Raw genomic sequence first — 57,671 nt, forward strand, 5'->3', positions numbered from 1 at the left:
GGGGAAACGCCCGGTCCCATTCCGAACCCGGAAGCTAAGCCTGCCAGCGCCGATGGTACTGCACTCGACAGGGTGTGGGAGAGTAGGACACCGCCGGACATCCTTTCCAGACGGGCCCCGCAACAGCGGGGCCCGTTTTGGTTTTCACAGCTCCGGGTTCGATTCGACGGCTGGGAACGCGATCTCGAGCACGAGGCCGCCCTCCGGGCGTGCGTACGCGTTGAGCTTGGCGGAGTGCGCGGCCACGATGGCGCGGACGATCGACAGGCCGAGCCCGTGGTGAGCGTTGTCGGAAACCCGGTGCAGTCGTTGGAACGGCTCGAAGAGGCGCTGCACATCGTCGGGCGGGACGACAGGCCCGGTGTTCGCGATGACCAGCACCGACTGACCGGTGTCGAGACGTGTACTGATGTCGATCACGCCGTCCGGGACGTTGTAGTGGATCGCGTTGTCGCAGAGGTTCGCGATCAGCCGCGCGATCAGTGTCGGATCGCCGAGGAGCCATGCGGGCCGGACGTTGGCCTTGACCTGGAGCCGGTGACGGTCGAAGGTCGCGGTCCGATCCTGGATCGCCTGCTGGACGATCCCGGCGAGGTCGACCTTCTCCACCCGGTCGTGGCCGTGCTCGCTGCCGGCGAGGGTGAGCAGCGACTCCAGCAGCCGGCCGCGTTGCCGGTTGGCGGCGAGCAGACGCTCGAAGTTCGCCCGGAAGGCCTCCGCGGTCGCGTCGGGGTCGATGAGCGGTTCCTCGATCAGCGCGTGTTCGACGGTCAACGGCGTACGCAGCTCGTGAGCGGCGTTGGCGACGAAGCGTTTGTGGCCGTCGAGCGCGGACTCGAGGCGGGCGAGCAGGCCGTCGATGGTGTCGGCGAGGTCCTTGAACTCGTCACGTTGGCCCGCCACGGCCAGGCGCTCGTGGACGTTGGATCCGGAGATCTGCCGCAGGCTGACGGTCATCGCCTGCACCGGGCGCAGCATGCGCCCGGCGAACATCCAGCCCAGCGCCAGCGAGACCGGTGCCATGATCGCGAGCGCGATACCCGACACCAGCAGCATGTCGGCGCGGAAGTCGAGGTATGGCGCGATGATCGCACCCGGTCGGATGGATCGAATGGCCTCCTCATCCGGCGGTGCGGGAGCGTCGGCCGGCGGCAGGTCCCGGGCCAGCGCGGTGACGATCGCGAGCAGGATCATGCCGGACAGGACCGACATCACGCCGTAGAGCAGGGTGAAACGCAGCCGAAGCCGGTGAACGGGCGGCATGTCAGATCCGGTAACCGGCGCGGGGCACGGTCTCGATCAGCGGTGGATCGCCGAGCTTCGCCCGCAGCCGGTTGATCGTCGCCTTCACCGTGGTGGTGAACGGGTCGGCCGCCTCGTCCCAGACGCGATCGAGAAGCTCCTCGGCGGAGATCACCCGACCCTCGCCGGTGAGCAGGTATTCGAGCACGGCGAACTCCTTCGGGCTCAGCGGCAGCCGGGCGCCGGCGCGGGTCGCGATGCGTTGCGCCGGGTCGAGCCGCAGGTCGCCGTGGACCAGTATCGGCGGCGCCGCCTGGCGGGCGCGCCGGCCGACGGCACGGATCCTGGCCACGAGCTCGGCATACGCGAAAGGCTTCGGCAGGTAGTCGTCGGCTCCGAGACCGAGCCCCTCGACCCGCTCCGCGATCGTGCCCGACGCCGTCAGCATCAGCACCCGGCTGGACGCCTCCCGGGCGACCAGCGTGCGGCAGACGTCGTCACCGTGCACCACAGGCAGATCGCGGTCCAGGACGACGACGTCGTAGTCGACGACATCGGTGCGTTCCAGCGCGGCCGCGCCGTCGTAGGCGACATCGACGGCCATGCCCTCCCGGCGCAGCACCCGGGCCACCGAGTCGGCGAGTTCCGTCTGGTCCTCGACCACCAGCACCCTCATCCTCCGACGTTATCGGGATCGCGGTCACAGCGCGGTCACAACGACGCGGACCGTGCTGTGACCGCCCGCCTCCTACAACTGAATTCATGACATCGATCATCGAGACCGAAAGGCTCGGCAAGCGCTACGGCCGGACAACGGCGCTGACGGACTGCACCCTGCGCGTGCCGGCCGGGCGGATCGTCGGCCTGGTCGGGCCGAACGGCGCGGGGAAGTCCACTTTGCTCGGGCTGACCTGCGGCCTGACCGCGCCCACCACCGGAAGCATCGTCGTGCTGGGCAACCGGCCAGCCGCCGGTGCGACGCAACTCTCCAGAGTCGGTTTCGTCGCGCAGGACGCTCCGGTCTACTCCGGACTGTCGGTCGCCGACCACTTGAGACTGGGTGCCCGCCTGAACTCCCGTTGGGACATGTCCCTGGCGCAGCGGCGTATCCAGCGGCTCGGCCTCAACCCCGCGCAGAAGGCCGGGCGGCTCTCCGGCGGCCAGCGGGCCCAGCTCGCGCTCACCGTCGCGGCCGCCAAACGCGCCGAGCTGCTGATCCTCGACGAGCCGGTCGCGTCCCTCGACCCGTTGGCGCGCAGCGCGTTCCTGCGCGACCTGCTGGACTTCGTCGCCGAACTCGGGGTGAGCGTCGTGCTCTCCTCACATCTGCTCGGCGATCTGGAGCGGGTCTGCGACCACCTCATCGTGCTGGCCGCGTCGCGGGTCCAGCTCTCCGGCGACGTCGCGGACCTCCTCGCCGTCCACTACCGCATCACCGGCACGGCCGCGGTGCCGGCCGGCGCTGACGTCATCCACACCGACAACACCGCCCGCGAGGCCACCGTGATCGTCCGCAGCACCGACCCGATCCCGGGCGCGGACCACGCCGACCTCGAAGACGTCGGGCTCGCGTACATGACCCGTGCCGCCGAGGCGTCGGTCCGAATCCCTCTGGAGGCACAGCGATGATCTGGCTGACCTGGCGGCAGTTCCGTACACAGGCGGTGGTCGCGCTCGCTGCGCTCGCCGCGCTGGCGACCTACCTCGTCATCCTCGGCTACCAGATGCGGAACGCCTACGCCACCGACATCGTCGGCTGCCAGCCAGCCGACTGCGTCAGTGCCCGACGAGACTTCGCCGACGCGTACGAGGTACAGGTCGCGTTGATCGGCGCGCTGCTCATCGGCGTGCCTGCACTGATCGGGGCCTTCTGGGGCGCGCCGCTGATCACCCGTGAACTCGAGGAGAGGACCGATCGCCTGGTCTGGAACCAGAGCATCACCCGCGTCCGCTGGCTCGCGGTGAAGCTGGCGCTCCTCATCCTGATCAGCATGGCCGTCACCGGGCTCTACAGCCTGCTGCTGACGTGGAGCGCCAGCCGCTACGACGAGCTGGTCGGCGATCGGTTCGGCGCGCTGGCGTTCGCCTCGCGCAACATCGCCCCCATCGGGTACGCCGCGTTCGCGTTCCTCCTCGGCACGGTCATCGGGCTGCTCGTGCGCCGCACGCTGCCGGCCATGGCGCTCACCCTCGTCCTGTTCGCCGTGATCCAGGTCTTCATGCCCATCGCCCTCCGCCAGCACCTCATGACACCGGTCACCAGCACCGTGCAGCTCGACGAAGAGGCGATCGAACGCGCGGACTTCATGGGCTTCGACCAAAACGGTGCACGGCTCGACGGCTACACGATGCCCGGCGCGTGGTCACTGACGTCCACCAGCCGGGTGTTCAACGCGGACGGCACTCCGTACACCACGGAACAGACGGAACAGTGCCGGCAGAGTGACCGGCAGACGGCCATGGCGTGCACCGCTCGGCAGAACCTGCACTTCAGCTACACGTATCAACCCGCCGACCGCTATTGGCGGTTCCAGTGGATCGAGCTGTCGGCGTTCCTCGGGCTGGCCCTGTTGCTGACGGGGTTCGGGCTCTGGCGGATCCGCACCTACTCCAGCTGATCGCGTGACTCAGCGCAGTACAGCCGCCAGTAGATCGGCGCCCAGCGCCGTCAGATCGGGCAGGTTGAGGGTGTAGCGGACGTAGCGACCGTGGCGCAGGGACGTGAGCAGGCCCGCGCGGCGCAGGACAGCGAGGTGGCGGGAAACCTCCGGGGGTGACAGCTCCCACGCGTGGGCCAGCTCCCCGGTCGTGTGCGGGCCGCGGGCCAGGGTGCGCAGCAGCCGCAGCCGCACCGGATGCGCCAGTGCCTCCAGCCGTAGCGTGACCGTCTCCAGCGACACCGGCTCCGAAGGACTCACGGGGTACTGCACCACCGGCTGCCACCCGGGCGCGTGGACCACCACCAGGTGCGGGCTGCCGAAGACACTGGGGATGAAGGTGACCCCGGTGCCGTGGGCGGCGGTCGCCTTGTCCTGCAGCTTGTCCACGACGATGTGGTCGCCGTCCGGTGCCACGGTGATCGCGCCGGAGACCGATCCCAGTGCCGCCTCGATGCCCTGGCGCTTCAGCAGGTCGTTCTTCAGGCGCAGGTCGGTGGCGAGTTGTGCGGCGACGCCCGTCCAGGCGGCGACGAAGAACGCTTCAGCGCACTGTTCGAGGGTGTGGCGCACCCGCGCCCGCACGGCGGCCGGGTCCGCGAGCAGCCGTTCCGCGAAGGCCTCCTGCCGTGCGCCTCGGGCTTGCGCCAGGTCCAGGGCCCGCTCGCGCGCGGTCGCGTCGGTGAGCGGCGACCGCGTGGTGAGGTGGTCCCGGTTGCTGCCGCAGGTGGTGACGAGCGCGGCGGTCACATACGTCTCGTCGTCGATCCGGTCAACGTCGTCCAGCTCGTCGGCGAGGGTCTGCCGAGGCCGGGCAGGGATCAGGAAGTCGGCCTGCGAGGAACGCCAGAGGAACTCCGCCTCCCGCAACCGCTCGGCCAGCGTAGGAGCCAGTCCGGCCCAGACATCCCCGGCCCAGCCGGCGAGCTGCGGATGATGCCCGGGTTCGGCCAGCACGTGCAGCATCGCGGTCAGCTCGGCCAGCGGTGACGCGGCGAACCGCAGTCGCTCGGCCGGCAAGCCGCTGATGTCGATCCTCACACTCACCCCCTCAGCATCACAGGTACCTGCGTGACGACCGCGTCGGTTGACGGTGTCCGTCAACCGACGTGCCCAGCCTGGGGAGCCGGCCCCACCGTTGACGCCATGCCCACCAAGATCCGCCCCCGTGCCCTCGTCCGTGCCTCCGGAGGCCCTCGGTATGCCGTCGCGCTGGCCGTGGACGCGCTCGGCACCGGCCTGCTGCGGCCTTTTCTGCTGCTCTACGGGGTGACGGTGCTGAGGCTGTCCGCGCCGGCCACCGGCATCGCCATGACGGTCGGGATCGTCGTGGGTCTGGTGTGCATGCCCGCGGTGGGCCTTTGGCTGGACCGGGGCGCACGCAGCACGGTCGTGGCGGCGTCGATGCTGGTGCGCGTGCTGGGCGTGGCGCTGCTGCTGGCCACCCCTGCGGGGCACGTCTGGCTGTTCGCGACGGCGGCGCTCTTCCTCGGCATCGGCAACCAGGCGTGGCCGGCCGCCCACGCGGCACTCGTGGCCACGGTCGCCCACGGCAGGGAACGCGATGCCGCTCTCGCGGGTGGCCGCGCGCTGCGCAACGCCGGCCTGGGTGTGGGTGCGCTCGTCGCCACCGCATGCCTGGCGGGCGGCACCACCGCATTGCAGGCACTGGCGGCCGTCACCGGACTTGCCTATCTCGCCGCGGCGGCGTTGGCGTGGTCGGTCCACCTCCGCACGCATCCGGCCGCTACCCCGGTCAAGGACAGGGACGACGGGCCGGCCCCTCGGATGCGGGCGCTACTGGCCGCCAACGTGGTCTACGTCTTCTGCCTCAACGTCCCCGAAATCGCGCTCCCGCTGGTCCTGGTGACACAGTTGGACGCATCCCCGGTGTGGTCGGCGGCCATCTTCGTGGCCAACACGGTGCTGGTGGTCACCCTGCAGGTGCCGATCACGATCTTGATGGCGCGTTTCTCCCGGCGGACCGTGCTGGCTCTCGCCGGCGTGGTACTCGCCGCGTCCTACCTCGGCTTCCTCGCGGCCACCTCGCTGGGACATGGCTGGGGTGCGCCGGCCGTCGCCGCGGTGTCGGTGGTCTGCACCATCGGCGAGATCATCTATGCCGGCAGCGCCACCGCGCTCGTCACCGCCCTCGCCCCGGCACATGTCCTGGGACGCGCCCTCGCCCGCTTCGAGGTCTCCACAGGCTTCGGGCTCGCCGTCTCCCCGGCGGTCATCACCGCCCTCGCACCGCACGGCCCGGCCGCCCTCTGGGGCAGCCTGGCCGCAGCGACGCTCGTCTCCGCCTCCGCCGTCGCCACCGAGAAGGAACGTGGCAAGCAGCCAGTAGGCGCGTCTAGCTCATGTGGCGTCGTGGAACACGAGGCCGAGGGTGTGCCTGCGGCCGGACCGCACCGCTGACACCCCGTGCCGTACCGGGGAGGCTGACCAGCCGCGTGCCGAGCGGACGGGGCGGTCGCGGGTGGTGAACACCAGGCCGTGCCCTTGCGGGATCAGGGTCGCGGTTCCCCGTGACTGCGCGCGGGGACGCTGCTCGACCAGCAGGAACTCGCCGCCCGTGTGGTCGGCGCCCGGGTCGTTGAGGTTGATCACGACCTGGAGCGGGAACACCTTGTCGCCGTACAGGTCCCGGTGCAGCGCGTTCCAGCCGCCCTGCTCGTAGCGCAGCAGGATCGGTGTCGGTCGGGTCTGCCCAGCCTCGTGACAGATCGCGAGCCAGTCGTCCAGGGCGTCCGGCCACTCGGCGTCCCTGCCGAGTTTGGCGTACCAGTCCTGGGCGATCGGCAGCAGGCGCGGATACAGCGCCTGCCGCAGACGCCGCACCGGCTCGGGGAACGGCTCTGCGAAGTAGCGGTAGTCGCCGTTGTCGCCGAACCGGTGCCGCCGCAGGTTGACCGTCGCCCGGAACCGGTCCGGTTCGTCCCACAGCTCGATGATCTTCGCGCACTCGGAGGGGGTGAGTAGTGGCGGCAGCAGCAGCGCGCACCCGTAGTCGTTGACGTCGTCGGCCACGGTATCCCAGTCGGCTGCCGCGACCCGCTTGGCGAATCGGTCGGTGCTCACGACGCCCCCTCGCAGGCTCGGTGACGCCGCTCGCGGTCGCCCTGTGACATTGGTTCGCTCGCAAGCTCGCTCACGACGCCTCCAGGCTCAACAGGGTTCGCTTGGCGTCCTCGCCGCCGACGTAGCCACCGAACCCACCGTCCGAACGCACCACCCGGTGACACGGCACGACGACCGGCAGGGGGTTGGTCGCGCATGCGGTCCCCACCGCGCGGACCGCCTTCGGGCTGCCCGCGGCGGCCGCGACCTGCGCGTAGCTCTCCGTGCGGCCGTAGCCGATCTCCGGCAGGTGTGCCAGCACCGCGCGCCGGAACCCCCTGGACAGCCGGAAGTCCAGCGGCAGGTCGAACACCCGCCGGGTCCTGGCGAAGTACTCGTCCAGCTGGTGTGCCGCCGGATCCAGGCGCGCGGGGGCCAGCAGGATCCGCGAGCTGACCGCCTCGGCCAGCTTGGCAAGGACCGCGTCGTGGTCTTCCCGGTCGTAGGCGACTCGTACCAGCCCCTGCTCGGTCGCGGCCAGCAGCAGCGTCCCGACCGGGGTGTCGATCGTGCGGTAGGCCACGTCCAGCAGCCCGTTTCGCGCCGCGGCGACCGCGAGCCGCTCGCGCAGCCGGCGTGTCGTGTCCTCGTCGTGGACCGGCAGCGCGTCGAACAGGTGTCTGGCTTGGTCGTCGGACATGGTCATCATGGTGTCGTTCCTCCCACGCTCGTCGTGTGCGCATAGGTGGCCCGCAGGGACTTGATCCCGTCGGCGGCCGCTCTGCGCGCGGCGTCTGTGCTGCCCCCGGTGATCTCGGCGATCTCCTTGTACGGAAGACCGGCCACGTAGTGGTACGCCACGGCCGCACGTTGTTTGTCTGGCAGCTCGGCCAGCGCGTGCCACAGGTCCCCGTCCCACGCCTCGGGGCGTCTGGACGTGCTCGGCCGCTCCGGAACCTCTTCCACCGGAACAGCTCGTCGGGCCTGCGCACGGGTGATGTCGATGGCCTTGCGGTGCGCGATCGTGACCAGCCACGCCTCCACGTTCGCGTCGACCGGCAGGTCCGGATAGGCCTGCATCGCCGCGAGGAAGGTCTCCGACCAGGCGTCCTCGGCGTCCACCGGGCCCAGCACGGCCCGGCAGACCCGCAGGACCATCGGCCCGTACTCGTCCACGATCTGCTCGAAAGGTCTCACGATCACACCCCGTAGACGCCGCGGCAGGCCAGAACGTGAGATCGCCTGGCGAATCACCTTCCCCGCGGCAGCTGAACCGTGCAACCGGAGGTCGCTATTCGGCGATGGTGAGCACCTCGGGCTTGCGGCCCACCGCGGCGTAGATCACCTCTGCCTCGGGGTGGCTCCCCGTGGTGATCTCCGGGCGCCACCGTGGCGTCCAGACCACGCCCGGTTCGACGATCTCGGTGCCGATCATGAACGCCTGGATCTCCTCGCGGGTGCGGACGGCTGCCGGGGTGCTGCTCTGGTCGTACATCCGCCGAAGAGTTTGGAAGCGCTGCTGGCCGGTGCGTGCACCATGTGACAGCACGAGGAAGCTGCCTGGGGCCATGGCGTCGACATAGCCGGCCACGGCGTCGTACGGGTTGGCCTCTTCGGGGACGAAGTGCAGCACGGCGGCAAGGATCACGGCCATCGGTTGCGTGGGGTCGATCAGTTGTCGCACGGGCTCCGAGTCGAGCACAGCGTCCACGTCCACCAGATCCGCCAACACCGCACCGGCGTTGTCATTGTGCTTGAGCATCAGTTCGCAGTGGGCCACGGCGATCGGCTCGTTGTCGACGTAGACTACCCGGCACTCTGGCGCCAACCGTTGGGCGATCTCATGCACGTTGCCCACGGTGGGGATCCCCGAACCGAGGTCGAGGAACTGCCGAATGCCCTGCTCGACACAGAACCGCACCGCCCGCGCCAGGAACGCCCGGTTCTGCTGCAGTACCGACGCCGCTTCCGGCGCGTGTTCGAGCAACTTGTGCGCGAACACGCGGTCGATCTCGAAGTTCGACGCTCCGCCAAGCAGGTAGTCGTACACCCGGGCGGCATTCGGCCGCTGGAGATCGATATCCGCCGGCGCCCATCGTGGTAATTCCATCGACACGACACCGACCCTATGGCTTGGTGCCGCCTGAGGTCATGGCGGTGTCGGTATCACTCTGTTCGCGGGTTCACCCGGCAGTTGGTGTGGAGGTATCGGGCGGTGCCGTTCGTGAAGTCGTAGATCGCGACCGTCTGGGTGTCCTCCAACGAATCCGCGGGCGGCATCAGGAAATGTGTCTCGCTCACCGGGAGCAGCTCATAAATGATGCGGTCCGGTTTGTTGAGGAACTCCGCCTGCGTCGGGTCGATGACCAGGGTCAGGTACAGCTTTCCGCCTTCGGCCGACACCTCGTACCGTGCGCCGGGGCGCTCGTAGACGCCGACGTACCTGGACAGGTCGAGGTTCAGCGTCGGGTCCGGGGCGGGAAGGTCGGGGACGGTGACCATGCCGAGGTCGGTCAGGATCTCGTTGAACACGTTGCGGTAGAAGCTTTCCCTCGGCCCGCCGTTCGTCAGCATCGCGATGGCGGTGCTCGTGTCCGGCAGGAGCCGGAGCCGGGCGTTCTGGCCGATCGTGCTGCCGTCGGTCGCGTAGACGGTGTGGCCGTGCCAGTCACACACGATGAGGCCGAGCGCCCATTCCGGCCCGAACATGTACGGATCCGGTACGGGCACTCGCGAACGCGTCATCTCTCGAATGCTCTCGGCCGAGACGACGCGCTTTCCGTTCGGGGCCGTGCCTTCGTTGAGCAGCACGTGCGCCATCGCGAGCACCTCACGGGTCGTCGAGGTGATGTTGCCGCCAGGGCCGAAGACACGCGGCAGATAGTCCACCGGTGTGACGATCGGGCCCTCCTCCAGGGAACGGAGCAGGTGCCCGGTCGCCGCCCGGGTGTCGTCCACCTGCTCACGCCAGCTGTACGTGCTGGTCAGGCCCATCGGGTCGAAGAGGCGCTCCCGCATGACGTCGTCCCAGGGTTTGCCGTCGTGCACCTCCAGGATCCGCCCGAGAATGGCGTAACCCAGCGCCGCGCTGTAGCCGTGGGTGTGACCCAGCGGGAAGACCTGGGGCGCGCCGGCGATGTTCTCGACCATGCGCTCGTAGACGTCGTCGTCTTCACCCGGATCGCCGTGGGCTTCCTCGATACCGTTGGTGTGGTACAGCAGGTGACGAGGGGTGACCTTGGCGCTCACCTCGGGATCTGCCACCGTGAAGCCGGGCAGGTAGGTCCGTACCGGTTCGTCCAGCTCGACCTTCCCTTCGTCGACGAGCTGCATGAAGGCCAGCGCGGTCCACGTCTTGGTCATGGAACCGCACTGGTAGACGGTGTCCGTCGTCGTGGGTTCCCGTGTTTCCACGGATTTGACGCCGACCGCGGTCTCGGTGACCTCCCCGTCGTGGAGCACACCGATCGCGGCGCTCGGGATGCCGTACTCCGCAAGGAGTTCGGTGACCCGGGCTCGGATCCGTGGCACGTCGAGCGTCATCGGGGGAGACCGACCGCGTTCGCGGCGTCCGCTTCGAAGTACTCCGTCGTGGCGTAGGCGCCGGCGTGTGTCTCGAAGAAGTCCCGAACTCCCTCGATGGAGTCGTGGGTGATGATGTTCACCGCCTTGGCGCCGTCCTTGCTCGCGACCGCCACCTTCCACTTGGCGCCCTTGGGGAGCTTGGCGTGCGCCTTCTTCAGACCGCTCCAGAACTTGCCGTCGTCCGAGACGGTCGACACGGCCATCACGTGCATCATTGTTTTCCTCCCTTTCCGGATGGCGAAAAGCTACGTTGCGTTTAAGAAGTCGTCAACGCTTTTGCAGGCATCATTGCAACAGAAATGCGAATGAACGCAACTACCCCACCAGGTCGTTGCAATGTACTGTCGATGAACGCAAAGGAGGTGTGCCGATGCCAGGAGGCAGGCTGACCCATGAGGACCGTCAGCGAATCGAGGCGTGGCTGGCCGACGGTCTCGGGTACGCCGAGATCGCACGACGACTGGGCAGGCCGACGTCCACGATCAGCCGTGAGGTCGCGCGCAACGCCGCATCCGGTGACTATCTGGCCGACCGTGCACAGAAGGTCGCCGGTCACCGCGCCCGTCGCCGCAGGCCGACCCGTCCCGCCGAGCCGACGACCGACGAGGTGGTGCGCGGCTTCGTGGACCAGTTCGCGGCCCTGCTGGCCGCGACCGGCCTGCCCCGGATGACCGCACGGGTGTTCGTCTGCCTGCTCACCGCCGACACCAGCGGCCTGACGTCAGCCGACCTGGTGCGCCGACTACAGGTCAGCCCGGCGTCGGTATCCAAGTCCATCGGGTACCTCGAAGCCATGGAACTCGTGGCGCGCCAACCGGATCCCGGCGGGCGCCGCGAGCGGTACGTCATCGACGACGACGTCTGGCTCCGGGCGTGGCAGGCCGACACCGGCGCGCACGGCGAGATCGCGATCGCCGCACAGCGGGGCATCGAGATCTTCGGCGCCGAGACGACCGCCGGTGCCCGACTCGGCAAGATGGGCCAGTTCTTCGCCCGGCTCAGCGAGCAGATGAGCGGCAGCACCCTCACCGAGCCCGCCGTGTACGACGCACTGACGGTGCTCGCCGCCCTCGTGCACGCCGGCCGGCCGCTCACCCTGGACACGCTGGCCACCGCGCTCGACTGGCCCCGCGACCGCGTCATCGCCGCCCTTGACACGATCCGACGCCAGCCGGCGATCGCCGATCCCCTTGCCCTGCAAGCCATCAACCCCGAGGCCTACACCATCGCCACAAGGCCGGACCGCCTGAGCCCGGCACAACGCCAGGCACTCGAGCGGTGAGTCACGAGGTGTCGGCGCGGACCGGGTTGGACAGGGTGCCGATGCCGGTGATCTCGATCTCGACCACGTCGCCCGGGGTGATCGGGCAGGCCGAGTCGGTGCCCATCCACAGGACGTCCCCCGGGTGGAAGGTCACGTAGCGGGATGCCTCGACGAGGTGGTCCCACGGGTCGAAGATCATGTCGCCGGTGGCGAAACGCGCCCCCGCGACGCCGTTCACGCGCACCGTGGTGGTCTGGGCCAGTGGGTCGACGTCGGTCTCGATCCACGGTCCCATCGGTTTGAAGGTGTCGCTGTTCTTGCTGCGCCAGAAGGTGCGGTCGGCGTGCTGCCACTCCCGCGCGCTGACGTCGTTGCCGATCGTCCAGCCGAAGACCGACTCCTGGGCCTCGGCGCGGCTCGCGCGCCGCAACCGCCGACCGATGACGGCGACGACCTCTCCCTCCGCCTCCAACCGACCGGTGAGGTCGGGCGGGACGACGATGTCCGCGCCGCTGCCGACGAGCGCGTTGTTGGCCCGGTAGCCCACCTCTGGCCGTTCGGGAGCGGTCGCGTCGACGAACCCGCGGGCGCGGGCTCGCTCGAGGTGCGCCCGGTAGTTCAGCCCCACCGCGTAGAAGACGAACGGCAGCACCGGCGGGAGCAGTTCGACCGCGGTCAGCGGCACGGTGCCGGTCAGGACCGGAGTGCCCTCAATCGGCGAGCCGGACAGCAGATGGGCCGCCTCGTCCTCGACCCGGGCCCAGTGTGGCCGGCCGAGGTGACGGACCCGGGCGTAGCGCATCGACCCGGCAAGATCACAGGACGCGGTGGTCGAAGACGCGCTGGGTCTTCCGCTCGCTGCGGGGCAGCGAACCCGGCTCGACGATCTCCACCTCGATCCGCAGACCGATCTTGTCACGCAGACGCCGCTCCAACTCGCCGGCGACGCCGCGGTCGTCGGCCTCCACCCGGACGGTGAGGCTGTCGCGGCCACCGGCGTCCCGATCCACGTGCGCCTGGAACTCCGGTCCGACACCGGTCATCTCCGCGAGCACGGTGTCGACCTGCATTGGCAGGAAGATGACACCGCGCACCTTGATCTGGTCGTCGGACCGGCCCTGGATCCGGCCGATGCGCGGATATGGGCTGCCACAGGGACATGGCTCCGCGTACAGGTAGGTCAGGTCCCTGGTGCGGTACCGGATCAGCGGGGTGGCCTCCTTGTGGAGCGTGGTCACCACCAGCTCGCCCGGGGTGCCAGCGGGTACCGGCCCGAGCGTGTCCGGGTCGATGATCTCCGCGTGGAAGTGGTCGGTCCAGATGTGGATGCCGTCGTGGCGCTCGCACTCCACGCCGACGCCACCGCCCCACAGCTCGGTCAGCCCGTACAGGTCGAACGTTCGCACGCCGAGCAGCGACTCGATCCGCGCCCGGGTGGCCTCACCCCACCGTTCCGAGCCGGTGAGCGCGATGCGCAGTGCGAGTTCGGAACGCAGGTCGCGCTGCGCGACCAGTTCCCCGAGCAGCAGGGTGAACGACGAGGTCGCCCACAGCACGGTGCTGCGCAGCTCCCTCATCATCTCCAACTGCATCTCGGTGTTGCCCGGGCCGCTCGGCACGGCCATCGCGCCGAGCCTCTCGATGCCGGCCTGGAATCCCACGCCGGCCGCCCACAGCCCGTAACCCACCGCGATCTGCACCCGGTCGTCGGGCATCACCCCGGTGTACCGCAGGCACCTGGCGACCATCTCCGTCCAGTCCTCGACATCCCTGGCGGTGTACGCACAGATGGTGCGGCGCCCCGTGGTGCCGGTGGAGGCGTGCACCCGCACGACCCGCTCCTCGGGCACGGCGGCGTACTCCATCACCGGGGTCTCGCGAATCTCCTCCTTGGTGGTGAACGGCAGTCGGTACAGATCGCCAGGCTCGGCGACGTCCTGCGGTCGAACGCTCGCCTCGTCGAGCTTCTTGCGCAAGTAGGCCGATCCGGACGCGACCCGTTCCAGCATCGCGCGCAGAGCCGCGGGATCCACCTGTGCCGTCATGTGTTCACCATCCGGTCGTCGAGACAGTTGTTCTTCCAGAGCACTTTCCTACCGCACGATCAGTCGCCGACCCGGCCGGGCACCCCGTCGATCCACCTGTCGGCGTACCGGTCCGCCGCCGCCCGGTCCCGGAAACCGTAGGTCTTGAGCAGCCAACGGGTCCTTGCTCGTTCCGGATCGTTGATCTCGAGGTGCTCGCGGTTGTGCAGGCCATCCTGGTTCGCGAAGCTGAAAAGATCGCCCGTGCGGATGCGGTGCCGCACCTTTTCCGCTCGCACCAACGCGTTCTTCAAGGCGATGAGCGCGTCCTTCGCCTCGGCGGGAGCGTCCGGGGCCACCGTCGTGTGCGTGTCGACGTAGCGCACGCTGTGCTCGTCGTAGAAGATCGAATGGTTGTCGGAGACGGTGAGCGCCTGGTTCCTGTCTCTGGAGAGCACATCGAAAGGGGTGTAAAAATACGGTTGGCGCAGCGTGTGTCGTTCCTCCTCGCTGAGCATCGCGAGGAGGGCCGGACCGGACACGAAACCGGTGTAGGTGATCTCGGCGTCCGGGCACCGCATCCCGAGCAGGGTGATGAAGTCGGCGCGCACCGGATGGGCGGTCCGATCGTTGTGGAACGCCAACTCCCCGTCGCTGTAGCCGGTCTGCTTGCCGCGGTACCGGTTGATCGCGATGACGTCGATGAAGAAGTCCCCGTTGAACCGTGTCTGGTAGGACAGCAGCGGTGTGCCGACCAGGTGCCCGAACAAACAGAGGAACGACTCGGCGACGAATGTCGTCTTCTTGGCGTACTTGTCCGAGAGCGGGTCGTCCTGGTCCAGCAGCGGTATTTCCTGGTCCAGCGGGCAGTTGCGCAGCGCGTGTGCGAACGCGCTCCCGGACACGCGGTCCTTGCGAATCCGGTCGGTCACCTCGACCAGGGACGGCGACACCTTCCCGTCGTCGATCAACCCGGCGATCTCGTCGGAGAAGACGATCGGCTCCCGGTAGGGGTGCGCGCCCACGGTCATCAGCAGGCCACGCAACTCATCTCGTTCGTCGTCTGTGAAGGCATATGTCAGTTGCATACCAGCCTCCGGATGTCCAAACAATGCACATGGTTTAGCCGAACCGGGCGGACGCGATCAATGCGTCCAGGTGCACTAGCGGAGATCGTTACCTGCACTGCCGGCGCAGTGTAGACGCAAGATGGGACACCACGCCATGTTCCAGTCGGCGCACCAGCACACCAAACTCACGCTGATCGCGTCATAGGCGTTTTCTTTTGCCACAGATGAGGTTTCGCGCCAACATCACTATTGACTACGGGCTCTTGAGCACTGTTTGATGCTGCCCGGTCGCAGAGCGTTCACAGGCGGCGAAGCCTTCAGCCGGGAGGAACGGTTGCAGTGGCGGAAAAACGAAACCAGGCTTCACCCACCATGCCCACCACCGTCGAGGTGATCGACTGCACGCTGCGGGACGGTGAGCAGACACCGGGAGTCTGGTTCACCGTCGAGGAGAAGGTGCAGTTGGCGCGGCTCCTGGCGGACACCGGAATCGGGTTGCTGGACGCCGGTTTCCCCGGTGCGTCCGGCGCGGACCTCGAGGCGATGCAGGAGATGCGCCGGGCAGGCGTCGGCGCCCGGATCGGCGCGACCGCGCGTCCGCTGCGGCAGGATATCGCCGCGGCGGCCAAGGCACTGGCGCACGAGGTCTTCGTGTTCCTGCCCACCAGCGACCTCCGGCTGCGGGAAACCCTTGGCATCACCCGTGATCAGGCCGCTCACCTCATGCGCACCGGCGTGGACGAGGCAGTCGGGGAGGGCCTGGGGGTCAACGTGGTGTTCGAGGACGCCACCAGAGCGGACCCCGCGCACATGATCCGGCTCGCCGACGAGGTGTGCACACCCGGTGTCGTCTCCCGGCTGATCCTGGCCGACTCGGTCGGTTGCGCGCACCCGGGCGGCATGCGTGCTCTGGTGCGAATGCTGGCCGAGCGTCTTGACCCGACGATCGCGATCTGCACCCACGCGCACAACGACTATGGTCTGGCCACTGCCAACACGCTGGCGGCCGTGGAAGCCGGTGCTCGCGCGATCACCTGCACGGTGAACGGAATCGGCGAACGGGCCGGCAACGCCGACCTCGCCGAGTGCCTGGCCGCGCTGACCCACCTCTACGACGTGCACCACGGCGTCCGGGCCGACCTGTTACCTGAGCTGGCGCGCTTCGTCGAACGCACCAGTGGGATACACATGAGCGCCACCAAACCGGTCACCGGGTACAACGTCTACCGCCACGAGTCCGGCGTGCACGTCGACAGCATGCTCAAGGACAGTCGCAGCTACGAGGTGCTGTCGCCGAGGTGGACCGGTCGTGAGCGCAGTTACGTGCTGGGCAAGCACAGCGGCGCGTCGTTGGTGCGGCACATCCTCGGACAGACGAACCCGCCGTGCGAGGTCGACGACGACACCGCACGCCGGCTGGTGGACGTGGTGAAGCAGGCGGTCGAGAACAGGGACAAGGCCGAGCACGAGCGTGCCTACGCCGCGAAGGAGGCGTTCACCGCCTCCGCGCTGGCCGGCGTCTCACCGGAGTTCGTCCTCGCCGAGTACGACCGACTGTCCACGAACAGCGCATGAGCGGGCGGACGATCAGCGACAAGGTGATCGACGCGCACGCCCGCGACGGGGACGACACGACGCTCTACCGTCTGGTCGACGTCGACGCCGTGCTCGGTCCCGACGCCACGATCGCACTGCTCATCGACGACTTCGAGCGTCGCGGACTGTCCATTTGGGATCGTGACAGGGTGCTGCTGGCCAACGACCACTTCTCGCCGCCTGCGACGGCCGAGCGGGCGGACATCTCCAACCGGTTCCTCGCCTTCGCGCGGGGCCAGGGCATTCCCAACCTCATGCTGGACAGCGGGATCTCCCACCAGTTGCTGGTGGAGCACAGGCTGTGCCAGGCCGGTGGTCTCATCGTCGGCGCGGACAGCCACACCGTCATGGCAGGCGGCATCGGGGCGTGCGCGACCGGCATGGGCGCGACCGACATCCTGTTCACGTTGGCGACCGGGACCACGTGGATGCGCAAGCCGAACACCATCGCGGTCAGGTTCCACGGCACGCTGCCCGCGCAGTCCAGTGGGCGGGACGTCGTCCTGGCACTGCTCGCCCTTCTCGGGGAAAGTGGCGCGCAGTACCGTTGTCTGGAGTTCCACGACGAGTCCACGCCTGCCCTGTGCCAGGACGACCGGTTCGCCATTGCCAACATGGCCGTCGAGATCGGCGCCAAGTTCGGCGTCTTCGTCCCGGATCAGACCACTGTGGACTACTACGTGGCGAGGGACGGCGAACTGCTCGGCACCCTGGTCCGACCGGACGCCGATGCCGGGTACGAACGGGTGATCGACCTCGATCTGAGCGAGCTCGACGCGCGGGTCGCCAAGCCGTGGTCCCCGGCGAACGTGGTGCCGCTGAAGGATTTGGAACCCGTGCGGATCACCAGCGCCTTCCTCGGCTCCTGCGCGAGCGGCAGGCTGTCCGACATCGGGGTCGCCGCCGCCGAGCTGACCGACAGGAGGGTGCATCCCGACGTCCGCTTCGTGGTGATCCCGGCGTCGGTGGAGGTGTTCAAACAGGCGCTCCGGGCCGGTTACGTCGAGACCCTGATCGAAGCCGGCGCGATCGTCGAGCATTCCAGCTGTGGCGCGTGCGGGGGGATCGACAAAGGGGTGCTCGGCGCGGACGACGTGTGCGTGTCCAGCTCCAACCGCAACTTCCGGGGACGGATGGGCCACTGGCAAAGCCGAACATACCTGGCCAGCCCACGAACTGTGGCGCGCGCGGCGGTGCGCGGTGTGCTCGCACCGGACCTCTACCGTGACGTGGGAGACCAATGACCGAGATTATGGGCCGGGTCTGGCTGTTCGGCGACAACGTGAACACCGACGTCATCCATCCGCCCGCGTTCTACAGCCTGGACCCGGACAAGGTGCGGGCGGGACTGTTCCACGGCTACGACCCCGAGATGCAGCCCGCCATCGAACCGGGCGACGTGGTGGTCGCCGGGCGGAACTTCGGCTGCGGATCGAGCCGGGAGACCTCCATCCGCGCGCTCAGGCTCAACCACATCGGCGCGCTCGTCGCGGTCGACTTCGCCAGGATCTTCTTCCGCAACGCGACGAACAACGGCTTGCCCTGCCTCACCTTCGCGAACGCCGACGACATGACACGCCTGCACAAAGGGCAGCGGATCACCGTCGACCCCGACGCCGCCACCCTCCGCACCGAGGCGGGTGAGGAAATCCCGCTCACCCCGCCTGGCGACTTCATCCGCCGGATCTGGGCCGCCGACGGCCTGCTCAACCTGCTTCCTCAGGCCGGTTCGGCGCCCCAGCTGTGAACGAGAGCCTTCGTCAGACCATTCCCTGTGATGCGACGGTGTTCGGTTCGTGGAGGTCGGTGCGCAGGATGCCGTAGAGGGCCATGTCCCGTCGCTGGCCGCCGCGTAGCCGCGCGCCGCGGATCACCCCGTCTCGCCGGAACCCGGCCTTCTCCAGGGCACGTCGCCCGGCCTCGTCGTCGACGTCCACACCGGACTCGACCCGGTCCACGTCGGTGGTGGCGAACAGGTGCTCGACGAGCAACCGTTGCGCGGTGGTGCCCACCCCACGGCCGCGGGCGTCGGGAACCACGTCGGCCTCGATGTTCCAGGCCGCGCAGCCAAACGTGGTGCCATGGCCCACCGCGTGCCAGCTGACCAAACCGAGCAGGCTTCCGGTCGCGGCGTCGAGTACCGCTGCGCGGGACGTCGCTCGCGGCGCCTCGGGAGACATCCGGCCGTCCTGGTCGAGCGCGAAGGCGCGGTCGGATGCGGACGCGACCGCCCGGCCATCGCCGGGTCGGGCACGTGCGAGCACCACGCCATCCCGCTGTGCGAGAACCTCGCGCTCGCCGTCGATCGACTCCAGGTCGGAGCGCAACAGGCTGTACGACAACAGGTCTCGACTCTGGCCGCCCCGCCGCTCGATCCCGCGCACGAGGCCCTCGAGCCGGAAGCCGGCCCCTTCCAGCCCTCGCCGGGCAGGAGTGTTCTCCGGGTCCGTCACCGCCTGGATGCGATCCATCTCGGTGGTCGCGAACAGATGTCTGGCCAACAACAAACCCGCGCGGGAGCTCAGTCCACGACCACGGACGCCCGGCAGCATGTAGAAACCCTGGTTCCATCCGATGCCCGCGACCGTGACGATGTGGGGAACGGGGCGCCAACTCATCGTGCCGAGCAGCTCACCGGTCTCCAGAAGCATGAGCCCGGCCCAGAACCTGGGAACCTCCAGGGGAACGGGCCGATCGTCCGGATCGGGTTCGAAGGGGTCGACACACCGGGACCGGACGGACTCCCGTTCACCGTCGACCAGTTCGACGAGGGCGAGCACGTCGTCGCTGGCAAGGATCTTCCGGGCGGTCCCGGCGTCGACGTCGCTCGTCCCGTCGGCGTCCGGCCCAGACTGGGGAGTTTTCACTCTGGCACCACCACTTCGGTCTCCCGGGCTCGTGCTGTCGCATGCTAGTCCGAATCTGGTGTGGGGCAAGGACTCTCTCCCGAGCGACCAGGCCGCACGCGCCACCACCCGACCGCGGCCACCGTCCCCGCCAGAACGCCGAGCATGGCGAACACCGCGATCGCGGTCGACGGAGAGCTGTACTGGGCGACCACGCCGGCGAGCGCGGCACCAAGACCCTGGCTCCCGCGCACCATGGCGTTGGCCAACCCGTAGGCCTGACCCCGCCGTTCCGCCGGCACGGTTCGGGTGAACGTCGCGACGGCGATCGCGTCGTGCCCCGACAGCAACCCGCACAACGCGCACAGCGCGACCGTGATCCCCAGACCTGGAACCAGTCCGATGGGCAGCAACACCGCGCTGGTGGCCACGGCCAACGGGCCGAGCAGCACCAGCCGCCGTGAGGGCGGCACAAGGCGGGTGAGGAGCGCGGATCCGAGCGCGCTGCCCGCGGGGAGGGCGGCCAACAGCAAACCGATCGATGCCGTGCCGACCCCGATCTGCGCCGCGAGAGGAACCGCCAGCCCTTCTGGCACGGTGTAGAAGCCGGCGAGGCAGCCGAACGCCAGCAGGTACCGCAGTTTCCGGTCGCGCCATACCAGACCCGCCAGCGAGCGGAACGCCGTCAACAACGCTGGAGGCGCTCCTCCCGTCGTTTGTGGCGGGTGCGCGCCCAGCCCCCGCGCGACGAGCACAGCGGAGGCGAGGAACGTCGCCGAGTCGAGCAACAGTGCCCACTCCGGGCCCAACCACGCCACCAACGGTGCACCCACGGCGTATCCGCCGAGAATGCCGGCCTGTAGCGCGGTATAGACCAGCCCCATGCCAACCTCGTACCGGTCCCCGTGGAGGATCACCGGCATGATCGTTGCGCGGGCGGCCTTGTACGGCGCCCCGGCGAGCGGCACCGCGAACACCAGCACACCCAGCACCCACAGCGGCATCCCGGGCACCGCCATGACCGCCACCAGCCCGGCCCGCAACAGGTCGCACACGATCATCAGAGCGCGCCGCTGGAACCGGTCGGCCAACCCGGCGAGCAGCGGCCCGGCCACCAACTCGGGAAGCAGAGTGAGCGCGTAGCTCAACGCCGCCAACGCCGACGAACCAGTGCGGTCGAACACCAGCACCGCCAACGCCACCCGAGCCAACTGATCCCCGGCGATCGACACCACGTGCGTCGCGAACAAAACCCGGAACTCACCGACGGCGAACACATCCCGGTACCTGGCGGCACGCTCGCCGTCCCCAACCGCCGTTCGATCGCGCATCCGCACGAGTATGGCCTTCACCGGCCATACCCATCCACCCCTTGACAAACACGCCGGTTTCCCTGGCGCAGAACAGATCCTCGGCCGGGACTGGTCGCCGAGACAGGTTTTGTGTTCCTTGGGGGTGGACGCACTCGGTGACCTGCGGGTTTATTTGTCCGGCGGATGTGTCAGGCGCCGAACAATCAATTTCTAGTCAGTCATGTGGTGGCCAGGGCATGGTCAGTACGTTGGTCGGTCTCCGCTGGGCGGAACCGGTTGAGCGCGGTGAGGTGCTTGGCGCGCATCGCGTGGTCGCGGACGCCGAGGCCCTCGGTCGGGGCGAGGCACAGCACGCCGACCTTGCCCTGGTGCCGGTTGCGGTGCACCTCGTACGCGGCCTGGCCGACCTGGTCCATGGGGTACACAGTGGACAGCGTGGGGTGGATGGCGCCCTGCCGCACCAGGCGGTTGGCCTCCCACGCCTCGCGGTAGTTCGCGAAGTGCGATCCGACGATCCGCTTCAGGTTCATCCAGAGGTACCGGTTGTCGAACTGGTGCAGGTACCCGGACGTCGACGCGCACGTCACGATCGTGCCGCCTTTGCGGGTGACGAACACGCTTGCGCCGAACGTCTCCCGGCCCGGGTGTTCGAACACGATGTCCGGGTCGTCGCCGCCGGTCAGCTCGCGGATCCGTGCGCCGAAACGCTTCCACTCCTTCTGGTCCTGCGTGTGTTCGTCCTTCCAGAACCGGTAGTCTTCCGCGCTGCGGTCGATGATCAGCTCCGCGCCCATCTTCCGGCAGATCTCCGCCTTCCGCGGGCTGGACACCACGCACACCGGCACGGCACCGCCGTTGAGCGCGAACTGGGTCGCGTACGAGCCAAGCCCGCCGGAGGCACCCCAGATGAGCACCGTGTCGCCCTGTTTCATGTCCGCGCCGTTGCGGGACACGAGCTGCCGGTACGCCGTAGAGTTGACGAGGCCGGGGCTCGCGGCCTCCTCCCACGTGAGGTGGTCCGGCTTGGGCATGAGCTGGTTGGACTTGACCAGGGCCAGCTCGGCGAGGCCGCCGAAGTTCGTCTCGAAGCCCCAGATCCGCTGCTCGGGGTCCAGCATGGTGTCGTTGTGGCCGTCCGGGTTCTCCAGTTCGACGGACAGGCAGTGCGCGACCACCTCGTCGCCGGCCTTCCACCGGTGCACGCCCGGCCCGGTGCGCAGCACCACGCCGGAGAGGTCGGAGCCGACCACGTGGTAGGGCAGATCGTGGCGCTTGGCGAGCGGTGACGTCTTGCCGTAGCGGCGCAGGAAACCGAAGGTGGGCATCGGTTCGAAGATCGACGTCCACACGGTGTTGTAGTTGATGGCGCTCGCCATCACCGCGACCAGCGCCTCACCCGGGCCCAGCTCGGGTGTCGGCACCTCGTCGACGCACAGGGAACGCCGGGGGTCCTTGTCCTCGGTGGCCATGCCGGCGAACATGTCCACCTCGTCGGCGCGCACGGTCACCCCGCGATAGAAGTCGGGCACTTCGAGGTCGCCGACCGCGGCCAGGTCGTCGGCGAGAATCGCGTCGAGGATCTTCCGCACGGCTGCAACTCCTTGTCCTGTCAGGGGTTCGCTTGGCGCACCGGCACAGTCGGGACGCTACCCGAGAACTCGCGGGTCGGACGGTCACCAACGGCCGGACCCGGTGAGACTACCCACGTTGGTTATGGCTTCCGCCAAGTGTCGTGGGCGAACCTGACGAGGGTCGGACACATCCGCGCGCATGTGGGAGAAGGGCTGGAGATGCCATGCGGCAGCTCGAGGTGGCACTGATCGGCGCGGGACTGATAGCACGTTTACACCTGGACGCGTGGATCGGCGCCGGGGCCGCTGTCCGTGTGTACTCCGACGACGGCCGTGCCGCCGACATGGCACGCGAGTTCGGCGCCAGGGCGGTCGACTCCTTGGCCGAGGCGCTGGATGGCGCGAATGTCGTGGACATCTGCACCCCGACCGACAGTCATCACGAGATCGCCATGGCCGCGATCGCCGCCGGTGTGGGTGTGGTGTGCGAGAAACCGTTGGCGGCCACCGCCGAGGAGGCCGAGGAGATCGTCGCCGCGGCGGCGCGGGCCGGTGTGCGGCTGTATCCTGCCCACGACGTGCGTTTCGCCCCGCCGTACGCCCGACTCCACGAGCTGGTGGCGACCGGCGGCATCGGCGAGGGTGCGGTCGGACGGTTCTTCTTCTCCGCGTACCACCCTCGGCCCTGGACCGGGCACAAATCCGCCCGGTCGGGAGGAATCCTGACCGATCAGATGCTGCACGGCGTCGACCTGGCGTACTGGATCTTCGGGGACGTCGTGCGGGTGCACGCCTACTACCAGGGCGAGATCGCCACACCGGCTCCGGAGGGGGCCGTTGCGACCGGGACCGCCGTGCTCACCCATGCCAGTGGTGCGCTCAGCCAGGTCATCAGCCGGTGGACCGCCACGCCGAAACCTCCCGTTCGGGTGTCATTCCACGTCTCCGGTACCGGTGGGACCGTGTCCTACGACTCCGAGTGGCCCCAGGAAGTCCGGATCGCCGACGGTGAGGCCGGGAACTTCGGCTACGCGGGGGAATCGGTGTTCGTCACCGAAATGCGGGAGTTCGCCCAGGCCTTCGCGGGAGGGCCCGAACCGCGTCTTGGCGCGCGGGACGCGCTTGCCGCCGTCCGCATCACCCAGGCCGCGGCGGAGTCCGCGTGGACAGGGCGTGCCGTCGAACTGTCGGTGAAGGGAGCCGCATGAAGGTCGCCGTCCTGTCGTTCGCGCACGAGCGTGCCGAGACCTACGTCAGGCTGTTGCGTGACATGCCCGGCGTCGACCTGGTCACCGCGGATCCCGACGGTGCGGCGGGTGATCCGGTCCGGGGACGGGCGATGGCCGAGCGGCTCGGTGTGTCGTATGTGGACAGTTGGGACGAGGTGTTCGCGTCGGGCGTCGAAGGGGTGGTGGTCACTAGCGAGGTCGACCGGCGCCGTGAGCTGGTCGACCTCGCGGGCGAGGCGGAGGCGTTCGTGCTGTGCGAGCAGCCGCTGGCCACCAAGGAAGCGGACGTGAAAGCCATGGTGGACGCCTGTGACATCGGCGGGGTTCGCCTCACGGTCGCGTCCCCTGCCTGCTTCAGCGGGGCGTTCGCCGCTGTGCGCCAAGGGATCGCCGACGGTGTCGTCGGCACGCTGACGACAGTCCACGGGTCGTACCACAGCACCCCGTCGGGCCGGGGAGAGGTGGACGGCGGTGCGCTGGCCTCCAACGCGCCGTTCCTGCTCGACCTGGTGGACGCGGTGCTCGACGGGGAGCCCGCGGAACAGGTGTACGCACAGACGAACAATGTCCTCAGTGGACATCCGGGTGTCGAGAGCGCGGCACTGGTCACCGTGCGGTATTCGAGTGGGATGGTCGCGGCGATCGACTGCGGCTGGAGCCTGTCGCCGCCGAACGGACCGGCCGTGACCTTCGTCGGTGACCGGGCGAGCGTGGAGTACGACGCCTCTCCGCGACTGCTCGGCGGATACGACGCGGCCACCGGCACCGCACGGTGGGAGCCGGGTGGGGCCGACCCGTACGCGGTGATGTTGAAGGACTTCGTCTCCGCAGTCGACAATGGACAGTGGACCGGCCCCGACGGTGCGGCGGGGTTGCGTACGTTGCGGATCATCCAAGCGGCCTATGAGTCGGCACAGACCGGTCAGCCTGTCGATATCGGTTGATGGCGGCCCTACCAGCCTGAGGGATGTCGGGTGGTCGTGGCCCGTCTAGCTTGGTTTCAGAGCCAGTTGTTCGCGTCCGGCGGGAACGCCTGCCCGAGGGAGAAGGAATCGATGACCGACGCCATTTCTTTCGAGGTGCCGTGGGCGCGGACCGACAAGTTCGACCCTCCTTCGGTATTCGCGACGCTCCGCGAAGAACGCCCGCTCGCGAGGATGGTCTACCCGGACGGGCACGTCGGCTGGATCGTCTCCAGCTACGAGTTGGTGCGCGAGGTCCTCAGCGATCCGCGGTTCAGCCACAGCTGCGAGGTCGGTCACTTCCCGGTGACGCACCAGGGACAGGTGATCCCGACCCATCCGTTGATTCCCGGGATGTTCATCCACATGGATCCGCCCGAACACACCCGGTACCGCCGCCTGCTGACCGGTGAGTTCACTGTTCGCCGGACGAGCCGGCTGACGTCGCGTGTCGAGGCCGTTGCCGCAGAACAGCTCGACGTCATGCGTGAGCACGGCGCTCCCGCGGATCTGGTGGCGACCTTCGCCAAACCACTTGTCCTGCGGGTGTTGTCGGAGATGGTCGGCCTGCCCTACGGCGAACGTGACCGATACGTACACGCGGTTACCCTCCTGCACGACGCGGAGGCGGACCCGGCGGAGGCGGCCGCTGCCTACGGGCAGGCGCAGGAATTCTTCGGCGAGGTCATCGAGAGAAGGCGGAAGCAGCCCGAAGACGATCTCATCAGCGTCCTCGTCGCCGACGAGGAACTGACCGCGGAAGAGCTGTGCAACATCGTGACGCTGATGCTGTTCGCGGGCTACGAGACCACGGAGAGCGCGCTGGCCGTCGGTGTTTTCGCGCTGCTGCACCACAACGATCAACTGGCGGCCCTCCGGGCGGACCCCAGGAAACTCGACGCCGCGATCGAAGAGCTTCTTCGCTACCTCACCGTCAACCAGTACCACACCTACCGTACCGCGTTGGAGGACATCAAACTCAACGGTGAGGTGATCAGGAAAGGGGACAGTGTCACGGTGTCGCTTCCCGCGGCCAACCGTGACCCGGCGAAGTTCTCCTGCCCCGAGAAGCTGGACATCGATCGCGAGACGTCAGGTCACGTGGCGTTCGGCTTCGGCATCCACCAGTGCCTCGGCCAGAACCTGGCGCGCGTCGAGCTGCGTGCCGGTCTGTCCGCTCTCCTCCAGGCGTTCCCCGACCTCCGGTTGGCCGTCGCGGCCGACGAGGTGCCGCTGCGCCTGCAGGGGTCTGTCTTCGCGGTGGAGACGCTGCCCGTCTCCTGGTGAGCGTTCTTCCCACCGAGCCCCGAAAGGATCCGCGGTATGGTGCGCACCGACCTCATCAAGCCGTTGCCGGTCGCACTCCAGGAGAACGCGGCCCGCTTTCCCGACAAGGTGGCTTTCGAGGACGACCGGCGGGCGGTCACCTACACCGACCTCGAGGCGCGGACGCGCAGGCTGGCCGGGCACCTGGCGAGCCTCGGTGTTCTGCACGGCGACCGGGTCGCGATCTGCCTGCGCAACACGGTGTCCACTGTGGAGAGCTATCTCGCGATCGTGCGCGCGGGCGGCGTCGGGGTGCCGCTCAACCCCGCCTCGGCCCTCGCCGAGCTGGAGTACCTGCTGGCCGACAGCGGCGCCACGGTGGTCATCACCGATGCCACACAGGCCGAGCGGCTCGAGGCGGCCACCCTGCTGGTGACCGGCGACGCCCCGGCGGGAACCCATCCTTACGACGAACTCGCCGTCACCGAACCGGCCCAGCCCGCTCGCGACGACCTCGCCCTCGACGACGTGGCCTGGACGTTCTACACCTCGGGGACCACCGGCCGGCCCAAGGGCGTCCTGTCGACCCAGCGCAACTGCCTCTGGTCCGTGGCCTCGACCTATGTGCCGATTCCGGGACTGACGCACCAGGACCGGGTTCTCTGGCCGCTCCCGCTGTTCCACAGCCTTTCGCACATCGCGTGCGTTCTCTCCGTCACCGTGGTCGGGGCCACCGCGCGGATCATGGACGGGGCGTCCCCGGACGACGTGATGCGGACGCTCCGCGACGACGCGCCGACCTTCCTGGCCGGTGTGCCCACGACGTACCACCACCTGGTGAAGGCGGCCCGGCAGAACGGTTTCTCCGCACCCGGACTGCGGATCGGCCTGGTCGGGGGAGCGGTCCTCGGAGCCGGGTTGCGCCGGGAGTTCGAGGAGATCTTCCGCGTCCCGCTGGTCGACGCCTACGGCAGCACCGAGACGTGCGGGGCCATCACCATGAACCCGCCGGACGGTCCCCGGGTCGACGGGTCCTGTGGCCTGCCAGCGCCGGGAGTCGGGGTCCGCATCGTCAACCCCACCACCGGGATCGACGTTCCCGTCGGCGAGGAAGGGGAGGTGTGGGTCAGCGGGCCGAACGTCATGGCCGGCTACCACAACAGTCCGGACGCGACCGCCGAGGCGATGCGGGACGGCTGGTTCCGGACCGGCGACCTGGCCAGCTGTGACGACGCCGGCTACGTCACCATCCGCGGCCGGATCAAGGAACTCGTCATCCGCGGTGGGGAGAACATCCACCCCGCGGAAGTGGAGGCGGTCCTGCGCACCGTCCCCGGTGTCGCCGACGTGGCGGTGGCCGGCGCGCCCCACGACACGCTCGGCGAAGTGCCGGTCGCGTACGTGATCCCCGGTCCCTCCGGGTTCGACGTCCAGGCCCTGATCACTCGGTGCCGCGAGCAACTCTCCCCCTACAAGGTGCCCGAACAGGTCCACGAGGTCGCGACCATTCCCCGGACCGCGTCGGGCAAGATCCAGCGGCGTCTCCTGGCGGACCAGCCGAGCTGGCTGCGGTACGCGGCGAGCGGACACCACGACGCGCTGATGAGCGTGGAGTGGACGCCGGTGACCGCGCCGACGACGCGCTCGGCCGGGAGTTGGGTGGTGGTCGGTCCGGCGGCCGGACTCGTCACCGCTCTGCAAGCAACCGGTGTCACGGTGCGGCAGTACCAGGACCTCGCCGAGATGGCCGGCGCCGAGGCGGTTCCAGACGTGACCGTTCTCGTCGGGTCGGCCGGACCCGCGCGCGATCCGGTCGCCGCGGGACGGGACGACGCCCGTCTTCTGGAAGAGCACGTGCGCGTCTGGTCGGCACGACCGGAACTGGCGGCGTCCCGACTCGTCGTCCTCACCCGCGCCGCGGTCGCGACCCCCGCGGCGGACCTTCCACTCACCGCCGTCGAAGTCGAGGACACACCGCCCGACCCGGACATCCTGCTGGCCGCGGCCGCGTCGAACGAGCCGCGACTCACGGTGCGGTCGGGCGTACTGCTGGCGCCCCGGTTGGCCCGCCTGCCCGTGGTCGATGTGCCGCGGGCGGAATCGTGGCCGGGTGCCGCCGGCACGGTGGTGGTCACCGGAGCGGACACCCAGCACGGCGCGTGGTTGGCACACCATCTGGCGACTGTTCACAGGGCGAGCCTGCTGCTCGTCAATTCCCCCGGCGCCGAACCGGATTCCGTCGAGACGGGCACTGGCCGCGTGACCGCGGACGGGCGGAATCCGGAGCCGTTGCGAGCCGCGTTGGCCGGCCTCCGGCGTCCGGTGACCGCGGTGGTGCATGCCGCCGACGATCCCGAACTGGCGCTGCACCTCGATGAGATGACCGGGCCTGCCGCGTTCGTCGTGGTGTCCGATGTGGCCGGGTTGCCAGGAGCACCCGGTGCGACCATGAACGGGATCCTGACCGATGCCGTGCTGCGGGCCCGCCGAGTGCGGAACCTGCCCGGTGCTTTCGTCGGCTGGTCCCACGACACTGGCCGGCTGAGCGACCTGCTCACCGCGTTCGAGCACGCCATCACCACGAACCGTCCGTCGGTGCTGGCGATGCGGGCAGACGCACAGGAAAGTCTGTCTGAGCAGAGGGAGCCGGACGGTGCCGTCACCGCTGCCCTAAGTGACCGACTGTCCGGACTGGACGAACGCGCGCAGCTGGCACTACTGGAAGACCTGGTCCGGACGCAGGCCGCCGTCGTGCTGCGACAGCCGGGCCCCGAGTCGGTCCCGGCCGACCGCGCCTTCCGCGACCTGGGCTTCACCTCGATGGCCATCGTCGAACTGCGCAACCGGCTGACCGAAAGCACCGGGCTGCGGCTGCCCGCCACCGTCGTCTTCGACCACCCCACCCCGGTGGCGTTGGCGGCCTGTCTGCGTGCCGAGATCCTGGGCGTCACCCCGCCGGTCAACGAGCCGGCCATGGTGGCCGATCCCGATGAGCCGATCGCGATCGTGGGCATGGCCTGCCGGCTGCCTGGTGCGGTGGCGAGCCCGGAGGACCTGTGGAAGCTGGTGGCCGACGGAGTCGACGCCGTCGCCGAGTTTCCCGGCGACCGGGGCTGGGACCTTGACCGTCTGTTCGACCCGGACCCTGACCGTGCGGGCACCTCGTACACGAGTCAGGGCGGGTTCCTCGACGGAGCGGGACTGTTCGACGCGGGGTTCTTCGGGATCTCGCCGCGTGAGGCGCTCGCGATGGACCCGCAGCAGCGGTTGTTGCTGGAGACCTCGTGGGAGGCGCTGGAACGGGCGGGCGTCGACCCGCTCTCGTTGAAGGGCGCCGATGTCGGGGTGTTCTCCGGCTTGATGGGCCAGGGTTACGGGTCGGGTGCGGTCTCGCCGGAACTGGAAGGGTTCACGACCACCGGGTCGGCGTCCAGCGTGGCGTCGGGCCGAGTGTCCTATGTGTTTGGTTTCGAGGGTCCCTCGGTGACGGTGGACACGGCGTGTTCGTCGTCGCTGGTGGCGATGCACCTTGCGGCGCAGGCGTTGCGGTCGGGTGAGTGCTCGATGGCGCTGGCCGGCGGAGCGACCGTGATGGCCACGCCCGGGAGCTTTGTCGAGTTCTCCCGGCAGCGGGCACTCGCGCCCGACGGGAGATGCAAGGCGTTCTCGTCGACGGCCGACGGGACCGGCTGGGCCGAGGGCGCCGGCGTGGTCGTCCTGGAGCGACTGTCGGTCGCGCGGGAACGCGGACACCGGATTCTCGCGGTGTTGCGCGGTTCGGCGGTGAACTCCGACGGTGCGTCGAACGGTCTGACTGCGCCGAATGGTCTGTCACAGCAGCGGGTGATCCGCCGGGCGCTCGCCGCGGCGGGACTCACACCGTCCGATGTGGACGTGGTCGAGGCGCATGGCACCGGGACCGCTCTGGGCGATCCGATCGAGGCACAGGCGTTGCTGGCCACGTACGGACAAGGCAGAGAACGCCCGTTGTGGTTGGGGTCGTTGAAGTCCAACATCGGGCATGCGCAGGCGGCCGCGGGTGTGGCCGGCGTGATCAAGATGGTGCAGGCGCTACGGCACGGCGTCCTTCCGGCGACCTTGCACGTCGAAGAGCCGACGTCCGAAGTGGACTGGTCCGCCGGTGCGGTGGAGTTGCTGATCCGGGCCCGGGACTGGCCGCGCGGTGATCGACCGCGGCGAGCCGGGGTGTCGTCGTTCGGTGTCAGCGGGACGAACGCGCATGTGATCCTGGAGGAGGCGCCCGCCGAGGACATGGCGCCGACAGAGGCGTCAACCACCGGAGTGGTGCCCCTGGTCGTGTCGGCACGGAGTTCCGGGTCGCTGGCGGGGCAGGCCGGGCGGCTGGCCGCGTTGGTCGAGAACGACTCACTGGCCGGCGTGGCCGGGGCGTTGGTGTCGAGCCGGGCGGTGCTGGCGATGCGGGCCGTCGTGGTGGCGGGTTCTCGCGAGGAAGCACTGACCGGCCTTGGCGCACTGGCCCGTGGTGAGCACGTACCCGGTGTGGTGACCGGCAGCGCGGATGTGCCGGGCAAGATCGTGTGGGTGTTCCCGGGCCAGGGCACGCAGTGGGCCGGGATGGGCCGGGAACTACTCGAGTCGTCTCCGGTGTTCGCGATGCGGATCTCCGAGTGTGCTGCCGCGCTGGAGCCGTGGATCGACTGGTCTCTTGTGGACGTTCTGAACGGCGATGCGGAGCCCGAGCTGCTCGGCCGGGTCGATGTGCTGCAACCCGCCTGTTTCGCGGTGATGGTGGGATTGGCGGCGGTGTGGGCGTCGGTGGGCGTCGTGCCGGATGCTGTGGTGGGTCATTCGCAGGGTGAGATCGCGGCCGCGTGTGTGTCGGGTGCTCTGTCTCTTGAGGACGCCGCGAAGGTGGTGGCGTTGCGCAGTCAGGCCATCGCCGCGGAGTTGTCCGGGCGTGGCGGCATGGCCTCGGTCGCCCTCGGTGAGGGTGAGGTGGTCGCGCGGCTTTCGCCGTGGGCCGGTCGGGTCGAGGTGGCCGCGGTCAACGGGCCGTCCTCGGTGGTGATCGCGGGGGACGCGCAGGCGTTGGACGAGGCGCTGGAAGCGTTGTCCAGCAGTGGTGTTCGGGTTCGGCGGGTGGCGGTGGACTACGCCTCGCACACCCGGCATGTGGAGGACATCCGCGACACGCTCGCCGAGGCGCTCGCCGGGATCAGTGCGCAGGCACCGATGGTGCCGTTCTATTCCACCGTGATCGACGGTTGGGTGCGGGACGCCGGTGTCGTCGACGGCGGGTACTGGTATCGGAACCTGCGTCACCAGGTGGGTTTCGGCCCGGCCGTGGCCGCCCTGCAGGCGCAGGGGCATGGCGTGTTCGTCGAGGTGAGTGCGCATCCGGTGTTGGTGCAGCCCCTTTCCGAGATCACCGACGGTCTCGTTGTCGGGTCGTTGCGGCGGGACGACGGTGGTCCTCGGCGGCTGCTGACCTCGATGGCGGAGTTGTTCGTTCGGGGTGTCGGGGTGGACTGGGGCCTGCCCGCGCCGACCGCCCCGGTGGACCTGCCGACCTACGCCTTCGACCACCAGCACTACTGGCTCCAACCCGAGCCGGTGACCGACGCCGCGTCGCTGGGTCAGTCGGCGGCCGATCACCCGCTGCTCGGCGCGGTCGTCAGCCTGCCGAACTCAGCCGGATTCGTCGCGACGTCGAGGTGGTCGGTTCGGTCGTACCCCTGGCTCACGGACCCCGTCATGCCGAACGCGGCACTGGTCGAAACGGCCATCCGGCTCGGCGATCTGACCGGCACCCCCGTCCTCGACGAACTGACCGTCGACACACCCGTGGTGCTGCCCCGCGACATCCAGGCCATCATCGGCGAGCCCGGCGACACGCGACGGCGATCGGTGGACATCTACTCCCGCGCCGCGGACGCCCCTGTGGACGCGCCCTGGACACGCCACGCGCACGGCACGCTGGCTCCCGTCGCGACTGAAGCGGCACCCTCGAACGCCCAACCCGCCACCGAAGTCACCCTGGACGGTGCCGCACTCCGCGACGCCGACCGCTACGGGATGCACCCCGCCCTGCTCGACGCCGCCGTCCGCACGGTCATCCCCGACGACATGCTCCCGTCCGTCTGGAAAGGCGTGTCCCTGCTGGCATCGGGCGGCACCGCACTGCAGGTGCGACCCGAAGGCCCTGGGTTGCGACTGACCGACATGACGGGGCAACCCGTCATGACCGTCGACGCGGTCCTCGGCAGGCCGTTCACCGCAGAACCGGTGGGGTTGCCGCCCGATGCCCTGTTCCGCGTCGACTGGACCCCGCTGCCACTGCCCACAGTGGACCGCGTCATCGACATCGTGACCGTCGAGGACGTCGACACGACGGCGGCACCGGACGTCCTGCTGTACGAGGCCGTCCCCGGAGATCCCCGCGCGTCGGTCAACGCCGCGCTCGCGGTGATCCAGGACTGGCTCGCCGAACCAGCACTGGCGGACACCCGGCTCGCCGTCGTCACCGGAGACTGCGCCGAACCCGACGCGGCCGCGGTGTGGGGCCTGGTGCGCTCGGCGCAGTCGGAGCACCCCGACCGGATCGTGCTGGCGGACCTCGACGACCGGACCGCCCTACCCGTCGTTCTCCTGAGCGGCGAACCGCAGGTGCGGGTCCGCCACGGGCATGCGACGGTGCCGCGCCTGACACGGGTGTCGCCACCCGAACCGGGGCGTCCTCTCGACCCCGACGGCACCGTACTGATCACCGGCGGCACCGGAACCCTCGGCGCGACGACGGCACGGCACCTCGTCACCGCACACGGCATCCGCCATCTGCTCCTGGTCAGCCGTGGCGGCAGCGCCCCGGAACTCCACGCTGAACTCACCGCGATGGGCGCGTCCGTCACGATCACCGCCTGCGACACGGCTGATCGGGCCCAGCTCGAGGCTGTCCTGCGGGCCATCCCGGCCGAACACCCGCTCACCGCGGTGATCCACGCCGCCGGTGTCCTCGACGACGGGGTGCTCACCGAGCTGACCCCGGAACGGGTCGACACCGTGTTGCGGCCCAAGGTGGACGCCGCCCTGCACCTGGACGAACTGACCCGGGACACCGACCTCGCCGCGTTCGTGCTGTTCTCCTCGGCGGCGGGCGCGCTGGGCAACCCCGGGCAGGCCAACTACGCGGCGGCCAACGCATGTCTGGACGCGGTCGCGCACCAGCGCCACCGCCTCGGTCTGCCCGCCGTGTCCCTCGCCTGGGGCTACTGGGCGACGGTCAGCGCCATGACCCAGCACCTGGGCACCGCGGACCTGGCACGCACCAGGCGCACCGGCATGGTCGGCCTTTCCGCCACCGAGGGAACGGCGCTCCTGGACGCCGCCCTGACCGCCGACGACACGCTGGTGGCGGCGAAGTTCGACCTGCGCGCGACGGCGACCGCTGATCCGGTCCCACCGCTGCTGCGTGGTCTGGTCCCGGCCGCGCGACCCGTGGCCGGGACCCTCGCCTCGTCCGCGTCGCTCGCGAAGCGCCTCGCCGGCCTCGCCGACACCGAACAGACCGAGACCGTGCTCGACCTGGTGCGGAAGCACGCCGCCGAGGTGCTCGGACACACCACCACCGACGCCGTCCACCCCGGCCGGACCTTCAAGGAGGCCGGGTTCGACTCGCTGACCGCGGTGGAGTTGCGGAACCGGCTGGCCGCCGCGACCGGGCTCACCCTGTCCCCGGCGATGATCTTCGACTACCCGAAGCCCACCGCGCTCGCCGAGCACCTGCGCGTGAAGCTCCTCGGCGGCTCCACGCCACGCTCTGCCGAAACCAACCGACCGACAACCGACGAGCCCATCGCCATCGTGGCGATGGCGTGCCGCTTCCCCGCCGGCGTGCACAGCCCGGAGGACCTCTGGCGCGTCGTGGCCGACGGGGTCGACGCCGTCACCGAGTTCCCCACCGACCGCGGCTGGGACACCGACCGGCTCTACCACGCGGACCCCGACCACGAAGGCACCACCTACGTGCGGCACGGCGCCTTCCTCGACGACGCCGCCGGGTTCGACGCCGCCTTCTTCGGCATCTCACCGAACGAGGCCCTCGCCATGGACCCGCAGCAGCGGCTGCTGCTGGAGACGTCCTGGGAGGCGTTCGAACGCGCCGCGATCGACCCGACAACCCTCGCCGGACAGGACGTCGGCGTCTTCGTCGGCGTCAACAGCCACGACTACAGCATGCGGATGCAAGCGGCGTCCGGCGTCGAGGGCTTCCGCCTCACCGGCAGCTCCGGCAGCGTCATCTCCGGCCGCGTCGCCTACCACTTCGGCTTCGAAGGCCCCGCCATCACGGTCGACACGGCCTGCTCCTCCTCGCTGGTGGCACTGCACATGGCGACGCAGGCGCTCCAGCGCGGCGAGTGCACCATGGCGCTGGCCGGCGGCGTGATGGTGATGGGCACCGTCGAGACCTTCGTCGAGTTCTCCCGGCAGCGCGGGCTGGCGCCCGACGGCCGGTGCAAGGCGTTCGCCGACGGCGCGGACGGCACCGGCTGGTCCGAGGGCGTGGGCCTGCTGCTCGTGGAGCGGCTGTCGGACGCGCGCCGCCGCGGTCACCAGGTGCTGGCCGTGGTCCGCGGGTCGGCGGTGAACTCCGACGGCGCGTCGAACGGGCTCACCGCGCCGAACGGCCCGTCCCAGCAACGGGTGATCCGCAAGGCACTCACCGCCGCCGGGCTGTCCACATCGGACATCGACGCCGTGGAGGCGCACGGCACCGGCACGACCCTCGGCGACCCGATCGAGGCGGAGGCGCTCCTCGCGACCTACGGCCAGGGCCGGCCGGCGGACCAGCCGCTGTGGCTGGGGTCGGTGAAGTCGAACATCGGACACACGCAGGCGGCCGCGGGGGTCGCCGGCGTGATCAAGATGGTCATGGCGATGCGGCACGGCGTTCTCCCGCCGACACTGCACGTGGATCGGCCTTCGTCCAATGTGGACTGGTCGGCGGGTGTCGTGGCACTGCTGACCGAGGCCCGCGACTGGCCGGAGAACGGCAGGCCCCGCCGGGCCGGGGTGTCGTCCTTCGGCATTGGCGGCACCAACGCGCACGTCGTCCTCGAAGCGGTCCCAGAACAGCCGACGCCTCCTGGGCCCGAGCCGGCCGGTGTCCCCATCCCGGTACTCGTGTCCGGGCGGACGCCGGCCGGGTTGCGTGGCCAGGCCGGCGGTCTTGCCCGGTTCTTCCGCGAACGGCCCGACGTGCGCCACGCCGACGCCGCCCACGCGCTCGCCACCACACGGGCTCACCTCGACCACCGTGCCGTCGTCGTGGCGTCCGACAGGGAACAGCTCTGCGCGGACCTGTCCGCCGTCGAGCGCGGTGTGCCGAGTCCCGCGGTCGTGTCCGGCACCCCGGTCACGGGGAAGCTGGCCATCCTCTTCACCGGTCAGGGCAGTCAGTGGGCGGGCATGGGCCGCCAACTCGCCGAGACGTTCCCGGTCTTCCGCGACGCCTTTGCCGCCGCGTGCACGGCCGTGGAGGAGCACCTGCCCGGGGCATGCCCCCTGCGTGAGGTGGTGTTCGGATCCGATGGCGACCTGCTCGACCAGACCATGTACACGCAGGGCGCCTTGTTCGCGCTGGAAACCGCGCTGTTCCGGCTCTTCGAGTCCTGGGGCGTGCGACCCGATCTCCTCGCGGGCCACTCGATCGGGGAGATCACCGCCGCCCACGCTGCCGGCGTGCTCGATCTGCACGAGGCGGCCACGCTGGTCGCCGCACGAGGCCGGTTGATGCAGGATCTGCCCGAAGGCGGTGCGATGGTCGCGGTCCAGGCGACCGAGGCCGAGGTCGCGCCGCTGCTCGACCGGGCGGACGGCGTGGTCTGCGTCGCGGCGGTCAACGGGCCCGACTCGGTCGTGCTCTCCGGCGACGAGAACGCCGTGCTGGCCGTCGCGGGAGAGCTCGCGGGCCGTGGCCGCAAGACGCGGCGGTTGCCGGTCAGCCATGCCTTCCACTCGCCCCTCATGGCACCCATGCTCGACGAGTTCCGCGGCGTGGTGGCCGATTTGTCGTTCCAGCCGGGCGTTCTGCCCATCGTGTCCACGTTGACCGGCGCCCTCGCCGAGGACGGGCGGCTCGGCAGCCCCGACTACTGGGTCGACCAGGCACGGCACGCGGTCCGGTTCGGCGACGCCGTCACCGCGCTGCGTGACCAGGGCGCGACGACGTTCCTCGAGCTGGGCCCCGGCGGGGTCCTCGCCGCGATGGCGCTGGGCCAACAGGGACAGGGCTGTGTCGCCACGCTACGCAAGGACGGCACGGAGGCCCTCGACGTCCTGACCGCGCTCGCGGAGTTGCACGTGCGTGGTGTGGCCGTGGACTGGCCGGCCGTGCTCGACCGGCCGGTCGTGGCGGTCGGCGCCGAGCTGCCCACCTACGCGTTCCAGCACCAGCGGTACTGGGTCGACGCCGATGACGTCGTCGCGCGGGAACACGACGACCCGCTGAAGCCCGCCGACAGCCTGGCCGCCGAGCCGCGCTCGGTGATGGACCTGGTCATGGAGAGCGTCGCCGTCGTGCTCGGCCACCGCGAGTCGGACGGGATCGGCGAGGAGCAGTCCTTCAAGAGCCTCGGGTTCGACTCGTTGAGCGCGGTCAAGCTCCGCAACCGCCTGCAGGACTTCACCGGACTGAACCTGTCCAGCACCCTGGTATTCGACTACCCGACCCCCGCCATCCTCGCGGCCCATCTGCGGGCCGAGCTGCAGGGTGAGCGACCGGTGGTGGTCACCCCGACGGCGGCGCCGGTCTCCGACGAGCCGATCGCGATCGTCGCGATGAGCACCCGGCTACCCGGCGGCGTGGACAGTCCCGAGGAACTGTGGGATCTGGTGTTGGGGCAGCGGGACGCGGTGTCCGGTTTTCCTCTCGACCGCGGTTGGGACCTCGACGGGCTGTACCACCCGGACCCGGCCAACCCCGGCACGAGCTACACCCGCTCGGGTGGGTTCCTGTACGACGCCGCGCGGTTCGACGCCGGGCTCTTCGGGATCTCGCCTCGCGAGGCACTCGCCATGGACCCGCAGCAGCGGTTGTTGCTGGAGACCTCGTGGGAGGCGCTGGAGCGAGCGGGCATCGACCCGCTTTCCGTCAAGGGCAAGGACATCGGCGTCTTCACCGGGATCGTCCACCACGACTACGTGACCCGGCTCCGCCAGGTCCCCGACGACGTCCAGGGCTACCTCATGACCGGAACGGCGTCGAGCGTGGCGTCCGGCCGGGTGTCCTATGTGTTCGGTTTCGAGGGGCCCGCGGTCACGGTCGACACGGCGTGCTCGTCGTCCCTGGTGACGATGCACCTTGCCGCACAGGCGTTGCGGCAGGGCGAGTGCTCGATGGCACTGGCCGGCGGCGCCACCGTGATGGCCAGCCCGGACGCCTTCCTGGAGTTCTCCCGGCAGCGGGGCCTGTCCGCCGACGGACGCTGCAAGGCCTACGCGGACGGCGCGGACGGCACCGGCTGGGCCGAAGGCGTCGGCGTGGTGCTGCTGGAGCGTCTGTCGGTGGCGCGGGAGCGCGGGCACCCGGTGCTGGCGCTGCTGCGTGGTTCCGCGGTGAACCAGGACGGTGCCTCGAACGGGTTGACCGCGCCGAACGGCCCGTCACAGCAGCGGGTGATCCGTGGGGCGTTGGCGAGTGCCGGGCTGTCGCCGTCCGATGTGGACGTCGTGGAGGGGCACGGGACCGGGACCGCGTTGGGCGACCCGATCGAGGCGCAGGCGTTGCTCGCCACGTATGGGCAGGGCCGGGAACGCCCGTTGTGGTTGGGGTCGTTGAAGTCGAACATCGGACACACGCAGGCGGCCGCCGGGGTGGCCGGTGTGATCAAGATGGTGCAGGCGCTCCAGCACGAGACCCTGCCGGCGACACTGCACGCGGACACACCCACCACCCAGGTCGACTGGACCGCGGGTGCGGTGAAGCTGTTGATCCAGGCGCGGGAGTGGCCGCGTGCCGACCGTCCCCGCCGGGCCGCGGTGTCCTCGTTCGGGGCCAGTGGGACGAACGCGCACCTCATCCTGGAGGAGGCACCCGCCGAGGACTCGCCTGTCGGCACCGAGGCGCCCACCGGCATGACACCACTCGTGGTGACGGCGGGGACCGCGGGTGCGCTGGCCGGACAGGCCGGCCGGCTGGCGGTCTTCCTCGAGGGCGCCGGTGACGTGCCGCTGGCCGCTGTGGCCGGGGCACTGCTGTCGAGCCGGGCGACGCTAGGGCAGCGAGCCGTCGTCGTGGCGAGCACGCGCGAGGAGGCCCTGTCCGGGCTGAACGCGTTGGCACGCGGCGAGAACGCACCCGCTCTGGTGACCGGCAGCGTGGATGTGCCGGGCAAGAAGGTGTGGGTGTTCCCGGGCCAGGGCTCGCAGTGGGTCGGCATGGGCCGCGAGTTGCTGGACTCCTCTCCGGTGTTCGCCGAACGGATAGGGGAGTGTGCCGCCGCGTTGGCGCCCTGGGTTGACTGGTCCCTTGTGGACGTTCTGCGGGATGGGACCGGCCTGCTGGACCGGGTCGACGTGTTGCAGCCGGCCTGTTTCGCGGTGATGGTGGGTCTTGCCGCGGTGTGGTCGTCGGTCGGTGTGGTGCCGGACGCGGTCGTGGGTCATTCACAGGGTGAGATCGCGGCCGCGTGTGTGTCGGGCGCTCTGTCCCTTGAGGACGCCGCGAAGGTGGTTGCCCTGCGCAGCCAGGCCATCGCCGCGAAGCTGTCCGGCCGCGGTGGCATGGCCTCGGTCGCTCTCCCCGAGGACGACGTGACCGCCCGGTTGGTACCCTGGGCGGACCGGGTCGAGGTGGCCGCGGTCAACAGCCCCGCATCCGTGGTGATCGCCGGTGACGCCGAGGCGTTGGGCGAGGCGCTGGAAGCGTTGTCCGGTGACGGTGTTCGGGTGCGGCGGGTGGCGGTGGACTACGCCTCACACACCCGGCACGTGGAGGACATCCGCGACACGCTCGCCGAGGCGCTGGCGGGGATCACCGCCCAGGAGCCGGTGATTCCGTTCTACTCCACCATGCTCGGGGACTGGGTGCGGGACGCCGATGTCGTCGGCGGTGACTACTGGTACCGGAACCTGCGTCACCAGGTGGGTTTCGGTCCGGCCGTGGCCGCGCTGGTCGAGCAGGGGCACGGGGTCTTCGTCGAGGTGAGTGCGCATCCGGTGTTGGTGCAGCCGATTTCCGAGATCACTGACGGTCTCGTGGTGGGGTCGCTGCGGCGGGACGACGGCGGTCCTCGGCGGTTGCTGACCTCGATGGCGGAGCTGTTCGTCCGAGGTGTCGCGGTGGACTGGGGCCTGCCCGCACCGACCGCCCGCGTGAACCTGCCGACGTACGCCTTCGAACGCCGGCACTACTGGCTGCACGAGGCGGAAACGACCACCGAGGCCGCAGAGGGGGTCGACGCCGACTTCTGGACCGCGATCGAGCGGTCCGATGTGGACTCACTCGCCGAGCTGCTCGACATGGCGTCCGCCGACCAGCGCACGGCCCTGGACGCCGTCGTGCCCGTGCTGGCGGACTGGCGGGAGAAACGCCGCGAGCGGTCGACGGCGGAGAAGCTGCGCTACCACGTCACCTGGCAGCCGCTCGAACATGAAGCCGCCGGCGTGCCAGGCGGACGGTGGCTCGTCGTCGCGCCGTCCGGGCACCAGGACGCCGCTCTCCTCACCGAGCTGGCCGGACAGGGACTCGACATGGTCCTGCTGGAGGTCGGCGAGCGGGACCGCGCCAGGGAACGGCTCGCCGAACGGCTGACCGCGGTGCTGGCCGAGCACGACCTCACCGGCGTGCTGTCCCTGCTCGCCCTGGACCAGGAGACGCAGGAGCCGACCGCCGTCGCGGCGACGACACTCGCGCTCGTCCAGGCCCTGGGCGGCCGCAACGCCACCGCACCACTGTGGTGCGTGACCCGGGGCGCGGTGAACATCGGCATCCAGGACGCCCTCACCGCGCCTGCCCAGGCGGCACTGTGGGGTCTCGGCCGCGCCGTCGCACTGGAACGCCTCGACCGGTGGGGCGGCCTGGTCGACCTGCCCGCCACGAACGGCCCACGCACGGCCCAACAACTGCTCGGCGTACTGAGCGGCACCGGTGAGGACCAGCTCGCGATCCGGCGGTCGGGCGTCTACGGCCGGCGGCTGGTCCGCAAACCCGAGTCCACGAGCGAGGGTCGCTGGCAGCCCCGGGGCACGGTACTGGTGACCGGCGGCGCCGAGGGGCTCGGCCGGCACGCCGCGGTCTGGCTCGCACTCGCCGGCGCCGAACGGCTCATCGTCACCACCACCGCGACCGCACCCGCCGAGAGCGTGCCGGACCTGCGTGCCGAACTGGCCGAACTGGGCGTGGACACCGTGGTGGAGTCCTGCGCCGACGCCGACCGGGACACGGTCGAACGGCTGGTCACCGCGACGGACCCGGCGCGACCGCTCACGGCCGTGGTGCACGCCGCCGACATCACCCAGACCAGCTCCGTCGACGACACCGGCACGGCAGACCTCGCCGAGGTGTTCGCGGCCAAAGTGGACACCGCGCGCCGGCTGGACGGGCTGTTCGCGGACACCCCGCTCGACGCGTTCGTCGTCTTCTCCTCGATCGCCGGTGTCTGGGGTGGCGGCGGCCAGGGCCCGTCCGGCGCGGCGAACGCCGTCCTCGACGCGGTTGTCGAATGGCGCCGCGCCAGGGGTCTCAACGCGACGTCGATCGCCTGGGGCGCGCTGGACGAGATCGGCGTCGGCATGGACGAGGCCGCGCTCGCCCAGCTCCGCCGCCGCGGTGTCCTCCCCATGGCACCACGACTGGCGGTCACGGCGTTTGTGCAGGCGGTGCGGGCCAACGAGAAGTTCGTGACCGTGGCCGACATGGACTGGGGCGCCTTCATTCCCGCGTTCACCTCCGTCCGCCCCAGCCCGCTGTTCGCCGACCTGCCCGAGGCGAAGGCGGCACTGGCGGCATCGCAACCCGACACCGAGAACGGCGACACAACCGCGTCCCTCGCGGACTCCCTGAGAGCGGTGCCGGACAGCGAGCAGAACCGCATCCTGCTCCGGCTGGTCCGCGGCCACGCGTCGACAGTCCTCGGCCACAGCGGCGCCGAGGGCATCGGCCCGCGCCAGGCGTTCCAGGACGTCGGCTTCGACTCGCTGGCCGCCGTCAACCTTCGCAACAGCCTGCACGGGGCCACCGGGCTGCGGCTGCCGGCGACGCTGATCTTCGACTACCCCACCCCGGAGGCGCTGGTCGGCTACCTGCGTGCCGAGCTGCTCACGGAGGTCGACGACGACACCGACGGCCGGGAGGACGACCTGCGGCGGGTCCTCGCCTCCGTGCCGTTCGCCCGGTTCAAGGAGGCCGGCGTGCTGGACACCCTGCTCGGTCTGGCCGAGCAGGGCGCGGAGACGGACGGTGTGGCCCCGCCGGCCCCGAGGGAGCCCACCGCCGAGAACGACGTGGACCTGATCGACGGGCTCGACATCGCCGGCCTCGTGCGGCGAGCCCTGGGCAAGACGAGCTGAGAACGGATCGTGGAGGATGGTTATGTCGGCGCCAGACGAGCAGATCGTCCAGGCACTGCGTGCCTCGCTGAAGGAGAACGCCCGGCTTCAGCAGGAGAACAGCGCACTCGCCGCCGCGGCCGCGGAGCCCATCGCGATCGTCTCCATGGCCTGCCGGTACGCCGGCGGGATCCGCGGCCCGGAGGACCTGTGGCGCGTGGTGAGCGAGGGCGAGGACGTCTACACCGGCTTCCCCACCGACCGCGGCTGGGACATCGAGGGCCTCTACCACCCGGACCCCGACAACCCCGGCACGACCTACGTGCGTGAGGGCGCCTTCCTGCACGACGCGCCACAGTTCGACGCCGCGTTCTTCGGCATCTCGCCGCGTGAGGCCCTGGCGATGGACCCCCAGCAGCGGCAACTGCTCGAGGTGTCCTGGGAGACCTTCGAACGCGCCGGCATCGACCCCCACTCGGTGCGCGGCACGGACGTCGGCGTGTTCGCCGGGATCGTGCACCAGGACTACGCGCCCGACCTGTCCGGGTTCGAAGGGTTCATGAGCCTGGAGCGCGCGCTGGGCACCGCGGGCGGCATCGCCTCCGGCCGAGTCGCCTACACCCTGGGGCTCGAGGGCCCCGCGGTCACCGTCGACACCATGTGCTCCTCCTCGCTGGTGGCACTGCACCTCGCCGCGCAGGCGCTGCGCCGGGGCGAGTGCTCGATGGCGCTCGCGGGCGGCTCGACGGTGATGGCGACGCCGGGCGGGTTCGTCGGTTTCGCGCGCCAGCGGGCACTCGCGTTCAACGGCCGCTGCAAGTCCTACGCCGCCTGCGCCGACGGGTCCGGGTGGGCCGAGGGCGTCGGGGTTCTGTTGCTGGAAAAGCTGTCGGTCGCGCAGGAGCGCGGCCACCAGGTACTCGCCGTGATCCGTGGCAGCGCGGTGAACTCCGACGGCGCCTCCAACGGCCTGACCGCACCGAACGGGCCGGCGCAGCAGCGGGTGATCCGCAACGCCCTGGCCACCGCAGGACTCGAACCGTCCGATGTGGACGCGGTGGAGGGGCACGGCACGGGCACGGTGCTGGGTGACCCGATCGAGGCGCAGGCCCTGCTGGCCACCTACGGACAGGGCCGCGACCCGCAACGGCCGCTGTGGCTTGGTTCAGTGAAGTCCGTCATCGGGCACACGCAGGCGGCGTCCGGTGTGGCCGGTGTGATCAAGATGGTGCAGGCGCTGCGGCACGGTGTGCTGCCGGCGACCATGCACGTGGACGTGCCAACGCCCCAGGTGGACTGGACCGCCGGCGCGGTCTCGCTGCTGACCGAGGCTCGTGACTGGTCGGGCAACGGGCATCCGCGCCGGGCCGGGGTGTCCTCGTTCGGCGCGAGCGGGACGAACGCGCACCTGATCATCGAGGAGGCACCGGCCGGGCTTGCGGCCCACTCGCCGGCGAGCGGAGCGAGCCAATCAAACACCGTGCCGCTGGTGGTGTCCGCCGGTACCACCGCTTCCCTTGCGGCGCAGGCGGAACGGCTGGTCGCGTTCCTCGAGGGCGACGTGTCGCTGACGGATGCGGCCGGGGCGTTGGCGTCGGGCCGGGCCGTGCTGGACGAGCGTGCCGTGGTGGTGGCCGGCTCGCGCGAGGAGGCGCTGACCGGGCTGCGTGCCCTGGCTCGCGGCGAGAACGCGCCCGGCCTGCTGGCTGGTTCGGGTTCGCCCGGCAAGATCGTCTGGGTGTTCCCCGGGCAGGGAACGCAGTGGGTCGGGATGGGCCGGGAGTTGCTGGAGTCCTCGCCGGTGTTCGCCGAGCGGATCGCCGAGTGCGCCGCCGCGCTGGAGCGGTGGGTCGACTGGTCCCTTGTGGACGTGCTGCGTGGCGACACCGACCCCGAGTTGATGGCGCGGGTCGATGTGCTGCAGCCGGCCAGTTTCGCGGTGATGGTGGGGCTTGCCGCGGTGTGGTCCTCGGTCGGTGTGGTGCCGGACGCTGTGGTGGGTCACTCGCAGGGAGAGATCGCGGCCGCGTGTGTGGCGGGTGCACTGTCACTTGATGACGCGGCGCGGGTGGTCGCCTTGCGCAGTCAGGCGATCGCGGCGGAATTGTCCGGGCGCGGTGGCATGGCGTCCGTCGCCCTGAGCGAGGACGACGCGGTCGACCGGTTGACGCCGTGGGCCGGTCGGGTCGAGGTCGCGGCCGTGAACGGGCCGTCCTCGGTGGTGATCGCCGGGGACGCCGAGGCACTCGACGAGGCCATGGAGGTACTGGACGAGCAGGGTGTCCGCGTCCGGCGGGTGGCGGTGGACTACGCCTCGCACACCCGGCACGTGGCCGACATCCGCGACACGCTCGCCGAGGCGCTGGGCGGGATCAGTCCGCGTGCGCCGGAGGTGCCGTTCTACTCGACGGTCACCGGCGAGTGGATCCAGGACAACGACGCCGACGGTGGCTACTGGTACCGAAACCTGCGTCACCAGGTGCGCTTCGGGCCTGCGGTGACCGACCTGCTGGCACAGGGGCACAGCGTGTTCGTGGAGGTCAGCGCGCACCCGGTACTGGTGCAGCCGATCTCCGAGATCGTCGACGACATCGAGATGGATGCGGTGGTCGTCGGGTCGCTTCGGCGGGACGACGGCGGCCTCCGGCGGCTGTTCACCTCCATGGGCGAGCTGTTCGTCCGTGGCGTCACCGTCGACTGGACCAGAATGCTGCCGCCCGTCACCGGTTGCGTGGACCTGCCGACCTATGCGTTCGACCACCAGCACTACTGGCTCCGGCTCGGTGAGTCCGCCACCGACGCCGCGTCGCTGGGGCTGGTGGGGGCCGACCACCCGCTGCTGGGTGCGGTGGTGCCGCTGCCGCGGTCCGACGGCCTCGTGTTCACCTCACGGCTGTCGCTGCGGACGCACCCCTGGCTGGCCGACCACGCCATCGGCGGCGTCGTGCTCATCCCCGGCACGGTGTACGTCGACCTCGCGGTGCGCGCGGGTGACGAGTTCGGCCACGGTGTGCTGGAAGAGCTGGTGATCGAGGCGCCGCTCGTGCTGCCGGAGCACGGCGGGGTGCGCCTGCAGGTCGCCGTGGGTGGACCGGGGGAGACCGGCTCGCGCACGGTGGACGTGTACTCGTTGCGCGAGGACACCGGTGAGCACGTGTGGACGCGCCACGCCACCGGGCTCCTGTCGACCACACCACCGGCCCAGGACACGCGGTTCGACTTCGCCGCCTGGCCGCCGGCTGGTGCGCGGCCGGTCGACATCGAGGATTTCTACCCGGACCTGGTCGAACGCGGTTACGCGTACGGGCCGGCGTTCCAGGGACTGCGGGCCGTGTGGCGGCGCGGTGACGAGGTCTTCGCCGAGGTCGCCCTTCCCGACGAACACCGGGAGGACGCCGGGAAGTTCGGCATCCACCCCGCGCTGCTGGACGCCGCCCTCCACACCAACGCCTTCGCCAACCCGGACGACGACCGCAAGGTACTGCCGTTCGCGTGGAACGGGCTGCTGCTGCACGCCGCGGGCGCGTCGGCGCTGCGGGTGCGGGTCGCGCCGGCCGGCCCGGACGCACTGTCGTTCCAGGCCGCGGACGAGACCGGCGGCCTCGTGGTGACGATGGACTCGCTGGTGTCGCTGCCGGTGTCCGCCGAGCAGTTGGAAACCGCGGCCGCGGAGGAGAGCCGCGACGCGCTTTTCCGCGTGGAGTGGACCGAACTGCCGGCCGCAGAACAGGCCGAACCGTCGTGGGCGCCGGTCGCGACCCCCGACGACGTGGCCGCACTGACGCAGGGCACGGCCGTCCTGCACGCGGTCGGCGACGACGACGGGCCGCTCGCCCTGACCACACGCGTGCTCGCGGTCGTGCAGGCGTGGCTGACCGCGGACGGCCAGGACTCCCGTCTCGTCGTGCTGACCCGCGGTGCGGTGCCCGCCGACAGCCACGCCGACGGCGCGGTGAGCGACCCCGCGGGTGCGGCGGTCTGGGGACTGATCCGGGCCGCACAGGCCGAGAACCCGAACAGGATCGTCCTGATCGACACCGATGGCGCGGACCCGATGCTGGGCGCGGCACTGGCCAGCGGCGAACCGCAGCTCGCGGTGCGCGGCACCACACTGTCCGCACCACGGCTGGCCCGTGCCGGCGGCCACGCGCCCGAGACACCCGCCGTCTTCCGTCCAGAAGGGACAGTGCTCCTCACTGGCGGCACCGGCTCGCTGGGCGGTGTGGTCGCCCGGCACCTGGTGTCCCGGCACGGCGTGCGGCGCCTGGTGCTGGCCAGCCGTCGGGGTTCGGCCGTCGAGGGCGTGACGGACCTGGTGGCCGAACTCGCCGAGCAGGGCGCGGACGTGTCCGTGGTGGCCTGTGACGTGTCCGACCGCGACCAGACGGCCGTACTGCTCGCCGATCACCGCCCGACCGGTGTCGTACACCTGGCTGGCATCCTCGACGACGGCGTGATCGGGGCGTTGAACCCCGAGCGACTGGCCGGGGTGTTCGCGCCCAAGGTCGACGCGGTGCGGCACCTCGACGAGCTGACCCGCGGCATGGACCTCGACGCGTTCGTCGTGTTCTCCTCGGCCGCCGCGCTCATGGGCTCCGCCGGCCAGGGCAACTACGCGGCCGCGAACGCGTTCCTGGACGGGCTGATGGCGAGCCGCCGCGCGGCCGGTCTGCCGGGACTCTCGCTGGCGTGGGGTCTCTGGGAACAGAGCGCCGGCCTGACCGCGCACCTGCGCGCCACCGACCAGGCACGGATGAGCCGCGGCGGCGTGATGGCGATGACGCCGGCCGAGGGCCTGGACATCCTCGACATCGGCCTGCACGCGGACGAGGCGCTGCTGGTGCCGATCAAGCTGGACCTGAAGACGTTGCGCACCCAGGCCGCGGCCGGCGGCGAGGTGCCGCACCTGCTGCGCGGCCTGGTCCGCGTGGGCCGGCGCGTGGCGCGCGCCGCGGCCGGTGACGGCGGCGGGCTGGTCCGCAGGCTCGCCGGGCTGTCGCAGGACGAGCAGGAACGCGTCCTGCTGACCATCGTCCAGGGCGAGGCGGCCGGCGTGCTGGGCTACAGCGGGCCCGAGCTGGAGCAGGGCACGCGCGGGTTCAACGACATCGGGTTCGACTCCCTCACGGCGGTCGAGCTGCGCAACCGGCTGAGCGCGGCCACCGGCGTGAAGCTGCCCGCGACGCTGGTCTTCGACTATCCGACCCCGGTGGCGCTCGCCCGCCACCTGCGTGAGGAGCTCGGCGACCAGCTGGGTGCGGCCGGCGCCCCCGCCACGGTCGCCCCCGTCGCCGCCGATCCCGACGAACCGATCGCCATCGTGGGCATGTCCTGCCGGCTGCCGGGTGGCGTCACGGGGCCCGACGACCTGTGGCGCATGGTGTTCGAGGGCCGGGAGGGCATGTCGAGCTTCCCAACCGACCGCGGCTGGGACCTGGCTGACCTGTTCGACCCGGACCCCGACCGCCCCGGCACCTCGTACACCAGGCAGGGCGGATTCCTTCAGGGAGCCGGGCTTTTCGACGCCGGGTTCTTCGGCATCTCGCCGCGTGAGGCGCTCGCCATGGACCCGCAGCAGCGGCTGCTGCTGGAGGCGTCGTGGGAGGCGCTCGAACGGGCCGGCATCGACCCGACCGCGGCGCGGGGCGACAACATCGGCGTCTTCTCCGGCGTCTCCATCCACGACTACCTCGAGTCGCTGAGCAACATGCCCGCGGAGCTCGAAGGCTTCGTCACGACCGCCACGGCGGGCAGCGTGGCGTCGGGCCGGGTGTCCTATGTGTTCGGTTTCGAGGGTCCCGCCGTCACGGTGGACACGGCGTGTTCGTCGTCGCTGGTGGCGATTCACCTTGCGGCGCAGGCGTTGCGGCAGGGCGAGTGCTCGATGGCGCTCGCGGGCGGAGTCGCCGTGATGGGATCGCCCATCGGTGTGCTCGGTATGTCGCGGCAGCGGGGCCTCGCCGAGGACGGGCGGTGCAAGGCGTTCGCGGACGGCGCGGACGGCACCGTGCTGTCCGAGGGCGTCGGCATCGTGGTGCTGGAACGCCTTTCGGTCGCACGCGAGCGTGGGCACCGGGTGCTGGCGGTGGTCCGGGGCAGCGCGGTGAACCAGGACGGCGCATCGAACGGGTTGACCGCGCCGAACGGTCCGTCGCAGCAGCGGGTGATCCGCGGCGCGCTGGCCGGTGCGGGACTGGCACCGTCCGATGTGGACGTCGTGGAGGCGCACGGGACCGGGACGGCTCTTGGCGATCCCATCGAGGCGCAGGCGTTGCTGGCCACCTACGGGCGGGGTCGGGAGCAGCCGTTGTGGCTGGGGTCGTTGAAGTCGAACATCGGGCACACGCAGGCCGCCGCCGGTGTGGCGAGCGTGATCAAGATGGTGGAGGCGTTGCGGCACGGCGTCATGCCGCCCACCCTGCACGTGGAGAAGCCCACGGCTCAGGTCGATTGGTCGGCGGGGGCGGTGGAGCTGCTGACCGAGGCACGGGAGTGGGGGCGCAACGGCCGCCCGCGCCGGGCCGGCGTCTCGTCGTTCGGCATCAGCGGGACGAACGCGCACCTGATCCTTGAGGAGGCACCAGCCGAGGCCACTGCGGAGGAAGACGCGCCCGACGGCGTGGTGCCGGTGGTGGTGTCCGCGCGCAGCACCGGTTCCCTGGCGGGCCAGGCCGAGCGGCTGGCGGCGTTCCTCGACGGCGACGTCTCGCTGACGCGTGTGGCGGACGCCCTGCTGTCGACCCGCGCGGCGCTGGGTGACCGCGCCGTGGTGCTCGCGGACTCCCGTGAGGAGGCCATTGCCGGGCTCGGCGCGCTCGCCCGCGGTGAGAGCTCGACCGGCGTCGTGACCGGAAGCGTTGGCATGCCGGGGAAGCTGGTGTGGGTGTTCCCGGGCCAGGGCACGCAGTGGGCCGGCATGGGTCGGGAGCTGCTGGATTCCTCACCGGTCTTCGCCGAACGGATTTCCGAGTGCGCTGCCGCGTTGGCGCCGTTCGTCGACTGGTCCCTGGTGGACGTGCTGCGTGGCGACACCGACCCCGAGCTGATGGACCGGGTCGACGTGCTGCAGCCCGCAAGCTTCGCCGTGATGGTGGGACTGGCGGCGGTGTGGGCGTCGGTCGGTGTGGTTCCCGACGCGGTGCTGGGGCATTCGCAGGGGGAGATCGCCGCCGCCTGTGTGGCCGGTGCACTGTCTCTTTCCGACGCCGCCCGGGTGGTCGCCTTGCGCAGCCAGGCGATCGCGGCGGACCTGTCCGGCCGCGGCGGCATGGCTTCTGTTGCGCTGAGCGAGGAAGACGCGGTCGCACGGCTTGCGCCGTGGGCCGGCCGCGTCGAGGTTGCCGCGGTCAACGGGCCGTCCTCGGTGGTGATCGCGGGCGACGCCGAGGCACTGGCCGAGGCCGTGGCGGCACTCGCCGGTCGGCGGGTGGCGGTGGACTACGCGTCCCACACCCGGCACGTGGAGGACATCCGCGACCGCCTCGCCGAGGTCCTGGCCGGGATCACGGCGCAGGCCCCGATGGTGCCGTTCTACTCCACGGTGACCGGCGAGTGGATCTCCGACGCCGGTGTCGTGGATGGCGACTACTGGTACCGGAACCTGCGCCACCAGGTGCGGTTCGGTCCCGCCGTCGCGGACCTGCTCGGCCAGGGGCACGGCGTGTTCGTGGAGGTCAGCGCCCACCCCGTGCTGGTCCAGCCGATCACCGAGATCGTGGACGGCACCGAGATCGACGCCGTGGTGACCGGAACACTGCGGCGTGGCGACGGTGGCCGGCGGCGGCAGCTGACCTCGATGGCCGAGCTGTTCGTCCGGGGCGTCGCGCTCGACTGGAGCGGTGTGCTGCCGCCGGTGACCGGACGGGTCGAGCTGCCGACCTACGCCTTCGACCACCAGCACTACTGGCTCCACCCGGCCGCAGCGGTGGACGCGCCGGCACTGGGGTTGGCCGGCGCCGACCACCCGCTGCTGGGCGCGGTCGTGCCGCTGCCGCACTCGGAAGGCCTGGTGTTCACCGCACGCCTGTCGACGCGGTCGCAGCCGTGGCTGGCCGAGCACGTGATCGGCGGTGTCGTGGTCGTGCCGGGCGCTGGGCTGGCGGAGCTGGTCGTGCGTGCCGGCGACGAGGCCGGCTGCGGCGTGCTGGACGAGCTGGTGGTCGAGTCACCGCTCGTGGTGCCCGAACACGGTGGCGTGCGCGTGCAGGTCGCCGTGGGTGGGCCCGGTGACGACGGTTCGCGCACGGTCGACGTGTACTCCCTGCGCGACGGCGACGTGTGGACGCGGCATGCTACGGGACACCTGTCGGCCATGCCCGCGGAACCGCAGGAGTTCGACTTCGCCGAGTGGCCGCCGCCTGGTGCGCGGCCGGTCGAGATCGCGGACCTGTACGACGACCTGGCGGATCGCGGGTTCACCTTCGGCCCGACGTTCCAGGGCGTACGGGCGATGTGGCGGCGTGGCGACGAGGTGTTCGCCGAGGTCGCCCTGCCCGACGAGTCGGAGGCCGGCAGGTTCGGCATCCATCCCGCCCTCCTGGACGCGGCCCTGCACCCGGTCCTGCCGGACGCCGACGGGCAGCCGACGGACTGGCGCGGGCTGGCGCTGCACGCCGTTGGCGCGTCGGCGCTCCGCGTGCGGCTGGCGCCCGGCGACGCCGGCGTGTCGCTGGCCGCTGCGGACGAGACCGGTGGCCCGGTCGTGACCGTGGACTCGGTGGGTTTCCGTCCGCTGTCCGCGGAACAGTCCGCGGCCGTCGACTCGTTGTTCCAGGTGGACTGGACCGAACTGTCCCCAGTGGACGGATCGGAGCCGTCGTGGGTGACGGTGTCCACCGCGGACGACGTGGCCGCGCTGGCCGATGTGCCCTCGGCCGTGGTTCTGGAAGCCGTCGGCGGCGAGGGCTCGCCGCTGAGCCTGACGTCGCGGGTGTTGGTCGTCGTGCAGGCATGGCTCGCGGGTACAGCGGAGTCGCGGCTGGTGGTCGTGACCCGAGGTGCGGTGCCTGCCGGTGATGGTGCCGTGACCGATCCGGCCGCGGCGGCCGTGTGGGGTCTGGTTCGTGCCGCTCAGGCGGAGAACCCGGACCGGATCATCCTGCTGGACCTCGACGCGGGAGCGACGCCGCCACTTGGTGCGGTGCTGGCCTGCGGTGAGCCGCAGATCGCCGTGCGGGACAAGGCTTTCTTCGTGCCGCGCCTCGCCCGCGCGGAGTCCTCGGACCCGAGTGCCGTGTTCGGTCCGGAAGGGACGGTCCTGGTCTCGGGCGCGGGTGCGCTGGGCGGTCTGGTCGCCACGCGTCTGGTCGACCGCCACGGGGTGCGGCGCCTGGTGCTGGCCAGCAGGCGAGGCCGCGACGCCGAGGGCATGGACGACCTGGTCGCCCAGCTCACCGAGCAGGGCGCGGAGGTGTCCGTCGTCGCGTGTGACGTCTCCGATCGCGACCAGGTGGCCGCGCTGCTCGACCAGCACCGGCCGGCCGCTGTCGTGCACACGGCCGGTGTCATCGACGCCGGCGTGATCGAGACGGTCACCCCGGACCGGCTCGCCACGGTGTTCGCGCCGAAGGTGGACGCGGTCCGGCACCTCGACGAGCTGACCCGCGGCATGGACCTCGACGCGTTCGTCGTCTACTCCTCCGTCTCGGCCGTGTTCATGGGTGCTGGTAGCGGCAGCTACGCGGCCGCGAACGCGTTCCTGGACGGACTGATGGCGAACCGCCGCGCGGCGGGCCTGCCGGGGCTGTCCCTGGCGTGGGGCCTGTGGGACCAGACCACCGGCATGGCCGCCGGCACCGACGACCTCACCCGGGCCAGGATGAACCGGCGCGGCGGTCTGCGGCTGATGACGCAGGCCGAGGGAATGGACCTGTTCGACGCCGCGATCGGCACCGACCGTTCGCTGCTGGTGCCCGCGAAGCTCGACCTGCGTGTGGTGCGGGCCGACGTCGCGGTGGGCGGCGCGGTGCCGCACATGCTGCGTGGCCTCGTCCGGGCGGCCCGCCAACAGGCACACTCGGCCGGCGCGGGCGGCACGCGCGGCGGGCTGTCCGCGCGGCTGGCCGGGCTCACCCCGGCGGATCAGCTGACGCTGCTCCTGGACCTGGTGCGCGGCCAGGTCGCGGCCGTGCTGGGGCACGCCGACGCGGGCGCCGTCCGGGCGGACGCGGCCTTCCGGGACGCGGGGTTCGACTCGCTCACGTCCGTGGAGCTGCGCAACCGCCTGCGTGACGCGACCGGCTTGAAGCTGCCCGCGACACTCGTCTTCGACCACCCCAACCCGCAGGCCCTCGCCCGCTACCTGCGTGACGAACTCGGTGACGTGACGCCCACCTCGGTGACGCCGACGGTCGTCGTGGCCGACGCGGGGGAGCCGATCGCCATCGTCGGCATGGCATGCCGGCTGCCCGGCGGCGTGGCCGACCCGGACGACCTGTGGCGGCTGGTGGCCGAGCGCCGGGACGCGGTGTCCGGGTTCCCCACCGACCGGGGCTGGGACCTCGAGCGCCTGTTCGACCCCGACCCGGACCGCCCCGGCACCACCTACACCAACCAGGGCGGCTTCCTGCACGAAGCAGGCCTTTTCGACGCCGGTTTCTTCGGGATCTCACCGCGCGAGGCACTCGCGATGGACCCGCAGCAGCGGTTGCTGCTGGAGACCTCCTGGCAGGCACTGGAAGTCGCGGGCATCGACGCGACCGCGTTGAAGGGTGCCGACGTCGGCGTGTTCACCGGCGTCTTCGGCCAGGGCTACGTCGCGCCGGGCGCGAGCGTCGTCACGCCGGAACTGGAAGGCTTCGCCGGCACCGGCGGGTCGTCGAGCGTGGCGTCGGGCCGAGTGTCCTATGTGTTCGGTTTCGAGGGCCCCGCGGTCACGATCGACACCGCGTGCTCGTCCTCCCTCGTCGCCATGCACCTTGCCGCACAGGCGTTGCGGTCGGGTGAGTGCTCGATGGCACTTGCCGGCGGCGCGACGGTCATGGCGAACCCCGGCGCGTTCGTGGAGTTCTCCCGGCAGCGGGGCCTCGCGGTCGACGGGCGCTGCAAGGCGTTCGCCGCCGCGGCCGACGGCACCGGCTGGGCCGAGGGCGTCGGCGTGCTCGTCCTCGAACGGCTGTCGGTGGCACAGGAGCGCGGCCACCGGATCCTGGCCGTGCTGCGTGGTTCCGCGGTGAACCAGGACGGCGCGTCCAACGGGCTGACCGCGCCGAACGGTCCATCACAGCAGCGCGTGATCCGCCGGGCACTGGCCAACGCAGGGCTGTCGACGTCCGATGTGGACGTGGTCGAGGCCCACGGCACCGGGACGTCGCTCGGTGACCCCATCGAGGCGCAGGCGCTGCTCGCCACCTACGGGCAGGACCGGGACCGTCCACTGTGGCTCGGCTCGCTGAAGTCCAACATCGGCCACGCGCAGGCCGCCGCCGGCGTGGCGAGCGTGATCAAGATGGTCAAGTCCCTCGAACACGGCGTCCTTCCTGCGACGCTGCACGTCGACGCGCCCACCCCGGAGGTGGACTGGTCCGCTGGCGCGGTCGAGCTGCTGACCGAGGCCCGGGACTGGCCGCGCAACGGTCACCCGCGCCGGGCCGGTGTGTCCGCGTTCGGCGTCAGCGGGACGAACGCGCACCTGATCCTGGAAGAGGCGCCACCGCAGGACGTGACACCGGACCCGGTCGACGCCGCGGCTGTGCTCCCGGTCGTGGTGTCCGCGCGGAGCACCGCCGCGCTGGCGGGACAGGCCGGCCAGCTGGCCGAGTTCCTCGGCGACTCTCCCGGCGGCCAGGTGCCGCTCGCGACCGTGGCCGGAGCCCTGGTGTCCGGCCGCGCCGCGCTGACCGAGCGGGCGGTGGTGGTCGCCGGCACCCGCGACGAGGCGATGGCAGGGCTGACGGCGTTGGCCCGCAACGAGACCGCGGCCGGTGTGGTCACCGGTCGTGCCGGAGAACCCGGGAAGGTCGTGTGGGTGTTCCCCGGCCAGGGTTCGCAGTGGGTCGGCATGGGCCGTGAGCTGCTGGATTCCTCGCCGGTGTTCGCCGAGCGGATCGCCGAGTGCGCTGCCGCGCTGGATCGCTGGGTGGACTGGTCGCTTCGCGACGTGCTGCGTGGCGACACCGACCTGCTGGATCGGGTGGACGTGGTGCAACCAGCCAGCTTCGCCATGATGGTGGGGCTCGCCGCCGTGTGGCGGTCGTGCGGGCTGCGGCCCGACGCCGTCATCGGTCACTCCCAGGGTGAGATCGCCGCGGCCTGCGTGGCCGGTGCACTGTCCCTTGAGGACGCGATCCGGGTGGTGGCGTTGCGCAGCCAGGCCATCGCCACGGACCTCGCCGGGCGCGGTGGCATGGCGTCGGCGGCCCTGAGCGAGGACGACGCGACCGTGCTGCTGTCGCCGTGGGCGGACCGGGTGCGGGTGGCCGCGGTCAACAGCCCCACGTCGGTGGTGGTCGCCGGTGAGGCGTCCGCGCTGGCCGAGGCCCTGGACGCACTGGAAGGCCACGGCGTTCGGGTGCGGCGGGTGGCCGTGGACTACGGGTCGCACACCAACCAGGTCGAGGACATCGAGGACCAGCTGGCCGAAACGCTGGTCGGCATCTCGGCACAGGCACCCGCGATCCCGTTCTACTCGACGGTGACCGGCGAATGGATCTCCGACGCCGGGACCGTGGACGGCGACTACTGGTACCGGAACCTGCGCGAGCAGGTGCGGTTCGGGCCGGCCGTGACCGACCTGCTCGGCCAGGGGTACGGCGTGTTCGTGGAGCTGAGCCCGCATCCGGTGCTCGCGCAGCCGATCAGCGAGATCGTGGACGGCACCGGTGCCGACGCGCTGGTAGCCGGATCCCTGCGCCGCGACGACGGCGGTCTCCGGCGCCTGCTGACGTCGATGGCCGAGCTGTACGTGCGGGGCGTCGCACTCGACTGGCGCGGTGTGCTGCCGGCCGTCCCGGCGGGGCGGGTGGCCCTGCCCACGTACGCCTTCGACCACAAGCACTACTGGCTCCGGCCCGCCGAGTCGGCCACCGACGCGACCTCGCTCGGGCAGGCGGGCGCCGACCATCCGCTGCTGGGCGCGGTCGTGCAGCTGCCACAGTCCGACGGGCTCGTGTTCACCTCGCGCCTGTCGGTGCGGTCGCAGCCGTGGCTGGCCGACCACGCCGTCGGCGGTGTCGTGATCCTGCCCGGCTCCGGGCTGGTGGAGCTGGCCGTGCGGGCCGGTGACGAGGCCGGCTGCACGGTCCTCGACGAGCTGGTGATCGAGGCGCCGCTCGTCGTGCCCGCGCAGGGCGGCGTTCGCGTCCAGGTCGCGCTGAGCGGACCGGGCGAGCACGGCGCACGCACGGTCGAGGTGTACTCCCAGCGCGACGGCGGCACGTGGACGCGGCACGCCACCGGCATGGTGTCGTCCGGACCGAGCGCCGGCGCCGGGTTCGACTTCGCGGCATGGCCGCCTGCTGGCGCGGCGCGGGTCGACATCGAGGACTTCTACCCCGGCCTGGCCGAGCGCGGTTACGCGTACGGGCCCGCGTTCCAGGGGCTGCGGGCGGTGTGGCGGCGCGGCGACGAGGTGTTCGCCGAGGTCGCGCTGCCCGACGACCTGCGCGGGGACGCGGGCGGGTTCGGTGTCCATCCGGCGTTGCTCGACGCCGCTCTGCAGGCCGCCACGTTCGGTGGCACGGCGGAGACCGGCGAACGGATGCTGGCCTTCGCGTGGAACGGCCTGGTGCTGCACGCCGCGGGTGCTTCGGCGTTGCGGGTTCGGCTCGCGCCTGCCGGCCAGGACGCGCTGTCCGTCGAGGCCGCTGACGAGACCGGCGGGCCGGTCCTGACCATGGACTCGCTGGTGTCCCGGCCGGTCTCCGCCGAGCAGCTTGGGGCGGCGATGGAGGTCCGCGACTCCGCGTACCGGGTGGCGTGGACCGAGCTGCCCACGGCCGCGGTCGCCGACGTGCCGGCGTGGGTGGAGATCGTCACCGCCGACGACGTGCCGGCGCTGACCGGTGGCGCACCTCTCGTCGCCGTCATGGCGGCGACCGGTGACGACGGTGCCGGCGAGATGGCCGCCCGGGTACTGGAGGTCCTGCGGGCGTGGCTGGCCGAGCCCTCGCTCGAGGAGTCGCGGCTCGTCGTGACGACCCGCGGCGCGGTGCCCGCCGGTGGCGACCACACGGTGACCGACCCGGTGGCGGCGGCGGTCTGGGGTCTTGTCCGGTCCGCACAGGCCGAGCACCCGGACCGGTTCGTCCTGCTGGATCTCGACCCGGCCACCGACGCCGGAGCCGTCCTCGGCACGGTGCTGGCCACCGCTGAGCCACAGCTCGCCGTTCGCGGCACCACCTTCTCCGTGCCACGGCTCACCCGAGCCACCGGTCCGGCCGCGGCAGCGCCCGTCGCTTTCGGTCCACAAGGGACAGTGTTGGTCTCGGGTGCTGGCTCGCTGGGTGCCCTGGTGGCTCGGCATCTGGTTGCCCGGCACGATGTGCGGAGCCTGGTGCTCGCCAGCAGGCGGGGCCCGACCGCCGACGGCGTGGACGAACTGGTCGCCGAACTCACCGGGCATGGCGCGGCGGTGTCCGTCGTGACCTGTGACGTGTCCGATCGGGACCAGGTGGCCGCGTTGCTCGACGAGCACCGGCCCTCCGCCGTCGTGCACACGGCAGGCGTCTTCGACGACGCGGTGATCGAGGCGCTGACCCGGGAGCAGTTGACCCGGGTGTTCGCGCCCAAGATCGACGCGGTGCGGCACCTCGACGAGCTGACCCGCGACATGGAGCTGGACGCGTTCGTCGTGTTCTCGTCCGTCGCGGGCGTGCTCGGCGGCGGTGGCCAGGGCAACTACGCGGCGGCGAACGCCTTCCTGGACGCGGCGATGGCACGTCGCCGGGCCGCGGGGCTGCCGGGACTGTCGCTGGCGTGGGGTCTGTGGGAGCGGAGCCTCGGCATGGCCGCCCACCTCAGCACCGTCGATCACGCGCGGGCGAGCCGCGGCGGCGTCCTCGAGATGACCGCGGCCGAGGGCCTGGACCAGTTCGACCTCGGGCTGCGGATGGGCGAGTCGCTGCTGGTGCCGATCAAGCTGGACCTGGCGGCGCTGCGGGCGGCCGGTGGCAGGGTCCCGTCCCTGCTCCGCGGTCTGGTCCGGACGGGCCGGCAGCAGGCGCGGACGGCGGCCGCACCGGGCACCGGCCTGGTCGACCGGCTCGCCGGGCTCGTTCCCGAGGACCAGGAGGCGCTGCTCGTCGACCTGGTGCGCGGTCAGGTCGCGGTCGTGCTCGGGTACTCCGGGCCGGAGGACGTGCGCGCCGACACGGCGTTCTCCGACGCCGGGTTCGACTCGCTGACGTCCGTGGAGCTGCGGAACAGGCTGCGTGACGTGACCGGGTCGAAGCTGCCCGCGACGCTGGTCTTCGACTACCCGACACCTCTGGTGGTCGCCCGCTACCTGCGTACGCGGCTGCTCCCGGACGGTGCCGCGACGGACGTCCCCGTGCCCGAGATGCGCGTCGTGGACGACTTCGACGAGCGGTCGATCGCCGAGATGGACGTCGACGACCTCGTGCAACTGGCTTTCAGCGATGAGTGATTGGGGCGGTTGATGACTGCGTCGTACGAAAAGGTCGTCGAAGCGCTGCGGAAGTCGCTGGACGAGGTCGGCACGCTGAGGAAGCGGAACCGCCAGCTGCTCGACGCGTCGCGTGAGCCGATCGCGATCGTCGGGATGGCCTGCCGGCTGCCGGGTGGCGTCGCGGGCCCGGCGGACCTGTGGCGGCTGGTGTCCGAGGGCGGGGACGCGGTGTCGGCGTTCCCCGCCGACCGCGGCTGGGACCTCGAGTCCCTGTTCGACCCCGACCCGGACCGGTCCGGCACCTCGTACGTCAGCCAGGGCGGGTTCGTCCACGACGCCGGGCTGTTCGACGCGGGGTTCTTCGGGATCTCGCCGCGTGAGGCACTGGCGATGGACCCGCAGCAGCGGCTGCTGCTGGAGACCTCCTGGGAGGCACTGGAAGGCGCCGGCGTCGACCCGATGTCGTTGAAGGGCGCCGATGTCGGCGTGTTCACCGGTGTGGCCGGCCAGGGCTACGCGGACGGCGCGGTCGGGCCGGAGATGGAGAGCTTCGCGGGCACCGGGATCGCCGGCAGTGTCGCGTCCGGCCGGGTGTCCTATGTGTTCGGATTCGAGGGGCCCGCGGTCACGATCGACACGGCCTGCTCGTCGTCGCTCGTGGCGATTCACCTTGCGGCGCAGGCGTTGCGTCAGGGTGACTGCTCGATGGCGCTCGCCGGCGGGGCGATGGTCATGTCGAGCCCCAACTCCTTCATCGTGTTCTCCCGCCAGCGCGGCCTGGCCGCGGACGGCCGCTGCAAGGCGTTCGCCGACAACGCGGACGGGATGGGGCTGTCCGAAGGCGTCGGTGTCGTGGTGCTGGAGCGGTTGTCGGTGGCACGCGAGCGTGG

General features: G+C 70.7%; 28 protein-coding genes and 1 rRNA gene (1 of these 29 running past the window's edge). 14 read left to right on the plus strand and 15 right to left on the minus strand.

The features are described from left to right. Positions 1 to 99: ribosomal RNA gene (rrf, locus tag VF106_RS15965) — 5S ribosomal RNA — on the plus strand; the annotation flags it as partial. Positions 100 to 144: 45 nt separating this feature from the next. Here the strand turns inward: rrf and VF106_RS15970 are convergent. Continuing rightward, positions 145 to 1,263 carry a HAMP domain-containing sensor histidine kinase gene (locus VF106_RS15970; RefSeq protein ID WP_330840496.1) on the minus strand — a complete coding sequence of 373 codons (1,119 nt, stop codon included), beginning with the start codon at positions 1,261 to 1,263 and terminating at the stop codon, positions 145 to 147. A 1-nt stretch (position 1,264) separates the two neighbouring features. After that, positions 1,265 to 1,918 (minus strand): response regulator transcription factor, encoded by a 654-nt coding sequence (locus VF106_RS15975; RefSeq protein WP_330840497.1) that lies wholly within the window; start codon positions 1,916 to 1,918, stop codon positions 1,265 to 1,267. Positions 1,919 to 2,004: 86 nt separating this feature from the next. Here VF106_RS15975 and VF106_RS15980 point away from each other — a divergent pair, with 86 nt between their 5' ends. Both VF106_RS15980 and VF106_RS15985 read left to right on the plus strand, forming a co-directional pair. Continuing rightward, complete coding sequence (locus tag VF106_RS15980; RefSeq protein WP_330840498.1) at positions 2,005 to 2,871, plus strand: ABC transporter ATP-binding protein; 867 nt, start codon at positions 2,005 to 2,007, stop codon at positions 2,869 to 2,871. Continuing rightward, positions 2,868 to 3,860 carry an ABC-2 membrane transporter-related protein gene (locus VF106_RS15985; protein WP_330840499.1) on the plus strand — a complete coding sequence of 331 codons (993 nt, stop codon included), beginning with the start codon at positions 2,868 to 2,870 and terminating at the stop codon, positions 3,858 to 3,860. The genes VF106_RS15980 and VF106_RS15985 overlap by 4 nt, the downstream gene beginning before the upstream one ends. A gap of 9 nt (positions 3,861 to 3,869) precedes the next feature. Here the strand turns inward: VF106_RS15985 and VF106_RS15990 are convergent, their stop codons facing one another. Then, on the minus strand, positions 3,870 to 4,940 hold the full coding sequence (locus VF106_RS15990) for a DUF5937 family protein (RefSeq protein WP_330840500.1): 1,071 nt from the start codon (positions 4,938 to 4,940) through the stop codon (positions 3,870 to 3,872). Between the two features lie 105 nt (positions 4,941 to 5,045). On the opposite strand from VF106_RS15990, the gene VF106_RS15995 reads away from it, so the two are divergent. After that, positions 5,046 to 6,320 (plus strand): MFS transporter, encoded by a 1,275-nt coding sequence (locus VF106_RS15995; RefSeq protein WP_330840501.1) that lies wholly within the window; start codon positions 5,046 to 5,048, stop codon positions 6,318 to 6,320. On the opposite strand, the gene VF106_RS16000 is transcribed toward VF106_RS15995, so the two are convergent. From VF106_RS16000 to VF106_RS16025, 6 genes are all read right to left on the minus strand, one after another. Continuing rightward, positions 6,261 to 6,983 carry a 2OG-Fe(II) oxygenase gene (locus tag VF106_RS16000; protein ID WP_330840502.1) on the minus strand — a complete coding sequence of 241 codons (723 nt, stop codon included), beginning with the start codon at positions 6,981 to 6,983 and terminating at the stop codon, positions 6,261 to 6,263. The genes VF106_RS15995 and VF106_RS16000 overlap by 60 nt on opposite strands. A gap of 70 nt (positions 6,984 to 7,053) precedes the next feature. Further along, entirely contained in the window at positions 7,054 to 7,671 is a 618-nt protein-coding gene (locus tag VF106_RS16005; protein WP_330840503.1) for a methylated-DNA--[protein]-cysteine S-methyltransferase, read from the minus strand. Further along, positions 7,668 to 8,165, minus strand: a complete 498-nt coding sequence (locus VF106_RS16010) for an RNA polymerase sigma factor (RefSeq protein WP_330840504.1) — start codon at positions 8,163 to 8,165, stop codon at positions 7,668 to 7,670. Before VF106_RS16010 ends, VF106_RS16005 begins: the two co-directional genes overlap by 4 nt. A gap of 88 nt (positions 8,166 to 8,253) precedes the next feature. Further along, positions 8,254 to 9,072, minus strand: coding sequence for an SAM-dependent methyltransferase (locus VF106_RS16015; protein ID WP_330840505.1), 819 nt, complete (start codon positions 9,070 to 9,072; stop codon positions 8,254 to 8,256). Positions 9,073 to 9,128: 56 nt separating this feature from the next. Further along, the gene (locus VF106_RS16020; RefSeq protein ID WP_330840506.1) at positions 9,129 to 10,505 is read right to left on the minus strand and encodes a serine hydrolase; all 1,377 of its coding nucleotides are present in this window, start codon (positions 10,503 to 10,505) and stop codon (positions 9,129 to 9,131) included. Beyond that, positions 10,502 to 10,762 carry a hypothetical protein gene (locus tag VF106_RS16025; RefSeq protein WP_330840507.1) on the minus strand — a complete coding sequence of 87 codons (261 nt, stop codon included), beginning with the start codon at positions 10,760 to 10,762 and terminating at the stop codon, positions 10,502 to 10,504. Before VF106_RS16025 ends, VF106_RS16020 begins: the two co-directional genes overlap by 4 nt. A 155-nt stretch (positions 10,763 to 10,917) precedes the next feature. On the opposite strand from VF106_RS16025, the gene VF106_RS16030 reads away from it, so the two are divergent. Beyond that, positions 10,918 to 11,829 carry a GbsR/MarR family transcriptional regulator gene (locus tag VF106_RS16030; protein ID WP_330840508.1) on the plus strand — a complete coding sequence of 304 codons (912 nt, stop codon included), beginning with the start codon at positions 10,918 to 10,920 and terminating at the stop codon, positions 11,827 to 11,829. 1 nt (position 11,830) lies between these two features. Here VF106_RS16030 and VF106_RS16035 read toward each other — a convergent pair whose 3' ends face one another. From VF106_RS16035 to VF106_RS16045, 3 genes are read right to left on the minus strand one after another with little or no spacing between them, the layout of a single operon-like run. After that, complete coding sequence (locus VF106_RS16035; protein ID WP_330840509.1) at positions 11,831 to 12,613, minus strand: fumarylacetoacetate hydrolase family protein; 783 nt, start codon at positions 12,611 to 12,613, stop codon at positions 11,831 to 11,833. A 13-nt stretch (positions 12,614 to 12,626) separates the two neighbouring features. Further along, positions 12,627 to 13,856 carry a phenylacetate--CoA ligase family protein gene (locus VF106_RS16040; protein ID WP_330840510.1) on the minus strand — a complete coding sequence of 410 codons (1,230 nt, stop codon included), beginning with the start codon at positions 13,854 to 13,856 and terminating at the stop codon, positions 12,627 to 12,629. A 59-nt stretch (positions 13,857 to 13,915) separates the two neighbouring features. Continuing rightward, a complete protein-coding gene (locus tag VF106_RS16045) occupies positions 13,916 to 14,923 on the minus strand; it encodes a TauD/TfdA family dioxygenase (RefSeq protein WP_330840511.1) in 1,008 nt (335 codons plus the stop codon). A gap of 354 nt (positions 14,924 to 15,277) precedes the next feature. On the opposite strand from VF106_RS16045, the gene VF106_RS16050 reads away from it, so the two are divergent. From VF106_RS16050 to VF106_RS16060, 3 genes are read left to right on the plus strand one after another with little or no spacing between them, the layout of a single operon-like run. Then, positions 15,278 to 16,480 carry a LeuA family protein gene (locus tag VF106_RS16050; protein ID WP_330840512.1) on the plus strand — a complete coding sequence of 401 codons (1,203 nt, stop codon included), beginning with the start codon at positions 15,278 to 15,280 and terminating at the stop codon, positions 16,478 to 16,480. Continuing rightward, positions 16,477 to 17,745 carry a 3-isopropylmalate dehydratase large subunit gene (locus VF106_RS16055; protein WP_330840513.1) on the plus strand — a complete coding sequence of 423 codons (1,269 nt, stop codon included), beginning with the start codon at positions 16,477 to 16,479 and terminating at the stop codon, positions 17,743 to 17,745. The genes VF106_RS16050 and VF106_RS16055 overlap by 4 nt, the downstream gene beginning before the upstream one ends. Further along, positions 17,742 to 18,248 carry a LeuD/DmdB family oxidoreductase small subunit gene (locus VF106_RS16060; protein WP_330840514.1) on the plus strand — a complete coding sequence of 169 codons (507 nt, stop codon included), beginning with the start codon at positions 17,742 to 17,744 and terminating at the stop codon, positions 18,246 to 18,248. Before VF106_RS16055 ends, VF106_RS16060 begins: the two co-directional genes overlap by 4 nt. A gap of 13 nt (positions 18,249 to 18,261) precedes the next feature. Here VF106_RS16060 and VF106_RS16065 read toward each other — a convergent pair whose 3' ends face one another. The 3 genes from VF106_RS16065 to ccrA all read right to left on the minus strand — a co-directional run bounded on the left by VF106_RS16065 (position 18,262) and on the right by ccrA (position 22,249). Further along, on the minus strand, positions 18,262 to 19,368 hold the full coding sequence (locus VF106_RS16065; RefSeq protein ID WP_330840515.1) for a GNAT family N-acetyltransferase: 1,107 nt from the start codon (positions 19,366 to 19,368) through the stop codon (positions 18,262 to 18,264). Between the two features lie 44 nt (positions 19,369 to 19,412). Then, positions 19,413 to 20,678 (minus strand): MFS transporter, encoded by a 1,266-nt coding sequence (locus VF106_RS16070; protein WP_330840516.1) that lies wholly within the window; start codon positions 20,676 to 20,678, stop codon positions 19,413 to 19,415. A 200-nt stretch (positions 20,679 to 20,878) separates the two neighbouring features. Then, positions 20,879 to 22,249, minus strand: a complete 1,371-nt coding sequence (ccrA, locus tag VF106_RS16075; protein ID WP_330840517.1) for a crotonyl-CoA carboxylase/reductase — start codon at positions 22,247 to 22,249, stop codon at positions 20,879 to 20,881. A gap of 206 nt (positions 22,250 to 22,455) precedes the next feature. Here ccrA and VF106_RS16080 point away from each other — a divergent pair, with 206 nt between their 5' ends. The 6 genes from VF106_RS16080 to VF106_RS16105 form a co-directional block, all read left to right on the plus strand. Beyond that, entirely contained in the window at positions 22,456 to 23,439 is a 984-nt protein-coding gene (locus VF106_RS16080; RefSeq protein WP_330840518.1) for a Gfo/Idh/MocA family protein, read from the plus strand. Then, on the plus strand, positions 23,436 to 24,404 hold the full coding sequence (locus tag VF106_RS16085) for a Gfo/Idh/MocA family protein (RefSeq protein ID WP_330840519.1): 969 nt from the start codon (positions 23,436 to 23,438) through the stop codon (positions 24,402 to 24,404). Before VF106_RS16080 ends, VF106_RS16085 begins: the two co-directional genes overlap by 4 nt. A 111-nt stretch (positions 24,405 to 24,515) precedes the next feature. Continuing rightward, complete coding sequence (locus tag VF106_RS16090; protein ID WP_330840520.1) at positions 24,516 to 25,709, plus strand: cytochrome P450; 1,194 nt, start codon at positions 24,516 to 24,518, stop codon at positions 25,707 to 25,709. 36 nt (positions 25,710 to 25,745) lie between these two features. Further along, on the plus strand, positions 25,746 to 41,237 hold the full coding sequence (locus VF106_RS16095) for a type I polyketide synthase (RefSeq protein ID WP_414638978.1): 15,492 nt from the start codon (positions 25,746 to 25,748) through the stop codon (positions 41,235 to 41,237). A gap of 22 nt (positions 41,238 to 41,259) precedes the next feature. Continuing rightward, the gene (locus tag VF106_RS16100) at positions 41,260 to 56,799 is read left to right on the plus strand and encodes an SDR family NAD(P)-dependent oxidoreductase (RefSeq protein ID WP_330840522.1); all 15,540 of its coding nucleotides are present in this window, start codon (positions 41,260 to 41,262) and stop codon (positions 56,797 to 56,799) included. A gap of 9 nt (positions 56,800 to 56,808) precedes the next feature. Next, on the plus strand, positions 56,809 to 57,671 hold the start of the coding sequence (locus tag VF106_RS16105) for a beta-ketoacyl synthase N-terminal-like domain-containing protein (protein WP_414638979.1). The gene runs 4,519 nt beyond the window's last position; 863 of the gene's 5,382 nt are visible here — the first part of the coding sequence; its start codon is at positions 56,809 to 56,811; its stop codon lies off the right edge, out of view.

Source organism: Actinophytocola sp. (assembly GCF_036378875.1).
Classification (GTDB): Bacteria; Actinomycetota; Actinomycetes; order Mycobacteriales; family Pseudonocardiaceae; genus Actinophytocola.

What these genes read in the sequence shown, in the direction of transcription:
- VF106_RS16060 (WP_330840514.1), top strand. Translation starts at nt 17,742, where the DNA reads ATGACCGAGATTATGGGCCGGGTCTGGCTGTTCGGCGACAACGTGAAC.
- VF106_RS16015 (WP_330840505.1), bottom strand. Translation starts at nt 9,072, where the DNA reads ATGGAATTACCACGATGGGCGCCGGCGGATATCGATCTCCAGCGGCCG.
- VF106_RS16045 (WP_330840511.1), bottom strand. Translation starts at nt 14,923, where the DNA reads ATGCAACTGACATATGCCTTCACAGACGACGAACGAGATGAGTTGCGT.
- VF106_RS16025 (WP_330840507.1), bottom strand. Translation starts at nt 10,762, where the DNA reads ATGATGCACGTGATGGCCGTGTCGACCGTCTCGGACGACGGCAAGTTC.
- VF106_RS16085 (WP_330840519.1), top strand. Translation starts at nt 23,436, where the DNA reads ATGAAGGTCGCCGTCCTGTCGTTCGCGCACGAGCGTGCCGAGACCTAC.
- VF106_RS16030 (WP_330840508.1), top strand. Translation starts at nt 10,918, where the DNA reads ATGCCAGGAGGCAGGCTGACCCATGAGGACCGTCAGCGAATCGAGGCG.
- VF106_RS16090 (WP_330840520.1), top strand. Translation starts at nt 24,516, where the DNA reads ATGACCGACGCCATTTCTTTCGAGGTGCCGTGGGCGCGGACCGACAAG.
- VF106_RS16100 (WP_330840522.1), top strand. Translation starts at nt 41,260, where the DNA reads ATGTCGGCGCCAGACGAGCAGATCGTCCAGGCACTGCGTGCCTCGCTG.
- VF106_RS15980 (WP_330840498.1), top strand. Translation starts at nt 2,005, where the DNA reads ATGACATCGATCATCGAGACCGAAAGGCTCGGCAAGCGCTACGGCCGG.
- VF106_RS16005 (WP_330840503.1), bottom strand. Translation starts at nt 7,671, where the DNA reads ATGATGACCATGTCCGACGACCAAGCCAGACACCTGTTCGACGCGCTG.
- VF106_RS15975 (WP_330840497.1), bottom strand. Translation starts at nt 1,918, where the DNA reads ATGAGGGTGCTGGTGGTCGAGGACCAGACGGAACTCGCCGACTCGGTG.
- VF106_RS15970 (WP_330840496.1), bottom strand. Translation starts at nt 1,263, where the DNA reads ATGCCGCCCGTTCACCGGCTTCGGCTGCGTTTCACCCTGCTCTACGGC.
- VF106_RS16040 (WP_330840510.1), bottom strand. Translation starts at nt 13,856, where the DNA reads ATGACGGCACAGGTGGATCCCGCGGCTCTGCGCGCGATGCTGGAACGG.
- VF106_RS16020 (WP_330840506.1), bottom strand. Translation starts at nt 10,505, where the DNA reads ATGACGCTCGACGTGCCACGGATCCGAGCCCGGGTCACCGAACTCCTT.
- VF106_RS15995 (WP_330840501.1), top strand. Translation starts at nt 5,046, where the DNA reads ATGCCCACCAAGATCCGCCCCCGTGCCCTCGTCCGTGCCTCCGGAGGC.
- VF106_RS16050 (WP_330840512.1), top strand. Translation starts at nt 15,278, where the DNA reads ATGCCCACCACCGTCGAGGTGATCGACTGCACGCTGCGGGACGGTGAG.
- VF106_RS16035 (WP_330840509.1), bottom strand. Translation starts at nt 12,613, where the DNA reads ATGCGCTACGCCCGGGTCCGTCACCTCGGCCGGCCACACTGGGCCCGG.
- VF106_RS16055 (WP_330840513.1), top strand. Translation starts at nt 16,477, where the DNA reads ATGAGCGGGCGGACGATCAGCGACAAGGTGATCGACGCGCACGCCCGC.
- VF106_RS16095 (WP_414638978.1), top strand. Translation starts at nt 25,746, where the DNA reads ATGGTGCGCACCGACCTCATCAAGCCGTTGCCGGTCGCACTCCAGGAG.
- VF106_RS15985 (WP_330840499.1), top strand. Translation starts at nt 2,868, where the DNA reads ATGATCTGGCTGACCTGGCGGCAGTTCCGTACACAGGCGGTGGTCGCG.
- VF106_RS16080 (WP_330840518.1), top strand. Translation starts at nt 22,456, where the DNA reads ATGCGGCAGCTCGAGGTGGCACTGATCGGCGCGGGACTGATAGCACGT.
- VF106_RS16070 (WP_330840516.1), bottom strand. Translation starts at nt 20,678, where the DNA reads ATGCGCGATCGAACGGCGGTTGGGGACGGCGAGCGTGCCGCCAGGTAC.